At 73.0% G+C, this 57,671-nt stretch carries 43 protein-coding genes, 6 tRNA genes and 1 riboswitch (1 of these 50 running past the window's edge); of the genes, 24 read left to right on the plus strand and 25 right to left on the minus strand.

Translation table 11 applies throughout. The annotated features are described in order from the left end of the window. Window positions 1-404: 404 nt before the first annotated feature. Window positions 405-953, minus strand: a complete 549-nt coding sequence (locus ACZ4VF_RS27125; protein ID WP_467929195.1) for a MarR family winged helix-turn-helix transcriptional regulator — start codon at window positions 951-953, stop codon at window positions 405-407. A 110-nt stretch (window positions 954-1,063) separates the two neighbouring features. Between ACZ4VF_RS27125 and ACZ4VF_RS27130 the strand changes: the two genes are divergently transcribed. Then, window positions 1,064-2,353: an MFS transporter gene (locus tag ACZ4VF_RS27130; protein ID WP_467929197.1), complete on the plus strand. Its 1,290-nt coding sequence runs from the start codon at window positions 1,064-1,066 to the stop codon at window positions 2,351-2,353. Between the two features lie 41 nt (window positions 2,354-2,394). Here the strand turns inward: ACZ4VF_RS27130 and ACZ4VF_RS27135 are convergent, their stop codons facing one another. From ACZ4VF_RS27135 to ACZ4VF_RS27145, 3 genes are all read right to left on the minus strand, one after another. Beyond that, a complete protein-coding gene (locus tag ACZ4VF_RS27135; RefSeq protein ID WP_467929198.1) occupies window positions 2,395-3,225 on the minus strand; it encodes a class I SAM-dependent methyltransferase in 831 nt (276 codons plus the stop codon). A 72-nt stretch (window positions 3,226-3,297) separates the two neighbouring features. Then, window positions 3,298-4,950, minus strand: coding sequence for an ATP-binding SpoIIE family protein phosphatase (locus ACZ4VF_RS27140; protein ID WP_467929199.1), 1,653 nt, complete (start codon window positions 4,948-4,950; stop codon window positions 3,298-3,300). A gap of 132 nt (window positions 4,951-5,082) precedes the next feature. Further along, window positions 5,083-6,459, minus strand: a complete 1,377-nt coding sequence (locus tag ACZ4VF_RS27145; RefSeq protein ID WP_467929201.1) for an NAD(P)/FAD-dependent oxidoreductase — start codon at window positions 6,457-6,459, stop codon at window positions 5,083-5,085. A gap of 377 nt (window positions 6,460-6,836) precedes the next feature. Here ACZ4VF_RS27145 and ACZ4VF_RS27150 point away from each other — a divergent pair, with 377 nt between their 5' ends. Together ACZ4VF_RS27150 and ACZ4VF_RS27155 are read left to right on the plus strand one after the other, a co-directional pair. Continuing rightward, window positions 6,837-7,652, plus strand: coding sequence for a TetR/AcrR family transcriptional regulator (locus ACZ4VF_RS27150; RefSeq protein WP_467929202.1), 816 nt, complete (start codon window positions 6,837-6,839; stop codon window positions 7,650-7,652). 362 nt (window positions 7,653-8,014) lie between these two features. Further along, entirely contained in the window at window positions 8,015-9,991 is a 1,977-nt protein-coding gene (locus ACZ4VF_RS27155) for a sigma-70 family RNA polymerase sigma factor (protein WP_467929203.1), read from the plus strand. Here the strand turns inward: ACZ4VF_RS27155 and ACZ4VF_RS27160 are convergent. Both ACZ4VF_RS27160 and ACZ4VF_RS27165 read right to left on the minus strand, forming a co-directional pair. Beyond that, on the minus strand, window positions 9,978-13,340 hold the full coding sequence (locus tag ACZ4VF_RS27160; protein WP_467929205.1) for an ATP-binding protein: 3,363 nt from the start codon (window positions 13,338-13,340) through the stop codon (window positions 9,978-9,980). The genes ACZ4VF_RS27155 and ACZ4VF_RS27160 overlap by 14 nt on opposite strands. 514 nt (window positions 13,341-13,854) lie before the next feature. Further along, window positions 13,855-15,930 carry an asparagine synthase-related protein gene (locus tag ACZ4VF_RS27165; protein WP_467929206.1) on the minus strand — a complete coding sequence of 692 codons (2,076 nt, stop codon included), beginning with the start codon at window positions 15,928-15,930 and terminating at the stop codon, window positions 13,855-13,857. A 734-nt stretch (window positions 15,931-16,664) separates the two neighbouring features. Here ACZ4VF_RS27165 and ACZ4VF_RS27170 point away from each other — a divergent pair. The 4 genes from ACZ4VF_RS27170 (at window position 16,665) to ACZ4VF_RS27185 (ending at window position 21,732) form a co-directional block, all read left to right on the plus strand. Next, window positions 16,665-18,089 carry an MFS transporter gene (locus tag ACZ4VF_RS27170; protein WP_467929207.1) on the plus strand — a complete coding sequence of 475 codons (1,425 nt, stop codon included), beginning with the start codon at window positions 16,665-16,667 and terminating at the stop codon, window positions 18,087-18,089. A gap of 190 nt (window positions 18,090-18,279) precedes the next feature. Next, window positions 18,280-19,491: an L-2-hydroxyglutarate oxidase gene (lhgO, locus tag ACZ4VF_RS27175; RefSeq protein WP_467929209.1), complete on the plus strand. Its 1,212-nt coding sequence runs from the start codon at window positions 18,280-18,282 to the stop codon at window positions 19,489-19,491. A 39-nt stretch (window positions 19,492-19,530) separates the two neighbouring features. Continuing rightward, window positions 19,531-20,367, plus strand: a complete 837-nt coding sequence (trmB, locus tag ACZ4VF_RS27180; RefSeq protein WP_467929210.1) for a tRNA (guanosine(46)-N7)-methyltransferase TrmB — start codon at window positions 19,531-19,533, stop codon at window positions 20,365-20,367. A gap of 42 nt (window positions 20,368-20,409) precedes the next feature. Further along, window positions 20,410-21,732: a PrsW family intramembrane metalloprotease gene (locus ACZ4VF_RS27185; protein ID WP_467929211.1), complete on the plus strand. Its 1,323-nt coding sequence runs from the start codon at window positions 20,410-20,412 to the stop codon at window positions 21,730-21,732. Between the two features lie 9 nt (window positions 21,733-21,741). Here the strand turns inward: ACZ4VF_RS27185 and ACZ4VF_RS27190 are convergent, their stop codons facing one another. The 3 genes from ACZ4VF_RS27190 to ACZ4VF_RS27200 form a co-directional block, all read right to left on the minus strand. Continuing rightward, a complete protein-coding gene (locus ACZ4VF_RS27190) occupies window positions 21,742-22,686 on the minus strand; it encodes an aldo/keto reductase (RefSeq protein WP_467929213.1) in 945 nt (314 codons plus the stop codon). Between the two features lie 70 nt (window positions 22,687-22,756). Continuing rightward, window positions 22,757-23,794 (minus strand): M23 family metallopeptidase, encoded by a 1,038-nt coding sequence (locus ACZ4VF_RS27195; protein ID WP_467929214.1) that lies wholly within the window; start codon window positions 23,792-23,794, stop codon window positions 22,757-22,759. Window positions 23,795-23,803: 9 nt separating this feature from the next. Beyond that, window positions 23,804-23,970: riboswitch (cyclic di-AMP (ydaO/yuaA leader) on the minus strand. A 123-nt stretch (window positions 23,971-24,093) separates the two neighbouring features. Then, window positions 24,094-25,398 carry a PP2C family protein-serine/threonine phosphatase gene (locus ACZ4VF_RS27200; RefSeq protein ID WP_467929216.1) on the minus strand — a complete coding sequence of 435 codons (1,305 nt, stop codon included), beginning with the start codon at window positions 25,396-25,398 and terminating at the stop codon, window positions 24,094-24,096. 124 nt (window positions 25,399-25,522) lie between these two features. Here ACZ4VF_RS27200 and ACZ4VF_RS27205 point away from each other — a divergent pair. Further along, window positions 25,523-25,596: transfer RNA gene (locus ACZ4VF_RS27205), tRNA-Met, on the plus strand. 97 nt (window positions 25,597-25,693) lie between these two features. Here the strand turns inward: ACZ4VF_RS27205 and ACZ4VF_RS27210 are convergent. Further along, window positions 25,694-26,824 carry a dihydrofolate reductase family protein gene (locus ACZ4VF_RS27210; protein ID WP_467929217.1) on the minus strand — a complete coding sequence of 377 codons (1,131 nt, stop codon included), beginning with the start codon at window positions 26,822-26,824 and terminating at the stop codon, window positions 25,694-25,696. A gap of 93 nt (window positions 26,825-26,917) precedes the next feature. Between ACZ4VF_RS27210 and ACZ4VF_RS27215 the strand changes: the two genes are divergently transcribed. Then, a complete protein-coding gene (locus ACZ4VF_RS27215) occupies window positions 26,918-27,448 on the plus strand; it encodes a MarR family winged helix-turn-helix transcriptional regulator (RefSeq protein WP_467929218.1) in 531 nt (176 codons plus the stop codon). Window positions 27,449-27,614: 166 nt separating this feature from the next. Beyond that, window positions 27,615-28,241: a GTP cyclohydrolase II gene (locus ACZ4VF_RS27220; protein ID WP_467929219.1), complete on the plus strand. Its 627-nt coding sequence runs from the start codon at window positions 27,615-27,617 to the stop codon at window positions 28,239-28,241. A 101-nt stretch (window positions 28,242-28,342) separates the two neighbouring features. Here the strand turns inward: ACZ4VF_RS27220 and ACZ4VF_RS27225 are convergent, their stop codons facing one another. Both ACZ4VF_RS27225 and ACZ4VF_RS27230 read right to left on the minus strand, forming a co-directional pair. After that, the gene (locus ACZ4VF_RS27225; protein WP_467929221.1) at window positions 28,343-29,761 is read right to left on the minus strand and encodes a DHA2 family efflux MFS transporter permease subunit; all 1,419 of its coding nucleotides are present in this window, start codon (window positions 29,759-29,761) and stop codon (window positions 28,343-28,345) included. A 16-nt stretch (window positions 29,762-29,777) separates the two neighbouring features. Beyond that, a complete protein-coding gene (locus tag ACZ4VF_RS27230) occupies window positions 29,778-30,428 on the minus strand; it encodes an NADPH-dependent FMN reductase (protein ID WP_467929222.1) in 651 nt (216 codons plus the stop codon). A gap of 151 nt (window positions 30,429-30,579) precedes the next feature. Between ACZ4VF_RS27230 and ACZ4VF_RS27235 the strand changes: the two genes are divergently transcribed. Both ACZ4VF_RS27235 and ACZ4VF_RS27240 read left to right on the plus strand, forming a co-directional pair. After that, a complete protein-coding gene (locus ACZ4VF_RS27235) occupies window positions 30,580-31,269 on the plus strand; it encodes a TetR/AcrR family transcriptional regulator C-terminal domain-containing protein (protein WP_467929223.1) in 690 nt (229 codons plus the stop codon). A 115-nt stretch (window positions 31,270-31,384) separates the two neighbouring features. After that, on the plus strand, window positions 31,385-31,984 hold the full coding sequence (locus tag ACZ4VF_RS27240; RefSeq protein ID WP_467929225.1) for a TetR/AcrR family transcriptional regulator: 600 nt from the start codon (window positions 31,385-31,387) through the stop codon (window positions 31,982-31,984). 16 nt (window positions 31,985-32,000) lie between these two features. On the opposite strand, the gene ACZ4VF_RS27245 is transcribed toward ACZ4VF_RS27240, so the two are convergent. From ACZ4VF_RS27245 to ACZ4VF_RS27265, 5 genes are all read right to left on the minus strand, one after another. Beyond that, window positions 32,001-32,073 (minus strand) — tRNA-Lys (locus ACZ4VF_RS27245). Window positions 32,074-32,172: 99 nt separating this feature from the next. Then, the gene (locus tag ACZ4VF_RS27250) at window positions 32,173-33,678 is read right to left on the minus strand and encodes an amino acid permease (protein WP_467929226.1); all 1,506 of its coding nucleotides are present in this window, start codon (window positions 33,676-33,678) and stop codon (window positions 32,173-32,175) included. 103 nt (window positions 33,679-33,781) lie between these two features. Next, a complete protein-coding gene (locus tag ACZ4VF_RS27255; protein WP_467929227.1) occupies window positions 33,782-36,004 on the minus strand; it encodes a DEAD/DEAH box helicase in 2,223 nt (740 codons plus the stop codon). A gap of 215 nt (window positions 36,005-36,219) precedes the next feature. Continuing rightward, a complete protein-coding gene (locus ACZ4VF_RS27260; protein WP_467929228.1) occupies window positions 36,220-36,753 on the minus strand; it encodes a hypothetical protein in 534 nt (177 codons plus the stop codon). A gap of 403 nt (window positions 36,754-37,156) precedes the next feature. Next, entirely contained in the window at window positions 37,157-37,507 is a 351-nt protein-coding gene (locus ACZ4VF_RS27265) for a metallopeptidase family protein (RefSeq protein WP_388320420.1), read from the minus strand. 60 nt (window positions 37,508-37,567) lie between these two features. On the opposite strand from ACZ4VF_RS27265, the gene ACZ4VF_RS27270 reads away from it, so the two are divergent. The 7 genes from ACZ4VF_RS27270 to ACZ4VF_RS27300 all read left to right on the plus strand — a co-directional run bounded on the left by ACZ4VF_RS27270 (window position 37,568) and on the right by ACZ4VF_RS27300 (window position 42,476). Continuing rightward, entirely contained in the window at window positions 37,568-39,148 is a 1,581-nt protein-coding gene (locus ACZ4VF_RS27270) for a metallophosphoesterase family protein (RefSeq protein WP_467929230.1), read from the plus strand. A gap of 80 nt (window positions 39,149-39,228) precedes the next feature. Continuing rightward, window positions 39,229-39,301, plus strand: a tRNA-Glu gene (locus ACZ4VF_RS27275). Window positions 39,302-39,337: 36 nt separating this feature from the next. Continuing rightward, window positions 39,338-39,412, plus strand: a tRNA-Asp gene (locus ACZ4VF_RS27280). A gap of 24 nt (window positions 39,413-39,436) precedes the next feature. After that, window positions 39,437-39,510 (plus strand) — tRNA-Phe (locus tag ACZ4VF_RS27285). A gap of 116 nt (window positions 39,511-39,626) precedes the next feature. Next, complete coding sequence (locus ACZ4VF_RS27290) at window positions 39,627-40,286, plus strand: histone deacetylase (protein ID WP_467929231.1); 660 nt, start codon at window positions 39,627-39,629, stop codon at window positions 40,284-40,286. A gap of 180 nt (window positions 40,287-40,466) precedes the next feature. After that, window positions 40,467-42,089: a hypothetical protein gene (locus ACZ4VF_RS27295; RefSeq protein WP_467929232.1), complete on the plus strand. Its 1,623-nt coding sequence runs from the start codon at window positions 40,467-40,469 to the stop codon at window positions 42,087-42,089. Window positions 42,090-42,161: 72 nt separating this feature from the next. Then, window positions 42,162-42,476: a hypothetical protein gene (locus tag ACZ4VF_RS27300; protein ID WP_467929234.1), complete on the plus strand. Its 315-nt coding sequence runs from the start codon at window positions 42,162-42,164 to the stop codon at window positions 42,474-42,476. 25 nt (window positions 42,477-42,501) lie between these two features. Here the strand turns inward: ACZ4VF_RS27300 and ACZ4VF_RS27305 are convergent, their stop codons facing one another. Next, the gene (locus ACZ4VF_RS27305) at window positions 42,502-43,560 is read right to left on the minus strand and encodes an ABC-2 transporter permease (RefSeq protein WP_467929235.1); all 1,059 of its coding nucleotides are present in this window, start codon (window positions 43,558-43,560) and stop codon (window positions 42,502-42,504) included. 88 nt (window positions 43,561-43,648) lie between these two features. On the opposite strand from ACZ4VF_RS27305, the gene hrpA reads away from it, so the two are divergent. From hrpA to ACZ4VF_RS27320, 3 genes are all read left to right on the plus strand, one after another. Continuing rightward, window positions 43,649-47,593 carry an ATP-dependent RNA helicase HrpA gene (gene hrpA, locus ACZ4VF_RS27310; RefSeq protein ID WP_467929236.1) on the plus strand — a complete coding sequence of 1,315 codons (3,945 nt, stop codon included), beginning with the start codon at window positions 43,649-43,651 and terminating at the stop codon, window positions 47,591-47,593. Window positions 47,594-47,686: 93 nt separating this feature from the next. Then, window positions 47,687-47,761, plus strand: a tRNA-Asp gene (locus tag ACZ4VF_RS27315). A gap of 397 nt (window positions 47,762-48,158) precedes the next feature. Then, window positions 48,159-48,377 carry a DUF6274 family protein gene (locus ACZ4VF_RS27320; RefSeq protein WP_467929238.1) on the plus strand — a complete coding sequence of 73 codons (219 nt, stop codon included), beginning with the start codon at window positions 48,159-48,161 and terminating at the stop codon, window positions 48,375-48,377. Window positions 48,378-48,749: 372 nt separating this feature from the next. On the opposite strand, the gene bldC is transcribed toward ACZ4VF_RS27320, so the two are convergent. Further along, on the minus strand, window positions 48,750-48,956 hold the full coding sequence (gene bldC, locus ACZ4VF_RS27325; RefSeq protein WP_003949541.1) for a developmental transcriptional regulator BldC: 207 nt from the start codon (window positions 48,954-48,956) through the stop codon (window positions 48,750-48,752). A gap of 518 nt (window positions 48,957-49,474) precedes the next feature. Next, window positions 49,475-50,317 carry a DUF8083 family protein gene (locus ACZ4VF_RS27330; RefSeq protein WP_467929239.1) on the minus strand — a complete coding sequence of 281 codons (843 nt, stop codon included), beginning with the start codon at window positions 50,315-50,317 and terminating at the stop codon, window positions 49,475-49,477. Window positions 50,318-50,518: 201 nt separating this feature from the next. Here ACZ4VF_RS27330 and ACZ4VF_RS27335 point away from each other — a divergent pair, with 201 nt between their 5' ends. Both ACZ4VF_RS27335 and ACZ4VF_RS27340 read left to right on the plus strand, forming a co-directional pair. Further along, complete coding sequence (locus tag ACZ4VF_RS27335; RefSeq protein WP_467929240.1) at window positions 50,519-51,625, plus strand: Leu/Phe/Val dehydrogenase; 1,107 nt, start codon at window positions 50,519-50,521, stop codon at window positions 51,623-51,625. A 290-nt stretch (window positions 51,626-51,915) separates the two neighbouring features. Next, window positions 51,916-52,167: a DUF3073 domain-containing protein gene (locus ACZ4VF_RS27340; RefSeq protein ID WP_467929242.1), complete on the plus strand. Its 252-nt coding sequence runs from the start codon at window positions 51,916-51,918 to the stop codon at window positions 52,165-52,167. Window positions 52,168-52,242: 75 nt separating this feature from the next. Here ACZ4VF_RS27340 and purM read toward each other — a convergent pair whose 3' ends face one another. The 5 genes from purM to purL form a co-directional block, all read right to left on the minus strand. Further along, entirely contained in the window at window positions 52,243-53,310 is a 1,068-nt protein-coding gene (gene purM / locus ACZ4VF_RS27345) for a phosphoribosylformylglycinamidine cyclo-ligase (protein ID WP_467929243.1), read from the minus strand. 32 nt (window positions 53,311-53,342) lie between these two features. Further along, window positions 53,343-54,872: an amidophosphoribosyltransferase gene (gene purF, locus ACZ4VF_RS27350; protein WP_467929244.1), complete on the minus strand. Its 1,530-nt coding sequence runs from the start codon at window positions 54,870-54,872 to the stop codon at window positions 53,343-53,345. A 200-nt stretch (window positions 54,873-55,072) separates the two neighbouring features. Further along, window positions 55,073-55,525: an META domain-containing protein gene (locus ACZ4VF_RS27355; protein ID WP_467929245.1), complete on the minus strand. Its 453-nt coding sequence runs from the start codon at window positions 55,523-55,525 to the stop codon at window positions 55,073-55,075. A gap of 57 nt (window positions 55,526-55,582) precedes the next feature. Continuing rightward, window positions 55,583-56,380 carry a maleylpyruvate isomerase family mycothiol-dependent enzyme gene (locus tag ACZ4VF_RS27360; RefSeq protein ID WP_467929246.1) on the minus strand — a complete coding sequence of 266 codons (798 nt, stop codon included), beginning with the start codon at window positions 56,378-56,380 and terminating at the stop codon, window positions 55,583-55,585. Window positions 56,381-56,517: 137 nt separating this feature from the next. Further along, on the minus strand, window positions 56,518-57,671 hold the 3' portion of the coding sequence (purL, locus tag ACZ4VF_RS27365) for a phosphoribosylformylglycinamidine synthase subunit PurL (protein WP_467929248.1). It continues 1,105 nt past the right edge of the window; 1,154 of the gene's 2,259 nt are visible here — the last part of the coding sequence; its start codon lies beyond the right edge, outside the window — the gene reads right to left on this strand; the stop codon is at window positions 56,518-56,520.

Consider the following 57,671-nt stretch of genomic DNA (forward strand, 5'->3'; position numbering starts at 1 on the left):
CTTCGGTCTTGCGTTTCCGACTCTATCAGATCTTTTCTCGATCCGATTTCCTCGGCGCTTTCCAGGTTCCCGCTCTCGCGTTTCCCTTTCCGGCGGTTCCGACTCTATCAGAACCTTTCGGTGTCTGACTCCCAGTCAGGTGGGCTTGTCTTCCCGGCTGTTGGGCCGTTCCGACGCCTCAAACCCTAGCGGATCCGTCCGGCGATGCCCAATCGGGCCGCCGGATCCCTATTCGAATTGAATTCGGGCGCGCCGAAATCAACCCGTGCGGGAGATCGTGCTGGTGGTTTGGGGTGCCGCTCGTGCGGCGGGAGGTGTTGTCGCAGAAGCGTTACGCCTCCGTGGCAACCCGAAGAACCCTACGGATCGAGCAGGACGGTGTCAACACCCCCTGTCAAGATCTTTTAATCCAGGTCGCTGAGCCGGCCGCCCGCGTCCGGCTGGGCGTGCTCGACCCGGCGCAGGAGCCGGGTCAGGACCTCGCCGAGCACCGTGCGCTCCGTGGGGGTGAGGTCCTGGAGCAGGTCCTCCTCGAAGACCGTCGCCAGGCGCATCGCCTCCAGCCACTTCTCGCGGCCCTCGGGCGTCAGCTCCACGATGACCCGGACGCGGTTGGACTCGTCGCGCTCCCGGGTGACCAGTCCCTCGGCGACCATGCGGTCGATGCGGTGGGTCATCGCGGCCGGGGTGAGGCCGAGCCGCTTGGCCAGGTCGCTGGGGCCCAGGCGGTACGGGGCGCCGGAGAGGACCAGTGCCTTGAGGACCTCCCACTCGGCGCTGCTGATGCCGAGGGCGGCGGTCTGGCGGCCGTAGGCGACGTTCATGCGGCGGTTGAGCCGGGAGAGGGCCGACACGACCTTCTCGACCTGGGGGTCGAGGTCCTGGAACTCGCGCTGGTAGGCGGCGATCTGTTCTTCGAGTGTCGGCTCGGTGTCGCCGGGGGTGTCGGCCATGGGCGCAGTATGACACGCCGGTCCTTTGCCTTGAAGTCCTTGATTGTGTAGCCTTTAGCTTCGAACTTTAGCTTCGAAGTCTTCAGGTCTAACTAGTGAGAGAGGTGAACGTGACCAGGGCGATGGGCGCAGCGATGCGCCGGATCCACGTGGGCAACGCACTCAGCGCGTTCGGGCTCGGTTTCACCGTCCCGTACCTGTACGTCTACGTGGCGCAGGTGCGGGGCCTGGGAGCCATGACGGCGGGACTCGTGCTCGCCGTCTTCGCCGTGGCCGCGCTGATCGTGCTGCCGTTCGCCGGCCGGGCGATCGTGCGGCGCGGCCCGCTGCCGGTCCTGCTCGCCGCCCTGGTGGCCGCCGCTCTGGGGGCGCTGAGCCTCGGTCTGGCGGGGTCCGCCGCGGCCGTGCTGCTGTCCGCGGCGGCGCTGGGCGCGGGGCAGGCCGTGATGCAGCCGGCGCTGGCCACGATGATCGTGGACTGCTCCTCGGCGGACACGCGCTCACGTGCGTTCGCGATGCAGTTCTTCCTGCAGAACCTGGGGCTGGGTGTCGGCGGACTCATAGGCGGCCACCTGGTCGACACCACGCGCGTGTCCTCCTTCACGCTGCTGTTCGCGATCGAGGCGGCGATGTTCCTGCTGCTGGTCGGCGTGATGGCCACCGTGCGGACGCCGCACTCGCCGCGCCTGGAGGACGCGCCCGCGCGGTCGGCGAAGGGCGGCTGGAAGCAACTGCTCGGGAACCGGGCGATGGTGCAGCTGTCCGTGCTGGGCTTCGTCCTCTTCTTCGCCTGCTACGGACAGTTCGAATCGGGACTGAGCGCGTACGGCGTGGAGGCGGCCGGTATATCGACGTCCGCTCTGGGGACGGCGCTGGCCGCGAACACCCTGATGATCGTGGTCGCCCAGTTCGCCGTGCTGAAGCTCGTGGAGCGGCGCCGCCGGTCCCGGGTCATCGCGGTGGTCGGACTGATCTGGTCGGTGGCCTGGCTGGCCGCCGGGTTCGCGGGGCTGGGGCACGGCAGCCGGGAGATGGCCACGGCCGCGTTCGTGTCGACGTACGCGCTGTTCGGGCTGGGCGAGGCGATGCTGTCGCCGACGGTCGCGCCGCTGGTCGCCGATCTGGCACCGGAGGGCATGGCCGGTCAGTACAACTCGGCGTTCGCGCTGGTCAAGCAGCTGGCGCTGGCCGTCGGTCCGGCGGTGGGCGGTCCGCTCGGGGCCTCGCTGCACGGGCCGTACATCGTGACCTTCCTGCTGTTCTCGCTGGGGATCACCGTCCTGGCGCTGCGGCTGGGCCGGCAGCTCACCGCCGTACAGGACCGGCCGTGGCTGGCGCGCGGGACCCGGGTGGTCACGCGCGGTGGGGCGCCCGCGGAGCCGGTGGGCGCGGAGGCGTAGGCAGCGGTCCCCTCCCGGGCGGCCCGGGACTGGACCTCTGGTCAGCGGGTCGTCGTCGTCAGGATCGCGGTGAAGGGGAGCGTCGTCGTGCCGTCCTCCGCGAGGTGCCCGGAGAGCTGCTCGCGAACCAGGGCGGCGGCCCGGCTCAGGGCGTCCTCGCCGCCGGCCTCTCTGATCAGGCCGCCCCAGAGGGTGGACAGGTGGGCCCGGGCGTAGGTGTCCAGCGGGGGCAGGCCGATGCCGAAGGTGATCTCGCGGTGGGCGGTGTGGCCGTAGCCGGCCGTGCGGAGGGCGGCGGTGAGCTGCTCGGCGGTCAGGGCGAAGGCCCGCGCGAAATGGCGGATCGCCGCGGGGCCGGCGTGCTCGCGGAGGGCCGTCTGCACGGCGAGGAAGTAGGGCTGGCGGTCGACGGGGGCCCAGATGGTCGCGGCGAAGCGGCCTCCGGGGCGGGTGACCCGGGCCGTCTCCGCGAGGGTGGCGTCGAGGTCGGTGAAGAACTGGGCGCCCTGCTGGCAGACGACCGCGTCGAAGGTGCCGGTGTCGTAGGGCAGGTGGTCGGCGGGGGCCACCGTGAACTCGATGTCCGGGTAGAGGCGGGGGTGGCGTTCCCGGGCCACCCGGATCATCTCCACGTCGATGTCGGCGCCGTGGACACGGCCCGTGGGGCCGACCAGCGCGGCGGCGGCGCGGGCGGCGAAACCCGTCCCGCACGCGAGGTCGAGCACGACGTCTCCGGGGCCGAGGTCCACCGCGTCCAGCAGCTCGGCCACGAAGGGGGCCATGATCGGGACCTGGTGCGTGTCGTAACCCTCGGGGCCGTCGGCGCCGTCGGAGCCGTCGGGGCCTTCGCTGCCGCTGTGTCCGTGTGCCATGGCTGATGCTTCTAACACCGGACGCGCGTCATCGCCGTATGCCGCGCGGTGCGGTACGGCCGCCGGTCAGTGCTATGCCCCCGGCAGGACGAACTCGCACCACACCGCCTTCCCGCCGCCGGGGGTGCGGCGGCAGCCCCAGTTGGAGGCGATCGTCGCCACGATCGCGATGCCCCGGCCCGACTCGTCGCCCGGTTCGGCGCGGCGGCGCCTCGGCAGGTGGTCGTCGCCGTCGGTGACCTCGACGATGAGGCGGCGGTCGGTGCGGCGGAGTCTGAGCCGCATCGGCGGGGTGCCGTGCTGGAGGCTGTTGGCGACCAGTTCGCTGGTGGCGAGGACGCCGAGGTCGTGGAGTTCGGCGGGGAAGCGCCAGCTGGTGAGGACGCCGGAGGCGAAGGCACGCGCGCGGGGGGCCGCTTCGACACCACCGAGGAGTTCCAGGCCCGCGTTGCGGAACAGGTCGCCGTCGGGTCCGGTGCGCGCCGGGTGCTGGAGGACGAGGACGGCGACGTCGTCGTCGTGGTCGGCGGTGACACCGGCCGAGCGGACCAGGCGGTCGCAGACGACCTGCGGGGTGCCGGTCGCGCCGGCGAGGGCGGCCTCGAGCGCGGCGATGCCCTCGTCCAGGTCGGCGTCACGGCGCTCGACCAGGCCGTCGGTGTAGAGGACGGCGGTGGAGCCGGGGCCGAGGGCGATGGAGCCGGAGGCATGCATCCAGCCGCAGGTGCCCAGCGGGGGGCCGGTGGGTTCGTCGGCGCGGGAGACCGTGCCGTTCTCGTCGCGGACCAGGATCGGCAGGTGGCCGGCGGACGCATACACCAGGCGGCCCTCGTTGGGGTCGTGGACGGCGTAGACGCAGGTGGCGATCTGGTTGGCGTCGATCTCGGCGGCGAGGCCGTCGAGGAGCTGGAGCACCTCGTGCGGGGGCAGGTCGAGGCGGGCGTAGGCGCGGACGGCGGTGCGGAGCTGGCCCATGACGGCGGCGGCGCGCACCCCGCGGCCCATGACGTCGCCGATGACCAGGGCGGTGCGGCCGCCGCCGAGGGTGATCACGTCGTACCAGTCGCCGCCGACCGCGGCCTCGGTGCCGCCGGGCTGGTAGGTGGCGGCGATGCGCAGGTCGTCGGGCTGTTCCAGTTCCTGCGGCAGGAGGGAGCGCTGGAGGGTGACGGCGGTCTCGCGCTGGCGGCGCTCGCTGGCGCGCAGCCGTTCGGCGGCCTCGGCGTGGTCGGTGACGTCCGTGGCGAAGACGAGCACCGCACCGCCGCCGGCGTCGTCGCCGTCCTCGGCGACGGGGGTGCAGGTGAAGGTGTACGAGCGGCCGTCGACGGCCTTGCGGGACTTCAGGGTGCGGGGCTTGCCGCTGCGCAGCACCTGGTCGAGGAGCGGGAGCAGGCCCAGTGCGGCGAGTTCGGGCAGGGCCTCGCGGGCGGGGGCGCCGGTGGGGCGGGTGCCGAACGCCGCGGTGTAGGCGTCGTTGACGTAGGCGATGCGGTGGTCGGGGCCGTGGACGAGGGCGACGAGGGCCGGGACGCGGTCCAGGACGTCACGCGCGGGCAGTCCGTCGACGGCGGGCACCGGGAGGGTGCCGTCGGCGGACTGTTCGGCGCGGGCCGCGGGAACGGAGCCCTCCCCCCGTCTCTCCGGGGGGACCGCCGTCTCGGTCCGCGCGGCGGCGCGGCGCTGCGTTCCGGGGAGCCGGGCGCTCCAGCGCGTGAAGTTCACTTGGGGAAAGCCTCGTGGGTGCTAGGGCGGGCGGGTGCCCGTCCGACGTCGTAGGGCAGTCTGGCAGGGAGCGGGCCGCGGCGGGCGACAACCGTCAGACGCCGGGGCGGGCCGTGGAGTTCCCGGGTCCGGTCAGGACGACCCCTTCGGGTCGTCGGAGGGGCTGTGAGGAGGCTTTCCACCGGCCGCCAGTTCGAACTCCGCACGGGGATGTTCGAGTGAACCGAGCGAGACGATCTCCCGTTTGAAGAGCCCGGCGAGGGTCCACTCGGCGAGCACGCGGGCCTTGCGGTTGACGGTGGGCACCCTGCTGAGGTGGTACGCGCGGTGCATGAACCAGGCCGGGTAACCCTTCAGCTTGCGCCCGTAGACCTGCGCGACGCCCTTGTGCAGGCCGAGGGAGGCGACCGAGCCGACGTATGCGTGCGCGTACGTCTGCAGGGGCTCGCCGCGCAGGGAGTGGGCGATGTTGTCGCCGAGGACCTTGGCCTGGCGTACGGCGTGCTGGGCGTTGGGTGCGGTCTCCGTGCCGGGTTCGGCGGCGGTGACGTCGGGTACGGCGGCGGCGTCGCCCGCGGACCAGGCGTGCGCGGTGCCGTCGACGGTGAGCTGGGCGGTGCAGCGGAGCCGGCCGCGCTCGGTGCGCGGCAGGTCGGTGGCGGCGAGCAGGGGGTGCGGTTTGACGCCGGCCGTCCACACGACCGTGCGGGTCGGGAACCGCTGGCCGTCGCTGAGGACGGCGACACGGTCGGCGCAGGACTCCAGGCGGGTGTCGAGCAGCACCTGGATGTTGCGGCGGCGCAGCTCGGTGACGGTGTAGCGGCCCATCTCGGGGCCGACCTCCGGGAGGATGCGGTCGGTGGCCTCCACGAGGATCCACTTCATGTCCTCGGGGCGGAGGTTGTGGTAGTAGCGCGCGGTGTAGCGGGCCATGTCCTCCAGTTCCGCGAGGGCCTCCACGCCCGCGTAGCCGCCGCCGACGAACACGAAGGTGAGGGCGGCGTCGCGGATCGCGGGGTCGCGGGTGGAGGACGCGATGTCCATCTGCTCGATGACGTGGTTGCGCAGGCCGATGGCCTCCTCGACGGTCTTGAACCCGATGGCGTAGTCGGCGAGGCCGGGGATGGGCAGGGCGCGGGAGACCGAGCCGGGGGCGAGTACGAGCTCGTCGTAGCCGAGGAGTTCGGTGGTGCCCTCCTCGGCGGTGGCGAGGGTGGTGACGGCGGCGGTGCGTACGGCGTGTTCGATGGAGGTGACCTCGCCGACGACGACGTGGCAGTGGTCCAGGACGCGGCGCAGCGGTACGACGACATGGCGCGGGGAGATCGAGCCCGCGGCGGCCTCGGGGAGGAACGGCTGGTACGTCATGTAGGGGTCGGGGGTGACGACGGTGATCTCCACCTCTCCCCGCCTCAGCTCGGCCCTCAGCTTCCGCTGGAGGCGCAGGGCCGTGTACATCCCGACGTAGCCGCCGCCGACAACCAGAATGCGCGCACGTTCCTTCACCATCCCATGACGCACCCGGCGCTGGTGTTTGTCCACAGCCCCGGCAATTTGTGTGACCGGCGGCCGGGTGTACGCGGGGGCGGCCGTGGTGTCCACACGGGACGAAAGGGGGCAGGTCAGCGGGGGCGGACCACAGGGTGCGAAGGGCGGGAATCGGGACGTACACGTCCCGTACTCCGATCGAGGGGCGCACTGTGCGGAACCTGCCCCTTCTGAATTGACTTCCTCTCAACTATGTTCGTGTGTCGACGGGGTGTGGGGAATGTGGTCGAACGGGTCCGCGACGAGTGGGTCCGGTCGGGACCGACGCCACTTCGCCCACTTCGGATTCAGTGGTGGGGAGAGTCTCCGGGGGGAGACGTCATTACCGGGGGAAACACATGCATGTTCAGGACACGCATTGGGCATCCGCAGCCGCCATCGCGGCCGGTGGCAAGGCCATGACCGCGTCGGGGGGCAACGGGCGCGCGGACGGGGCGCGCACGACTCCGCTGCGGGTGGACGCACAGCGCAATCTGGAGCACGTGCTGCGTGCGGCGCGTGAGGTGTTCGGCGAGCTGGGGTACGGCGCGCCGATGGAGGACGTGGCGCGGCGCGCCCGGGTCGGGGTCGGCACGGTGTACCGGCGCTTTCCCAGCAAGGACGTGCTGGTCCGGCGGATCGCCGAGGAGGAGACGGCACGGCTGACCGAGCAGGCCCGGGCGGCGCTCGGGCAGGAGGACGAGCCGTGGTCGGCGCTGTCGCGGTTCCTGCGGACGTCGGTGGCGTCGGGGGCGGGGCGGCTGCTGCCGCCGCACGTGCTGCGGGTCGGCTCGACCGGTTCGGCCGAGGCCGTCGGCGCGGAGTCCGTCGGCGCCGGATCCCTCGGTGCCGGGTCGGCCGGTTCCGCCGGGGCGGTCGAGGCTCGGGTGCCCCAGCAGCGGGTACAGCCGGGCGGGCCCGAGCTGCGGCTCGTGGCGGAGGGGCCCGCGGTGCCGGCCGACGACGCGGGGGCCGGGGCGCTGCTCGATGTGGTCGGGCAGCTGGTGGACCGGGCCCGGGCGGCGGGTGAGCTGCGGACGGACGTGTCCGTGGGCGACGTACTGCTGGTGATCGCCACGGCGGCGCCGTCGCTGCCGGACGCGGCGCAGCAGGCCGCCGCGTCGGCACGGTTGCTGGACATCCTGCTGGAGGGTCTGCGGTCCCGGCCGGCGTAGGGACCGCGGCACCCTGCTCCGGCTGCGTCCGGCTGTCCGGGGCGGCGGGGGCGGCTGGGGCTTCCTCGTTCCACCGGAACCTGCGGTCCGCCCGTACCGCCCGAACCACCGGGTGCCGCCCGTACCGCCCGTGCGGCCTTCGCCGTCGGGTGGTGCGGGAGGCCCTGGTGGGCGGGTCCGCCGTCGGCGGGTGCCGTGGTGGCGGACCCTTCCCGGGATGTGTTCGACGGGTGTTCGGAATTCCAGGGGGAAGTCCGCTCGGATGAGTGGATGGGGTGTGCGGGAGGGGGGCCGGGAGAAGTCGTTGTGGCACGCTGAGCCGGTGACGGGTTGGGCTTGGCCGGTGTCGGGGGCTGTCGGCGATGGGCGTTGACGGGTGGGACGAGTCGCACGGTGACGACGGGGGCGCGGAGAACCTCGGGCTGACCCCGCCCCACGTACCGAAGCAAGGCGGCCGTCCTGCGTCGTCAGCCTCCTCCGGCTCCCCCGCCTCCTCCGGCTCCCCGGCCCGCTCCGGCTCCTCCGGTCCTGGCGACGGAAGCGTGCCGGCCCAGCGTGAGGGCAGCGTGCTGCCGCCGCCCCGGGAGATGCCGCCCGCCGACGGCGAGCTGATCGAGCGGATGCGCGGCGGTGACGACTCCGCCTACGAGGAGCTGTACCGCAGGCACGCGGACGCGGTACGACGGTATGCGCGCACCTGCTGCCGGGACGGTCACACCGCCGACGACCTCACCGCCGAGGTCTTCGCCCGGATGCTGCAGGCGGTACGCGGCGGCTCCGGACCCGAACACGCCGTGCGGGCCTACCTGCTGACCTCCGTCCGGCGGGTCGCCGCCCACTGGACCAGGTCCGCCCGGCGCGAGCAGCTCGTCGACGACTTCGCCGTCTTCGCCCAGCAGGCCGCCGCCCGGGCCCCGGAGGCGTCCGCCGGCGCGTTCGCCGGCTCCTCCGGAGCGGGCCTCGATCTCGGAGCCGACGTCCGCGCCCTGCACGAGGCCGAGCAGTCCATGGCCATGCGCGCCTTCCGCTCGCTGCCCGAACGCTGGCAGGCCGTACTGTGGCACACCGAGGTGGAGGACGAGTCCCCGAGCGAGGTGGCCGTCCTGTTCGGGCTGGACGCCAACGGCACCCGGGTGCTCGCCAGCCGCGCGCGCGAGGGGCTGAAGCAGGCCTATCTCCAGGCCCACGTCAGCGCCGCCCTCACCCGCGACGAGGAGTGCGCCCGCTACGCCGACCAGCTGGGCACCTACGCACGCCGCAAGCTGCGCGTCCGGGCCGAGCGGGGGCTGCGCAAACACCTGGAGGAGTGCGCCAGGTGCCGGCTGGCGGCGGCCCAGATCGAGGAGGTCGCGAGCGGCATCCCCGGCGTCGTGCCGGTCGCGGTCGTCGGCTGGTTCGGGGCCGCCGGGTACGCCAAGGCGCTCGGGATCATGGCCGGCAGCGCCGGGGCCGGGGCGGCCGGGGCCGCCGCCGCGGCCGGGGGGTCGTCCGGCGGGGCGTCCGGTGCGGGCGGGGCCGCGGCCTCCGAGGGGCTGGGGGCACCGGTCAAGGCCGGGGTGGCGGCCGGTGTGGTCGCGGTGGCCGCCGCCGCGGTCGCGCTGGCCCTGGTGAACGACGGCCGCCCGGCGAAGGAGGTCGCCCGTCCGGCGCCGTCCGCCACCGTCGTACGGCCCGAGACGCCCCCGCCCGCGGTGCCGAGGACGCCGGCCCCCTCGCCCACGCCGACGCCCGGGCCCGCGACCGAGCCCCCGGCCCGGCCGGCGGTCCTCGCCCCCGCACCGCCGCCGCCCACGCCCACCCGGAGGCGCACGCCGACCCCTGCCCCCACGGCCACGCCCGCCCCGAAGCCCAGGCCGACGCCTACACCGACACCGACACCGACGCCCACTCCGCCGCCCGCCCCCGCCGTCTACGAGCTGAGCGACCTGCGTTTCGACGTCACCGGCGACGGCACCCGGCCCGAGATCGCGCTGGGCCGAAGCAGCTGGGTGTGGCGGCGGTACGGCCTGTCGATCGGCGGCAGGCGGTACGCGCGCGGGGTCACCGTGCACGGCGAGTCCTCCGTCACCATCGCCCTCAACCGGCAGTGCACCGCCTACGACGCACTGGCCGGCGTCGACGACATGGCCCTCGGCCTCGGCAGGGTCTTCTTCTCGGTCCACGCCGACGGCGTCCCGCTGTGGCGGTCCGGCACGGTCCAGGGCCGGGACCGTGCCGTCCCCGTGCACGTGGACCTCACCGGGCGCAGGACCGTACGGCTCGTGGTGCGGCCGCACGGCAACGCCATCGACGAGGTGGCATGGGCGGACTGGGCCGAGTCCCGGTTCACCTGCCGGTAGCCGGGCCCCGGGGGACCGCGGCGGCCGCCGGCACGGCGGCCAGCTCCTCCAGGACGTCCGTCACGCCCAGGGTCGCGCCCCGGGCGCACTCGGCGGCGTACCGGTCGGCCGGGAGCGCCGCGCGGGCGCCGGCGCGCACCCGGGCGGCCTCGCCGCGCTCCGGCTCGGGACGCTCGCGGCCGTCCCGCCAGTGATCCGCGGCGGCGAACAGCCGTAGCGCGGCCGGCAGATCGCCCAGCCGGGCCAGCAGCACGGCCGCCACGTCCACCAGACCGGCCGTGATGGACTCCGCGCACCGGTCGGCCACGGCCCGCCGCAGGGCGTCCGCCAGGACCGGCGCGCCCCGCGCCGGCCCCGACTCGGCCGCCACGAGCAGCGCCTCGACCTTCCGCAGGTCGGCTACGAACTGCGGGGGCGGGGCTCCGTCCCCGACCAGCGCGCACGTCGCGTCGTACAGCTCGCGCGCGAGGACCGGCTGTCCGTCGTGCAGGGCGATGAGGGCGCGCATCAGCAGGACGAAGGCCCGGGACTCCGGCAGCGCGTACCGGTCCGCGGCCGCCCCCGCCTCGTCCAGGGCGGCCAGGGCGGCCTCCCGGTCGCCGGAGCGGTAGGAGATCTCGGCGAGCCGCGCGATCAGGAACGGCGACTCGGCGTGCGCGCCCACCTCGTGGGCGAGCCGCAGCGCCTCCTCGTACTCGCCGCGCGCCTCGTCGTACCTGCCGCGGGCCATCGCCGCCTCGCCGGCCGCGCTGCACACCTGTGCCCGCACCCAGCGGTCACCGACGCGCCCGCCGAGTATCCGCAGCTCGGCCAGGTCCTCGTCCACGCCGTGCAGGTTGCCCGGCGAGTCGACGGTGACGTGGGCGCGGTACATCAGGGCGACCGCGACCTCCCAGTCGCCGCCGTGGCGCCGGCAGTTGTCGAGCGCCGCGGTCAGGTCCGGGCGGAGGTCCACCGGGCCGCCCAGGTAGTAGGCGGTCAGCGGCCAGACGACGCCGGGGAGGCGGGCGGCCTGGGGGCCGCCGCCCTCGTAGGCCGCCCGCACCCGCGCGAGGTACTCCGCGGCGCGGTCGTCGGACGCGAGGTTCTCCGTGTCCGTCTCGGAGGTCAGGAACAGGTCGAGCATCCGCAGGTCCATCCGCAGCTCGCGCAGCGGGTGCCCGGCCTCGCCGTCGGGGGAGGCGAGGAACGCGCCGACCGGGTCCGCCGACTCCGCCCGGGCCATCGCCTCGCCGGCCGGCGTGCCCGGGGACAGGGTGTCCAGGGCGGCACCGAGGCGGAGCACCTGGCGTACCCAGCCGACCGCCTCCTGGCGGTGGTTGCGCAGCCACCAGAACCAGCCGATGGCCAGGACGACGGCGCCGGCCTCCGCCTCGTCGCCCGCGCGCAGCGCGCGGTTCAGGGCCGCCCGGACGTTGTCCAGCTCGGTCTCCAGGCGGGCGATCCAGGGCAGCTGGGCCGCCGACCGCAGCCGCGGCTCGGCCTCCTCCACCAGCGCCCGCACCCACGCGCGGTGGCGCCGCTCGGCCGCCGCGCGCAGTCCGGGGACCTCGGCGGCGCGTTCGGTGGCGTAGTCGTGGATGGTCTCCAGCATGCGGTAGCGCATGCCGGTCCCGGAGCCGGTGCCGTCCGGGTCGTGCGGTGCGGCGACGACCAGGGACTTGTCGACCAGCGCGCCGATCAGGTCGGCCGCCGGGCCGGTGCACACGGCCTCGGCCGCCGCGAGGTCCCAGCCGCCGGCGAACACCGACACCTCGCACAGGACCGTCCGCTCCCGCTCGTCCAGCAGCTCCCAGGACCAGTCGACGACCGCGCGCAGGGTCTGCTGGCGGGGCAGGACCGTGCGGCTTCCGGAGGTGAGCAGCCGGAAGCGGTCGTCCAGGCGGTCGGCGATCTGCCGCGGGGTCAGCAGCCTGAGGCGGGCCGCGGCCAGTTCGATGGCGAGCGGCAGTCCGTCCAGGCGGCGGCAGATCTCCGCCACGGCCTCGGTGTCGCCGAGCACCGCCTCGGCGTCGGGACGGACGGCCTTCGCGCGCTCGGCGAAGAGGCGGCGCGCCTGCTCGGGGACGAGGGGCTCGACCGGGCGCACCGACTCGCCGGGGACGCCCAGGGGTTCACGGCTGGTCGCGAGGATCGTGAGCCCGGGGCAGCGGGTGAGGAGGGTCTCGGCGAGGGCGGCTGCCGCGCCGATGACGTGCTCGCAGTTGTCGAGGATCAGGAGCGGGCTGCGCGGCGCGCAGTACTCGATCAGCAGGGCCGTGGGGTCGGCCTGCGAGGTCGCCAGGTCACCCGTCAGCAGCACGGTCTCGCGCAGCCCGAGCGCGCTGACCACCGCGCCGGGCACAGCCTCCGGCCGGTCGAGCGGGGCCAGCTCGACCAGCCAGGCCGAGTCGAGCGGGGCGGCGGCCTCCTCGGCGAGGCGGGTCTTTCCGGAGCCGCCCGGCCCGGTCAGGGTGACCAGGCGGGCCCTGCGCACGTCGGAACGGATGGCCCTGAGTTCCGGTTCCCGTCCGACGAAGGACGTCAGGCGGGGGCGGAGGTTCCCGGTGCGCTCGGGCGGCTGGGCGGGAGGCCGCGCCCCCGGGCGCCACGGGTGCTCGGGGTGCACCGCGTGCTCGGGGTGCTCGGGGTGCTCCTGTCTCAGCAAGGCCGTGTGCAGCGCCCGCAGTTCCGGGCCGGGGTCGGTGCCGAGAGTGTCGGCGAGGGTGCGGCGGGCGGACTCGTAGGCGGAGAGGGCGTCGGCCGGGCGGCCCGAGTCGCGCAGGGCGCGGATGAGGAGGACGTGCAGCGGCTCGTCGTAGGGGTGGGCGGCGGTCAGTGCCCGCAGCTCGGGTACGGCCTCCCGGGCGCGGCCGAGGGCGAGGGCCGCGGCGGCGCGGGCGCGGGTCGCCTCCAGGCGCAGGGCCTCGGGCCGGGTGGCGGCGGTGCGGTCGGGGAGGTCGGCGAGGGCCGGGCCGTACCAGAGCGCGAGGGCCTCGGTGAGGGTGCGGTGGGCGGTGGCCGGGTCGCCGGCGGTGAGGGCCTGGGTGCCGGTGCGGGTGAGGCGTTCGAAGACGTGCAGGTCCACGTCGTCCTCGGTCGCTTCGAGGCGGTAGCCGCCGGGGCCGGAGGCGATGGTGTGCCTGCCGAGGGTACGGCGGAGACGGCCGACGAGGGCCTGGAGCGCGGCGTGGGCGTCCTGGGGCGGGTCGTCCGCCCAGACCTCGTCGACGAGGGTCTCGGCGGCAGTGGTGCGGCCGGGGCGGAGGGCGAGGGCGGCCAGGAGCGTGCGCAGGCGCCGGCCGCCGATGGGTACGGGGGTGCCCTGGTCGTCTGATGCTTGGGTTACGCCCAGGATTCCGTACCGCACCCGGTCATTGTGGCGGGAGTGCGGGGAGCGGGGCACGGGGGTTTTGGCTCGGGGCGTTGCGGAGCGCCCTGAGCGGCGGTGCGCCGCGGACCGGGTCACCGGCCGGCACCGGCGGGGTGCCTCCCCGGGGCTCGTCGGGCAGGGGCACCCCCGGTGGCCCCACCACGCCGCCCCACGACACCGACCGCACCGCCCCACCGCGCCGACCGCACGGCCCCACTGCGCCACTCGCACTGCCCCGACGCCACTCGCGCCGCCACTCGCGCCGCCGGTCGTGCGGCGGGGGGCGGCGGCCGTCCCTCGGCGGCCGTCCCGCGGCGCCCGTCCCGCGGCGCCCGTCATGCCGTCGTAGCCGGGGGAGCCGTTCCTGCGGGCGCGGCCTGCGGCACCCGGCCCCCAAGGGCGCGGACCACCGTGCGACCGGCCACCACGGTCCCGCAGCCCGACGACGGGCGCGGCGCCCCGCCGCACACACCTCCACCGCGCAGGCCTGCACCGCTCACGCCTGCACCCCTCACACCCCCGGCGTGAGCGCGCTCCTGCGCGGCTGGATCCCCGAAGGGACCGCGCGGGACCGTGTCGGGGTGCCCGTCCAGCACGTGCCGCGGCGGGACAGGAGGCGGCGCAGCCAGAGTTCGAGGGAGACCAGGTCGGCCAGGCCGTCCAGCGGGAGGGGTTCGCCCGCCGCGGCGGAGCGGACGGCCTTGCGGACGACGCGGGCCTCGACCAGGCCGGCGTCGGCCAGCAGAGGGGTGGAGAAGAGGTCCAGGAGGGGGTCGGCCGCGAGCCGCAGCCCCCCGCGCGCGGCCGCTGCCGTCGGGGCGTGGGAGGGGGCGCCCCAGCCGGGCGGGAGGTCGGTGATGCCGGCGCCCTCCAGGACCCTGCGGAGGATGGCGGCGCGGGCGCCGGGCTGGACGCGCAGGGCCTCGGGGAGGTCGCGGCAGGCGCGGACGACCTGGTTGTCGAGGAACGGCGCGTGCAGGCGCTGGGAGCGGATCTGCGCGGCCTGTTCCAGGACGCGCAGGTCGGCCGCGTGCCGGGCGAGTGCCGCACGCGCGCGGTAGTCGCCGGGGCGCTGCGCGCCGGTGCCGGAGCGGTCCGCCTCCGCCTGGAGCAGAACCGATACTTCAGCCAGGGCCTCCCCCGTCAGCCAGCGTGCCGCGGGCCCCGGTCCGGCCCAGGTCAGCGCGGCGAGGGACGCGCCGACCGCCCCCTTGGGCTCGTCGAACCGCCGCCGCATCAGCCGCTCGGCCAGGACCTCCAGGCCCGCCCGGTAGGGGGTGCGGGCGAGGCGCCGGGCCGCGCCGTACACGCGCGCGGGGACCAGCACCGAGCCGTCCGCGCGCGCGAGGGCGGCGACCGGCCGGACCAGATGGCGCCGCCGGCGGTCGACCAGGAGGTCGGCGAGGCGGGCGGGGTGGGCGTCGAGGACCTGGCGGGCGCCGTGGCCGGTGAAGTGGTCGGCGCTGCCGGCGGCGAGCCGCGCGCGGTGCCGGGCCGCCAGCACCAGGGACGGTCCGGGCTCGTCGGTGAGGGGGCCGTCGAGGTCGGCGTACGGCAGGGTCTCCTCGCCGCCGGTGACCACGACGTGGTGCAGCCGGGGGTTGGCGGCGAGGGCGCCGGCGCGTTCCAGTTCGGCCTCGCGGCCGGCCACCGTCAGATCGTTGAACGTGACGGCGAGGAGGCGTTCCCCCGCGCCCGTGCCGTGGCCCAGCAGCGTGCCGGGTCTGCCGGGCAGCCCGGCGGCCAGCAGGGCGAGGGTGCCGGAGGCGGGGCCGCCGGACAGGTCGGCGCCGATTCCGGGGACCGGCATCCCGCGCGCGGCCCGCCGCTCGGCCGGCCCCATGCCGGGTACCGGCCCGGGATCCAGGTCGGGCACGTGCCGGGGCGCCGAGAGCCGGGTGCGGACCGCTTCCACGAGGCTGTCGCGCACGGCGTCCACGGCGCGGTCCGGGTCGGCCGGGGGTGCGGAGACGGCGAGCGAGGCGACCGGCTCGTACCCGGCGATCTCCCGCGCTCCGGCGCGCAGCACCAGTGCGTGCCCCGGCGGGAGCCGCCGCACGCCGTCGTACGGGGTGGTGTCGCGCAGCGCGGCCGGGACGTCCGGGGCGGCCAGCAGGGCGGCGAGGTGGGTGAAGTCGAGGTTGGCCTCGACGAGGTCGGCGAGGGGCAGCGCGGCGGTGGCGTAGGCGGTGCCGCCGGCCCACGGGGTGTGGAACACCGGCCGGGCGCCCGCGAGGTCGCCGCAGACGGTGATGCGGCGGCCGGCCTGGACGACGGCCGTGTAGCTGCCGGGCCAGGTGGTCAGATGGCGCACCGCGCCCCCGCGCGCGGTGACGAGGCCGCGCCGCAGTTCCTCGTCGGTGGCGCCGCAGATGCCGAGGACGGCGATCCGGTGCTGCGCGTCGGCGTGGACCACGCGCACCTCGTCGGGGCGCCAGTCGCCGACGGCCCACAGCGGATCCGGGTCGCCCCACAGGAGTTGGGAGCCGACCGGGTGCAGGGTCTCGCCGTCGTACCCGATGGCCCCCGCGGAGCCGATCCCGGCGGTGCCCGCGGCGGCGCTGCTCCATCCCACCAACCACCGCATCGACGCCTCCACAGGCTGTGGACAACCAGTGCACCGTACGAACCGGACCCCATGCTGCCATGAAGGGCGCGCCGGAGAGGGCCGGCGGCACCGCCTTCGATCGGGGGAAGCGGGGGGAAATCCGTGCGGCGGGCCAGGGGAGTTGGCCGGTGCGGGGCGGGTGCCGGCCGGTCGGCGTCCGGGCGGCGTCCGGACGACACGGCGCGAATGCGCCCCCTGTGCGCTCCCCCAAACCGCCCTTAGCGCCCTCAAGTTGCATGGTCGCGACGGCAATTCACCCCATCGGGCGGGGGTCTGTTTTCGGCCAAATAAAAGACGGCGTCCGGGGTTTGAGCACGCTCCGTACAGGGCTGCGGAGCGCGCGGCAGCGCGGACGCGCGCACGGTCCGGGAGGCGGACATCGCCTCCCGGACCGGTCCGCCACCCGCGGGGATGAAGGTGGCGGTGTCCCCCAGCCCGCTGGATCCAGTACAGCGGGCCGACCCACGCACGAGCCATGGAACCGCTCCCCCGGTGGCCGGAGAAGAGCGCACGCACGGGCGCACGGCCACACGGGCGGGGGCACGCGGCGACAGTCCGTGCACGGTGCGTACAGGGCCGCACTGCCGTACGGACCACAATCCCGCCATCCGGAACAATGCCCCTTAACGCTTGGGATGCGGCGAACTACGCTGGGTTTACGAATGCCGCGTGGTTATGCCAGTGCGGCAGCCGTCTGTGTCGAGGGGTGGCGCATGTCCAGGGAGCAACGCGGGCCGAACGAAAAGCTCGGCGCCGTTCTCGCCCTCGCGGGAATCAGCAACGCGGGACTCGCCCGACGCGTCAACGACCTTGGCGCCCAACGCGGGTTGACGCTTCGCTACGACAAGACGTCCGTGGCGCGCTGGGTGTCGAAGGGCATGGTGCCGCAGGGCGCGGCGCCGCACCTCATCGCGGCCGCCATCGGCCAGAAGCTCGGCCGCCCGGTGCCGCTCCACGAGATCGGCCTGGCGGACGCGGATCCCGCGCCGGAGGTGGGCCTCGCCTTCCCCCGGGACGTGGGACAGGCGGTCAAGTCGGCCACCGAGCTGTACCGCCTCGACCTCGCCGGCCGCCGAGCCGGCTCCGGCGGCATCTGGCAGTCCCTCGCCGGGTCGTTCGCAGTGAGCGCATACGCAACGCCCGCCTCACGGTGGCTGATAACCCCCGCCGACAGCTCGGTCGCGCGGGAGGCGGGCTCCGCCGAGGGGACCGGCGCACCGATCAAAGTCGGCCACAGCGATGTGCGCAAACTGCGGGAGGCCGCCGAGGACGCCAGGCGGTGGGACTCCAAGTACGGGGGCGGCGACTGGCGTTCGTCGATGGTGCCGGAGTGCCTGCGGGTGGAGGCGGCACCGCTGCTGCTCGGCTCCTACTCCGACGAAGTGGGCCGTGCCCTGTTCGGCGCGTCCGCCGAACTGACCCGGCTCGCCGGGTGGATGGCCTTCGACACCGGGCAGCAGGAGGCCGCGCAGCGGTACTACATCCAGGCGCTGCGGCTCGCGCGCGCGGCGGCGGACGTCCCTCTCGGGGGGTACGTCCTCGCCTCCATGTCGCTGCAGGCCACCTACCGGGGCTTCGGCGACGAGGGCGTGGACCTCGCGCAGGCGGCCCTGGAGCGCAACCGGGGGCTGGCGACCGCGCGGACGATGAGCTTCTTCCGGCTGGTCGAGGCGCGGGCCCACGCGCGCGCGGGAGACGCGCAGGCGGCCGGCACGGCGCTGAAGGCGGCGGAGGGCTGGCTGGAACGGTCCCGTCCCGGCGACAGCGACCCGACCTGGCTGGGTTTCTACGGCTACGACCGGTTCGCCGCGGACGCCGCGGAGTGCTACCGCGATCTGAAGGCACCGCGGCAGGTGCGGCGGTTCACCGAGCAGGCTCTGTCGCAGCCGACGGAGGAGTTCGTGCGGTCGCACGGGCTGCGGCTGGTGGTCTCCGCGGTCGCCGAGCTGGAGTCCGGGAACCTCGACGCCGCCTGCGAGCAGGGGGTGCGGGCGGTGGAGGTGGCGGGGCGGATCTCGTCGGCGCGGACGACGGAGTACGTGAAGGATCTTCTGCACCGGCTGGAGCCGTACGGGGACGAGCCGCGGGTGGTGGAGCTGCGGGAGCGGGCTCGTCCGCTCCTGATGGCTCCGGCGTAGGGCCGCGCCGCCTCGGCGCGTGCCGGGCCGGTGTGATCAGGCGGCCGCGGGTGGTCCGTGGCTCCTCGCGCCCACGCGGTGGAGTCGTGTGCGGATACGGCCCCGCGCCCCTGAGCGGTACCGCCGTACCCCGGTGTTTGAAGGCACTGTCAGTGGCGCAGTGCACTATCGGGAGTGGAGGTGGTGCTCGGTGCGGGCCGGGGCGTACGACTGTGATGTGCTCGTGATCGGTGGGGGGATCGTCGGGCTGTCGACGGCGTATGCGATCACGCGGGCCGCGCCCGGCACGCGCGTGACGCTGCTGGAGAAGGAGGCCGGGCCCGCGCGGCACCAGACGGGCCGCAACAGCGGGGTCATCCACAGCGGGATCTACTACCGCCCGGGCTCGCTCAAGGCGCGGTACGCGGTGCGGGGCGCCGCCGAGATGGTGAAGTTCTGCGCCGAGTACGGCATCGCGCACGCCGTCACCGGCAAGCTGATCGTCGCCACCGAGCGGGAGGAGCTGCCGCGGCTGCACGCGCTCGTGCAGCGCGGCCGGGAGAACGGCATCCCGGTGCGGGAGCTGGGGTCCGCGCAGATCGCCGGGTACGAACCGGAGGTGCGCGGCCTCGCCGCGATACACGTCGGGACGACCGGGGTGTGCGACTTCGTCGGCGTCGCCCGTGAGCTGGCGCGGGCCTCCGGGGCGGACATCCGCTACGGCGCCCGGGTGGTCCGGGTGGACCGGCGGCCGGAGCGGGGCGTGGCCGTGCTCACCGCGGCCGGGGACGTCGTCCGCGCGCGCGTGCTCGTGAACTGCGCCGGGCTGTACTGCGACGAGGTCGCCCGGCTGACCGGCGACGAGCCCGGCGTGCGGATCGTGCCGTTCCGCGGGGAGTACTACGAGCTGGCGCGGCCGGAGCTGGTGCGGGGGCTGGTGTATCCGGTACCGGACCCGGCGTTCCCGTTCCTCGGGGTGCATCTGACCCGCGGGATCGACGGCGGCGTGCACATCGGGCCCAACGCGGTCCCGGCGCTGGCCCGGGAGGGGTACGGCTGGGGGGTCGTACGGCCCCGGGAGCTGGCCGGGACGCTGGCGTGGCCGGGGTCCTGGGCGATCGCCCGGCGGCACTGGCGGTACGGGGCGGGGGAGCTGCGGCGGTCGGTGTCCAGGGGGGCGTTCCTGGAGGCCGTGCGCAGACTGCTGCCCGGGGTGGAGGCCGGGGACCTGGTACCGGCCCCCGCCGGGGTGCGGGCGCAGGCGGTGCTGCGGGACGGCACGCTGGTCGACGACTTCCTCATCCGTGAGGGGGCGCGGGCGGTGCACGTGCTCAACGCGCCGTCCCCGGCGGCCACGGCGTCCCTGCCGATCGGGAGGGAGGTCGGGCGCCGGGTGCTGGAGATGCTCGGGGACCTCGGCTGAGCGGGTTCCCGCGGAGAGCGCCGTAAAATCTGTCGTACTGTGTCTGACTTTCTCAACGCCCCCGAAGCCGCCTCCGCGGCCCCCCACGCTCCCGGTGCCCCCGTCCGGCACACCCGGGCCAAGGGGGAGCCGCGCTTTCCGGACGGGCCCAAGGCGGATCCCGCCGGGTCGCACTTCGAGCGGCGGATCCGCAGCTTCCAGCCGCGCCGGAGCCGGGTGACGGCCGGGCAGGCCGACGCGCTGCAGCGGCTGTGGCCGCAGTGGGGGCTGGACATCGACGGACAGCGGGTGATCGACCTCGCCGAGCTGTTCGGCAACGACCGTCCCGTGGTGCTGGAGATCGGGTTCGGGATGGGCGAGGCCACCGCGCAGATGGCCGCGGGGGACCCGGACACCAACATCCTCGCCGTCGACGTGCACACCCCCGGCCAGGGAAACCTGCTGGGCCTCGCCGAGCGGAACGGCCTGTCCAACGTCCGGGTCGCCAACGGCGACGCGATCATCCTGCTCCGGGAGATGCTCGGCCCGGACGCGCTGGACGGGCTGCGCGTCTACTTCCCCGACCCCTGGCCGAAGAAGCGGCACCACAAGCGGCGGCTCATCCAGCCCGAGTTCCTCACGCTCGCCGCGACCCGGCTGAGGCCCGGTGCGATCCTGCACTGCGCGACCGACTGGGAGCCGTACGCCGAGCAGATGCTGGACGTGCTCACCGCCCATCCCGATTTCGAGAACACCCGGCCGGACGGCGGTTTCTCCCCGCGTCCCGCGTTCCGTCCGCTGACCCGTTTCGAGGGGCAGGGACTGGACAAGGGTCATGTGGTGAACGACCTGCTGTTCCGGCGCGTACCGCACAGGACCGCCGAGCAGGACCGCTGATCCGCTCCAGCCCCCCGTACCGTCCCCGTTAGGGTCGATGCCGTGGCCACCAGTCCTCCGTTTCCGACGCGTCCCCCGACCCCCGGCGACGGCGTGCTCCGCCACCCGCACTGGTGGCAGCGCAGGTGGGTGCGGTACGGGGCGCTGAGCAGCCTGCTGGCGCTGTCCGGGCTGGTCATCCTCGCCCTGGTACGGCGGCAGACCGGCACCGAGGGCTTCCTCGTCGGGCTCGGTCTGGCCGTGCTGCCCGTGCCCTGGCTGACAGCCGCCTTCCGGTGGCTGGACCGGGTGGATCCGGGCCCCTGGCGGAACCTGGTCTTCTCCTTCGCCTGGGGTGCCTGTGCGGCGGCTCTCATAGCCATCGTGGCCAACAGCTTCGCGACCAAGTGGATAGCCACCTCCACCGCGGACCCGGCGAGCGCCGACACGCTGGGCGCCACCGTGATAGCCCCGATCGTGGAGGAGTCCGCGAAGGCCGCCGCCGTGCTGCTGGTCTTCCTCTTCCGCCGGCGCGACTTCACCGGGATCGTGGACGGCGTGGTGATAGCGGGCGTCACCGCCACCGGGTTCGCGTTCACCGAGAACATCCTCTACCTCGGTACGGCCTTCGGGACCGACCAGCTCACCGGCGACCGCGGCATCGCCTCCGTCACCGCCGCCACCTTCTTCGTGCGCATCGTGATGTCCCCGTTCGCGCACCCCCTCTTCACCGTCCTCACCGGCATCGGCTTCGGCTTCGCCGCGCTGTCCGCCGAGCGGCAGCACGTGCGGCGGGGCCTGCTGCCGGTCTGCGGGCTGCTGCTCGCGATGGGCATGCACGCCTTGTGGAACAGCTCCTCCACCTTCGGCGAGTACGGCTTCCTCGCCGTCTACGGCGCCTTCATGGTGCCCGCGTTCGGGCTGCTCACCTGGCTCGCGATCCGGACCCGGCAGCGGGAGCTGCGGACCGTGCGGGCGGAGCTGTCGGCCTATGTGCCGGCCGGCTGGCTGGGGCCGGCCGAGCCGTTCGCGCTCGGGTCGATGCGGGCGCGGCGCATGGCCCGCGACTACGCCCGGCACCACCACGGGCGCCCGGCGGCGCGGGAGGTCGCGCGGTACGAGGGCTACGCCACCTCGCTCGCGTTCCTCCGGCACCGGGGGCGCAAGGGCAGGTCCGGCGCCGACTTCGTCGTCCGGGAGCGGGAGCTGCTGGACGAGCTGTGGAAGCGCCGGCACCTGGCCGGGCCGGCTCTGGAGTACGCGGCGCGCGCGGCGGTGCCGGTGCGGCCGGTGTACGCGGGGCCGGTGCCCTACGGATACGGGTACGGGTACGGGTACGGCCGTCCGGCGGCTCCGTACCCCGCGTACAACCCCTACCGGTCGTAGCCCCCGGACTTACGCCGACGCCTCCGTCAGCTTGGCCACCTCGGCCTCCGTCAGCTCCAGCTCGGCCACGCCGAGCAGTGCCGGAAGCTGTTCCACCGTGCGCGCCGAGGCGATGGGGGCGGTGACCGTCGGCTGGGCGGCGAGCCAGGCCAGGGCGACCGTGGCGACCGGGGCCTCGTGGGCCGCGGCGACCTCGTCCAGGGCCGTCAGGACCTTCTGGCCGCGCTCGGAGTCGGCGTACTCCTGGGCCCGGCCGGCGCGGGCGCTGTCCACGGTCGTGCCGGGCCGGTACTTGCCGGTGAGGAAGCCCGCGGCGAGGGCGAAGTACGGGACCGCGGCGAGGCCCTCCTGGGCCGCGAGGTCCTGCAGCGGTCCCTCGTAGGTGTCGCGGGAGACCAGGTTGTAGTGGGGCTGGAGGGCGACGTAGCGGGCGAGGCCCTCGCGGTCGGAGAAGTCGAGGGAGGCCTTCAGGCGCTCGGCGCCGATGTTGGAGGCGGCGATGTGCCGGACCTTCCCGGCCTTCACCAGCTCGTCCAGCGCGCCGATGATCTCCTCGACCGGCACCTCCGGCTGGTCGAAGTGGGTGTAGTAGAGGTCGATGTGGTCGGTGCCCAGGCGGCGCAGGGAGGCGTCGGCGGCGGCCTTGATGTTGGCGGCGGACAGCCCCTGGTACTCGGGGTGCTGGCTGACCTTGGTGGCGATCACGACGTCGGAGCGGTTGCCGCGGGCCTTGACCCACTTGCCGATGATCGTCTCGGACTCGCCGCCCTGGTTGCCCTCGATCCAGGCGGAGTAGGCGTCGGCGGTGTCGATGAAGTTGCCGCCGGCCGCCCGGTAGGCGTCCAGGACGGCGAAGGAGGTCTCCTCGTCGGCGGTCCAGCCGAAGACGTTGCCGCCCAGGGAGAGCGGGAAGACCTCGAGGTCGGAACGGCCGAGTGTGCGTAGTGACGTCATACGTCATGTCAACGCCGGCGGCGGATGATCGCATTCCGCCACCGGCGCCGGATTTCGGCGGAGAGGTCGCTCAGGGGGTGAGGCCCTTGCCGCGCAGCCACGCCATCGGGTCGATGCCGGTGGGCTGGCCGCCGGGGTGGACCTCCAGGTGCAGGTGCGGGCCGGTGACGTTGCCGGTGGCGCCGACCCGGCCGATGACCTCGCCGGTGGAGACCTTCTGGCCGGCCTTGACGCTGATCGAGGACTGGTGGCAGAACCACAGCTCGGTGCCGTCGTCCAGGGTGAGGATCGTGCGGTAGCCGTAGGCGCCGGCCCAGCCCGCCTCCGTGATCGTGCCGCTGTGGACCGCCTTGATCAGGGTGCCGGTGGGGGCGGCGAAGTCCAGGCCGGTGTGGTGGCCTGAGGACCACATCGAACCGGCCTGGCCGAAGGTCGAGGTGATCGTGTACGAGGAGGTCGGCAGCGTGTACTGCTCGGCCAGCTTGGCCAGCCGCTCCTGCTCGGCCTTCTTCGCGGCGGCGGCCTCCGCCTTCTCCTTGGCCGCGGCGGCCTTGGCGGCGGCCTGCTTCTCGGCCTTGGCGGCGGCGTCGGCGGCCTGCTTCTCGGCGGTGGCGAGGGCGAGGGCGGTGGCCTTGCTCTCGGCCTGGCCCTGCTGCTGCTCGGCCTGGGCCATGATCCGGTTGCGCAGGGCCTCGCCCGCGTCGGTGCTGTCCTCGCCGTCGGCGGTGGTCACGCCGACGCTGCTCAGCGCGGTGGTGCCGGCTTCGGTGGCCTGGGTGCCGGCGGAGCCGTCGTCGAAGAGGGAGCCGACGGAGGGCAGGTCGGGCAGGGAGATGGAGACCGGCGGCTTGCCGGTGTTGGCGCTGGCCATGCCGCCCGCGCCGACCGCGGCGATGACGCCGACGCCGAGGACGGTGGAGCTGCGCGCGAAGCCGCCGCGCTGCTTGGCGACACGGTGCCGGCCGCGGACCGGGGCGACGGATTCCGCGGTGGGGTTCCACTCCTCCCACGGGCCCTCTTCGGCGCGGTGGGCGACGTAGGCGAACGTCTCATCGTCGCGCTGCGCCGGTATGAACGGGGCTTCGGGGACAGGCCGGTTGGACGCCACGCGGGCGTGCTCCTTTCCTTCCTCCGCCTACCGGGTTAGCTGACGGGTTCGGAGCAGGAAGGTCTCCTACGCGCGTATACCGGTCGTGAACTCCGTGAGTTCACGGTGGCATCCGCGTGATTCACCCCAGAATGGTGGTTCCCCGGCTCCCTTGCGGGATTCGGCGCGTGCGCACGGAGCCGCCTCTTGTGACGGCTGGGACGACCGCGCTGCGTTATCGAACGTTAATAGACCCGACAGTCACTTTCCAAGCCGTTCGACTTGATCATTAAGGTCTGCAACGGCGGATCTATCACCCATTACCCCGTCAAACCGGGCGAGTTGACCCGGTTTCGGCAGCATTCAGGAGTCACTTCGGGTTTTGATGGTGACTCAGATGTTATGCGCACGGCGCTCACCCACTCACCGTCGGTGACGTCCCGCAGGGGACGCCGTACGGCGAGCAGTGCCATGTCGTCGGTCATGCCGCCGCCGGAGTGCCGTCGCACCTCCGCCGCGAGCCGTTCGAGCAGCGCGGCCGGGCCGGGGAAGGTGCGCCCGGCGAGCCGCCGTTCGGGGTCGTAGAAGCGGCCGTGGGCGTCCCGGGCCTCGGACAGGCCGTCGGTGTACAGGAGCAGGGTGGCACCGCCGGGGAAGCCGGCCTCGGCGGCCCGGTCCGGCCACCGGCCCAGCCCCGCCATGCCGAGCGGCAGCGCGGGCTCGCCCGGGACCAGGACGTGCAGGGTGCCGTCGGCGTGCAGCAGCAGCGGCGGCGGGTGGCCGCGGTTGACGATCCGTACGACACCGTCGCCGTGCGGGAGTTCGGCGAGGACCGCCGTGGTGAACCCCTCGAAGGCGTCGATCCCGTCGCGCCGGGTGCCCTCGCGGGCCAGCGCCCGCTCCAGCCGCCCGGCCACCTCCTCCAGCGTCGCCTCCTGCTCGGCCGCCTCCCGGAACGCGCCGATCACCACGGCGACGGCGGCGACCGCGCCCATGCCCTTGCCGCGCACGTCCCCGACGACCAGGCGGACGCCGTGCGGGGTGTCCTGCACCGCGTACAGGTCGCCGCCGATGAACGCGTCCTGCCGTGCCGCCTCGTACCGGGCGGCGATCTCGAAGCCGCCGATCCGGGCGTCGGGGTCCGGCAGGACGGCCCGCTGGGCGGCCTCGGCGATCTCCCGGGCCGAGGCGAGCCTCCGGTCGCCGCGGCGGACGACCCGGTTGATGGCCACGGCCAGCAGGGCGACGGTGGCCACGGTCACCACGTCGGTGAGGGTGCCCACGGCCGGATGGGCCCCCGCGTCGGCGTGCACGGCGTAGGCGGCGGCGAGGGTGGCGAGACCGGTGAGCACGGTGGTGCGCAGTGAGGAGAGGGGCGCGGCGATCAGCGGGGCCGCGGTGAAGAACGGGACGGGGGTGAACTGCTGCGGGGTGAGCAGGCCGTACCCGATCCCGCAGGCGATCAGGAGGGCGGGCAGGGCGCGGGCCTGCGCACGCGGGCTCGGCCGGCGGCGGGCCCGCACCGGCACCGGCCCGCCGCCGAGGCCCGGGGCGGGCACGGGGTCACCGGGGAACCGGCCTCCCGCCCTGGCGTACGGGCTCTCCTCCACCTTTCCAGGGCGCACCGCGTGTCTCCCACATGTCCGACGTGCCTCCAGGTTTCCGGGCCCCGGAGCGGGCGGCTACCGCTGTGGACCGAAAGGGGTGTGCGAGCGGCCCCGCGGATGACGTACACTGGAGTCACAACGACGCGGGGTGGAGCAGCTCGGTAGCTCGCTGGGCTCATAACCCAGAGGTCGCAGGTTCAAATCCTGTCCCCGCTACTGAAGGCTCAGGGCCCGGAATCCCCAGGATTCCGGGCCCTGAGTCGTTCCTGGCCCCCGGCGCCCACAACGCGGCCGGTCGCGGGCGCCCAGGCGCTCACAGCAGGTGGGCGTTCGGCGCCTTGGCGAGATCCTCCAGCTCGGCGAGCACGACCACCTGCGCGCCCGCGGCGGTGAGCACGCCCGTGCCGTCGGCCGAGGCGACGAACGTGTCGGGTTCGCGCCAGGCGGTGACCACCCGGCGCACCCCCGCCCGCAGGATCAGCTCGGCACACGGCGCCGGACGCGACGCACGGCGGGCGCACGGCTCCAGGCTGCTGTACACGGTGGCGCCGGCCAGCCGGGGCTCGCCCGGACCGATCTTGGCGAGGGCCGCCTCCTCCGCGTGGACCGCGGGATCGGCGCCCTCGCGCGAGTGCCCGCGGGCCAGCTCCGTACCGTCGGCGGCGACCACGACCGCGCCGACGCTGAACGCCGTCTCCGAGGGCGGGCACAGCGCGGCGAGCTCGCAGGCGGTGCGCAGCCAGTGGCGGTCGGCGGCGGTGGACAGCGGGCCGGCGCCGGGGGCGGTGGGCACGTACCGCATGAGGACGACGTCCTCGATCCGGCGGGTGTCGAGCAGGCGCAGGCGTCCGGCCTGGTAGCCGCCGGGTCCGAACAGGCGCGGGGCCGCCGGGTCCCCGACGAACAGCGGGGCGAGCACCAGCTGCAGCTCGTCGGCGAGGCCCTGGTGCAGGAGCTGGGTGTGGACCGTTCCGCCGCCCTCGACCATCAGGCGCCCGACGCCGCGCTCGTCGTGCAGATGTTCCAGCAGGGCCCGCCAGTCGAGGGCGGGGCCGAGCGGGACGACGTCCGCGGTGCGCCCCAGGAGGCGGGCGGCCCGCTCGGCGCCCCGGTCGGTGCTGTAGACGAGCTTCTCGCCGCCGGTGTGCCAGAAGTTGGCCTCCGGGTCGAGGTCGCCGGTGGCGGTGACGGTGACCTTCAGCGGGTACTCCGCCCTGCCCTCGGCCACCCGGGCCGCGCGCCGCTCGGCGGAGTTGACCAGCAGGCGGGGGTTGTCGGCGCGGATCGTGCCGGCGCCGACGAGGATGGCGTCGGCGCCGGCCCGTACCGCGTCGACCCGGTCGAAGTCGGCCGGGCTGGACAGCAGGAGCCGCTCGGGGCCGGTGTCGTCCAGGTAACCGTCGAGGGAGACGGCGGCGGACAGCAGCACGTAGGGCAGGGGCATCGGCGCCCTCTCTTCCGGAGGCGGACGGCTTGATTCAGCTTGGTTCAGCTTGGTCAGCTTGGTTCAATTTTTAAACAAACCTACACTGGCGGCATGACGACCCGCTGGCTCACCCCCGAGGAGCAGCGCGCCTGGCGCGCCTACATCGCCGCCTCCCGCCTCCTGGAGGACGCGATCGACCGGCAGCTCCAGCAGGAGGGCGGCATGCCGCACCTGTTCTACTCGGTGCTGGCCAACCTCTCCGACGCGCCCGGGCACCGGCTGCGCATGACCGATCTCGCCGAGACGCTGAAGATCACGCGTAGCCGGCTGACGTACGCGGTGACCCGGCTGGAGCGGGACGGCCTGGTGCGCCGGGAGGACTGCCACCGGGACAAGCGCAGCTCGCTCGCGGTGCTGACGGACGAGGGGGCGGCCGTACTGGAGCGTACGGCACCCGGGCACGTAGAGACGGTCCGCTCGCTGCTGTTCGACCGGCTGACCGAGGAACAGGTGGGGCAGCTGGAGGAGATCTGCACGGGTATCGCGCGGGGGCTGCAGGGCCAGAACCCCGAGTCCGGCACCGACGACGTGCCCTGGCGACGCCGCTCGTCCTGCCCGTCCTCACCGCCCACGGCCCCCTGAGGCACCGCGCACCCGCCCGGCTCACTCGCGGGCCCCGGCCCCGCGACCGCTCCGGCGCGGCGCCCCCGAGTGCCCACCCGGCCAGTGATTGCTTTAACTTTTAAGCAGGGGTAGGGTCCCACGAACCGCTGCTTCAAATCTGAAGCACCGCCTCGGAGGGACCCGCATGCCCGACTTCCCCGCCGCCACCCCGCGCGCCCGCGTCCGGGTACCGCTGCGCTTCGCCGACGGCTACGGCGCCGACGCCGAACTCGTCACCTTCCACGGCCTCACCGACGGCCGGGAGCACCTCGCCCTCGTCCTCGGCGACCCCGGCCCCGTCCCGCTGGTCCGGCTGCACTCCGAGTGCCTCACCGGTGACGTCTTCGGCTCGGCCCGCTGCGACTGCGGCCCCCAGCTGCGCGAGGCGGTCGAGCGCATCGCCGGCCGCGGCGGCGTCCTGCTCTACCTCCGCCAGGAGGGCCGGGGCATCGGCCTCTACAACAAGCTCGACGCCTACGCCCTGCAGGACCAGGGGCTCGACACGTACGAGGCGAACGCCGCCCTCGGCCTCCCGGAGGACGCCCGCGACTACACCGCCGCCGCGCAGATGCTCACCGCCCTCGGCGTCACCGAGCTGGACCTGCTGTCCAACAACCCCGACAAGGCCGGACAGCTGCGCGCGCTGGGCCTCACGGTCCGGGACCGGGTACCGACCGGTGTCTTCTCCACGGCCCACAACGTCCACTACCTCCGGGCGAAGGCCCTCCGGACCCGGCACACCCTCCCCCTGGCGGAACTGGGCGTCGGCTGACCGCCCCACCCGGCCGTGACCGGCGGATCCGTTCCGCCCCGTCCGAGTGCTCCCCCTCTGACTCGCGGGTTCGCATCGGGCGTGGGGAACGGATCCGCCGCTCACTGGCGCGGGCGGGCGGGGAGGAGGAGGGCGGGGAGCGCGGACAGAGCCAGGAGGGCGGCCGCCGCAACGTACGACGTGCGGAAGGCCGGGGGGCCGGAGGGTGCCGCCGCGAGGATCAGGGACAGGGTGGCCGTGCCGATCGAGGCGCCCAGCTGGGACGTGATGCTCAGGGCGGTGCTCGCCGCGGCCAGGCGCTCCCGGGGCAGTGCGCGGCTCGCGGTGGTCATCGTCGGCATCAGCACCATGCCGGCTCCGACACCCATCACCATGGCCGACACCACCATGCGCCAGGGCGCGACGCCGGCCACCCCCGACTGCCAGGCCATCAGCGCCAACCCCAGGGCGGCCACCGCGATGCCGGCCGGGATCAGCCGGCGCGGGGCCACCCGGTCGACCCTGCGCGCCGCGATCTGCATCGTCGTACCGACGACGAGACCCACCGGCGCGCCCAGCAGCCCGGCCGCCGTGGCGCTCAGGCCCCGCTCCTGCTGCCAGTACAGCGGACCGAGCAGCATCGAACCGAAGTAGCCGCAGGTGAACAGGATGAGCGTGCCGGCGCCGGCGGCGAAGGAGCGGTCGCGCAGCAGCCGCAGGTCCAGCAGCGGTGCGGAGACGGTGAGGGCCCGCCGGACGAAGGCCGCCACGAGGACCACGCCGGCGAGCGCCGGTACGAGGGCGCCGGGCGCGGTGAAGTCGCCGCGCTCGCCGCCCCGGGCCAGGCCGTACAGGAGCAGGGCGAGGCCGGGCGAGAGCATCAGCAGGCCGGGCAGGTCCAGGCGGGGAGCCGTCCGGCCGGGCCCCGCCGACGGCGCGTCGGCCGGGAGCAGCCGGAGCGCGAGGGTGAGGGCCAGGACACCGACCGGCAGGTTCACCAGGAAGATCCACTGCCAGGAGGCCGCGTCGAGCAGCCAGCCGCCGAGCACCGGGCCGGCGACCGGCCCGACCAGGACGGGCAGTCCCCCGATGGCCATCGCCCGGCCGAGCCGGCTGCGGTCGGCCGCACCCATCACCATCGCCATGCCGACCGGCTGGAGCAGCCCGCCGCCGAGCCCCTGCACCGCCCGGAAGGCGATGAGGCTGCCCGCGTCCCAGGCGCACGCGGCGAGCAGCGAACCGAGGGTGAAGAGGGTGAGCGCGGTCAGGTAGGTGCGCTTGGCGCCGATCCGGGCCATGGCCCAGGCGGCGGTCGGGACCACCGCGGCCAGCGCGAGCGTGTACGCGGTGGCGGTCCACTGGATGGTCTCCAGCGAGGCGTCGAAGGACTGCGCGAGCCGGCGCAGCGCGACGTTGACGATCGTCATGTCCAGCACCGCCATGACGGAACCGATGACGGTGACGGCCAGGGCGCGGTTCAGGGCCGTGGACGGGCCCGGCACCGGGCGGGCCGGTGCCACGGCGGGTTCGGTCGTACGCATATCCCCCACCCCGCGCTCAGCCCGCGTACGGACGCTCGGCCCGCGCGGCCCGCAGTGCCCGGCCCCACCAGGCCAGCTGGCCGAGCATGCCCTTGGCGGCGCCGGCGCTGACCTCGGCGTCGCGCGGGACGCCGTCCTCGCCGAGCCCGGACCAGGGGCCGTGCAGGCTGACCGAGTCGCGCACGGTCACCGCGTGCAGTTCGGCGAAGACCAGCCGGAGCTGTTCGACGGCGCGCAGCCCGCCGCCGAGACCGCCGTACGACACGAAGCCGACCGGCTTGGCCTGCCACTCCGCGTGGTGCCAGTCGATGAGGTTCTTCAGCGCGGCCGGGAAGCTGTGGTTGTACTCGGGCGTGACGACGACGAACGCGTCGGCGGCGGCGAGCCGCGGCGAGACCTCCTTGAGCGCGGCGACCGCCTCGGGGCGCGGTGTGCCGCCCCAGCCGGGCATCACCAGCGGCAGGTCCACCTCGGCGAGGTCGACGACGTCGAGGTCGAGGTCCGGGTCGACGGCGGCGGCGGTGGTCAGGAACCAGTCGGTGACGGCCCGGCCGAGCCGCCCCTCGCGCACGCTGCCGAGGACGACGGCGACGCGGAGCGGGCGGTCCTCGGCGGCGCGGCCGCCGGGACCGGTGACGGAGGTGGTGGTGGGCGTGGTGACGGACACAGCTGTCCCCCTCGTGGAAAAGAACGCGCCGGCGAGGCCGCCGGACGGGTCTTCGGACTCTTCGAGCAGCAAGGTACAACGCTCGTTGTAATTTTTACAACGGGCGTTGTAGGTCAGTTAGAGTGGGCTGGTCACGAAGGAGGCGGCAGGCGTGGGCCAGACGAACGAGTCCCGGCTGGAACAGGCGCGGCGCGAGGTGTCACCGCGCAAGCTGCAGAAGCAGATGGCCATCGCGGGCGCGGCCTGCACGGTCTTCGGCCGCGAGGGGTACGCCCGCGCCTCGGTCGACGCGCTCGCCGCCGCCGCCGACGTCTCCACGCGCACGCTCTACAACCACTTCCCCGGCGGCAAGGCCCAGCTCTTCCAGACGGTCGTCACCTGGACGTCCAGCGAGGTCCGGGACGCCCAACTGGCCCGGCTGCACGCCGTACTGCACCCGGAGCGCCCGCCGCACCCCGACGAACTGGAACGCGACCTGGTCTCGCTGGCCCGCGCCTTCAACGGACTCATGTCCGACTACGCCAACCACTTCGCCCTGGTCCGGCACATCCACGCGGAGGCCGACCACGTACCGCCGGAGGTCCTCCGCGCCTGGCACGAGGCCGGACCGGAACCGGTCGGCCGCGCCCTCACCGAGGCGATGGCGCGCCTGGAGGACGCCGGCCTGCTGGACCTGCACGGCGACGCGGGCCTGGCCGCGAGCCACTTCACGGCCCTGATCTCGCACCGCATCGTCCAGGCGACCCACTACGGCGTCCTGCCCCTGCCGGAACCGGAGACGGACCGCCTGCTCCGGGCCGGGGTGAGCGCGTTCCTGCGGGCGTACGCGGCGAAACCCTGAACGCACCCGCGGCGCCTGAGGGCACCCGAAGGTCCTGAAGGCCCCGAAAGCACTGTGCGCGTAGTACTCTGCCCGGAGTGATGACCGGATCCCACCCCACCCGGAGCCGAGACCCATGGTGAGACGGAACGACCAGCGGCGCGCGGCGCTCGTCGACGCGGCGATCGAGGTGCTGGCCCGGGAGGGCGCGCGGGGGCTGACCTTCCGGGCGGTGGACGCCGAGGCCGGCGTACCCACCGGCACGGCGTCCAACTACTTCTCCAGCCGGGACGACCTGCTCACCCAGGCCGGCGCCCGCGTCTACGAGCGGCTCCAGCCCGACGAGGCCACCCTCGAAGGCCACCGGACCGCCGCCCGCGACCGGGAGACCTACGCGCGGCTGATGCGCGAACTGGTCGGCCGCGTGGCCTCCTTCCGCACCGGTTACCTCGCCCTGCTGGAACTCCGCCTGGAGGCCACCCGCCGCCCGGAACTCCGCGCGGTCCTCACCGAACGCGTCCGCGCCGACCTCGAAGCGAACGTCGCCTACCACGAGTCCAGCGGCCTCCCCGGCGACGCCACCGCCGTCAAACTGCTCTACCTCGCCCTGAACTGGCTCATCGTCGAACAGCTCACCCTTCCGGACGTCCTCACGGAAGCGGAGCGGGACGCACTGGTGACGGCGGCGGTGGAGCGGATCGTGACAGCGGCGGACCCGGGGTCGGTCCAGCCCTGACCCGGGGTCCTCTCGGTAGGCCGTGTGGGACTCGAACCCACAACCAAGGGATTAAAAGTCCCCTGCTCTGCCAATTGAGCTAACGGCCCGTGCGATGTTGCGTGTCCGAGCATAGCCGGACGAGGCCGTGTCGCCGATCGGGTATCGGCGACGCGGCCATGTCGGGAGTGGCGGGAGCGGGGGGAGGGTCACTTTTCGGCCGGGGCGCGGGCGGGGGCGGGGCGGCCGGTGAGGAACCAGTGGCGGGCCGAGGCGAGCCACCAGGCCGCGGCGGAGCCGAGGACGACCAGGACGGCCACCGGGGCGTAGTTGAAGGTCTTCCAGGTGACCGGGGAGACCTGGGGGAGCATGAAGAGGACGGTGATCGCGATCACCCAGACCACCGAGACCACTCCGACGAGGCGCGACCAGCGGCCCAGGTGCCAGGGACCGGGGGTGAAGGCGCCGCCCCTGCGGACGCGGAGGAAGGTCGGGATGACGTAGGCGATGTAGAGGCCGATGACCGCGATGGACGTCACCGCCGCGTAGGCCGTGGTGTTGATCAGGTACGGCAGCCCCAGGGCGAGCGCGCCGAGCGCGGCCAGCCAGACCGCCGCCACCGGGGTCCGGGTGCGCGGGCTGACCGTGTGCCAGACGCGGGAGAAGGGCAGCGCGCCGTCCCGGGAAAAGGCGTAGATCATGCGGCTGTTGGCGGTGACGGAGGCCATGCCGCAGAAGAGCTGGGCGCCGATCACCACCAGGAGGAGGAGCTTGCCGGTCGTGGCGCCGAGCGCGTCCAGGAGGATCTGGGCGGGCGGCGCGCCGGTGGGGGAGGCGAGTTCGCGGTCGTACGACTGGATGGCGAAGGTGAAGCCGAGGAGCAGGACGAAGCCGGCGATCCAGGACGTCCAGATGGAGCGGACGATGCCCTTCGGGCCCGCGGTGGCCGCGTCGCGGGTCTCCTCGGTCATGTGGGCGGAGGCGTCGTAGCCGGTGAAGGTGTACTGGGCCATCAACAGGCCCAGGAGGACGACGTACGGGCCGCTGCCCCAGCCCGTCTCGTTGACGAAGTGCGTGAAGACGAAGGACGCCGACCGGTGGTGGTCGGGGACCAGCGCCAGCGCGCCGACGATCACCGCGACCCCGAGGACGTGCCACCACACGCTCACGCTGTTCAGGAGGGCGACGATCCGGACGCCGAAGGTGTTCAGCAGGCCGTGCAGGAGGAGGATCGCCGCGAAGAGCAGCACCGTGCGGCCGGGGGTCACCTCGAAGCCGAACTGCAGGTTCAGCCAGGCGCCCAGGAAGGAGGCCGCGCCGAAGTCGATGCCCGCGGTCACCGCCACCTGGCCCAGCACGTTGAACCAGCCGGTGAACCACGCCCAGGCGGCTGCCGAGCGCGCGGGCGCCAGGCGGTGGGCCCAGAAGTACAGGCCGGCCGAGGTCGGGTACGCCGAGCAGATCTCGGCCATCGACAGGCCCACGAACAGGGTCATCAGGCCGACCGCGACCCATCCCCAGGTGATCACCGCGGGGCCGCCGGTGGTCATGCCGAAGAGGTAGAGGGTCAGGCAGCCGGAGAGCACCGAGATGATCGTGAAGGAGACGGCGTAGTTCGAGAACGCCGACATCCGGCGGGCGAGGACCTGGGTGTAGCCGAGCTGGGCCAGCCGTTCCTCGTCCGAGGGGCCGTCGGCACTCGCGTCATCTGTCATGACCCCAGCAATTCCCTCACCGGGGGTGTGATATGCGTCACGACTTGACCGAAAAGGGCCCGTACGACCGGAGTCGTACGGGCCCTTGTCAGGTCACTCGGCGTCAGCCGTTGCGCTTCCAGCGCGGCTTGTCCTCGCGGCGGCCGAAGGAGCCGTTGCCGCGGTGGTCGTCACGGCGGCCGTAGGGGCGCTCGTGGCCACCGGAGCGGAAGCCCGGGCGGTCGTCGCGGCGGTCGCGGTTGAACGGACGGTCGCTGCCCCGGTGCCCGCCGCGCTCGTCCCGGCGGAAGCCGCCCCGGTCGTCACGGCGCTCGAAGGAACGGCCGCCACGGTCGTTGCGGTCGCGGTCGAACGGACGGCGCTCGCCCCGGTCACCCCGGTCGTCGCGGCGCTCGAAGGAACGGCCACCACGGTCGTCACGGCGGTCGAAGCCGCCCCGGTCGTCACGGCGCTCGAAGGAACGGCCGCCACGGTCGTTGCGGTCACGGTCGAACGGACGGCGCTCGCCCCGGTCACCCCGGTCGTCACGGCGCTCGAAACCGCCCCGGTCCTCGCGGCGCTCGAAGGAACGGCCACCACGGTCGTTGCGGTCACGGTCGAACGGACGGCGCTCGCCCCGGTCACCCCGGTCGTCGCGGCGCTCGAAGGAACGGCCGCCACGGTCGTCACGGCGGTCGGAACCACGCTCGCGGTCACGGTCGAACCCGCGCCGCTCCCGGCGCTCGTACGGCGCGGACGCCGCCGGACGCTCCTCGCGCTCGGTCTCGCGCTGCGCCGGCTCCTCGGCCACGGCGAGCTGCTCCGCCGCCGTCGCCTGGGCCTCGGCCACCGCGCTCTCCGGGTCCTCGCCGCGCTCGCGGGCGACCCGGGCCACCAGACGGTCGGCCTCCTCGCGCAGCTCCGTCGCGCGGCGCTGGGCGCGCTCCAGCTCCTTGGTGAGCTGGGCGACCTCGCGCTCGGCCTGCTGGGCGGCGTTGCCGGCCGACTCGGCCTGCACCTCGGTCATGGAGCGGGCGCCGGTGATCTCGGCGACCTCCGGGTCGAAGGCGGCACCGCCCTGGATGATGTGGCGGGCCGCGTCGACGCCGGCGTCCTCCATGAGGCGGAAGATCTGGCGCCGCTGGTGCGGGAGGGAGAGCGAGACGACCGTGCCGGTACGGCCCGCACGGGCGGTACGGCCGGCGCGGTGCAGGTAGTCCTTGTGGTCGCCGGCCGGGTCCACGTTCAGGACCAGGTCGATGCCGTCGACGTGGATGCCGCGGGCGGCGACGTCGGTGGCGACCAGGACGTTGACGTAACCGTCCTTGAAGTCGGCCAGGGTGCGGGTCCGCGCGCCCTGGGTCATGCCGCCGTGCAGCGCGTCGGCCTTCACGCCGGACTCGCGCAGCTGCTCGGCGACGCGGTCGGCGCCCAGCTGGGTGCGGACGAAGATGATCGTGCGGCCCTTGCGGGAGGCGATCGCGGCGGTGACCGGCGCCTTGTCCTTCGGCTTCACGATGAGGATGTGGTGCGACATGGTCGTCACCGCGCCCTGGGCCGCGTCCACCTCGTGCAGGACCGGCTCGTTCAGGTAGCGGTCGACCAGGGTCTTGATCTCGTTCTCCATCGTGGCGGAGAAGAGCATGCGCTGGCCGCCGGCCGGCACCTGGTCGAGCAGCTCGGTGACCTCGGGCAGGAAGCCCAGGTCGGACATCTGGTCGGCCTCGTCCAGGACGGCGATCTGCACGTCCTCCAGGGAGCAGGCGCCGCGGTTGATGATGTCGCGCAGGCGGCCCGGGGTGGCGACGAGGATGTCGACGCCGCGCTCCAGGGCGTAGATCTGGTTGCCCATGGAGGTGCCGCCGCAGACGACCTTCATCTTCAGGCCGAGGACGTCGCCGTACGGCTGGAGGGCGTCGGCGACCTGCATGGCGAGCTCGCGGGTCGGGGTGAGGATGACCGCGCGGGGCTTGTGCTTCTGCGTCCGGCCGCCGGCCAGCTGGGCCAGGGTCGGCAGGCCGAAGGAGAGGGTCTTGCCGGAGCCGGTGCGGCCACGGCCGAGGATGTCCTTGCCGGCCAGGGCGTCCGGGATGGTCGCGGCCTGGATCGGGAAGGGGGTCGTCACGCCGTTCTGCGCGAGCTTGCGCACGATGCCCTCGGGGAGGCCGAGGTCGGCGAAGGTGATCTGGGGGGACTGGGGGGTGGTGTCAGCGGCCTCGGGGGCCTCGGTGACCTCGGTCGTCACGTCGACGAGTTCGTTGTCGATCTCGTTCTCGACCGAGTTCTCGATCGAGTTGTCGATCTCGTTCTCGGACACGACGATCTGGTCAGCACTGGACACGGACATGCGAATGGGAAACCTTCCGGAGTCTCTTCGGCACGCGCCCGTCAACTCCGTGTTTCGCTCACGACCGCCTCAATGCGGTCCGCCACGGCAAAGGAGAGTACGCGCCACACGGCGCTCTCTGCGATGGCGCCGGGCAAATGGGATCAAACGATCTACCACCATACGCACCCCTCACCCCCGAAGGCAAACCGGCCCGGGGAGACGCTGGTCACGTCCTAGGCCGGCACCCCGGCCCGGGGCGCCGGTTCCCGCTGGACGAGCTGCGGCTGGGTCTCCTCGTGGGCCGACGAGGACGGTTCGGCCGACGGTGGCTCCGAGGTCACCGGAGGCGGGGTGGGCTCGGGGGGTTCGGGCGGGGCGGAGGTCGCCGGCGGGGTCGGCGGGGCGTTGGTCGGCACCGGGTCGCCGGGGCCGGGCGTCCTGCCGGGCCTGCGGGGCTCCCCGGGTTTCGCCGGCGGCGCCGACGTGCCGGCCGCGCCGGAGGGCGTGGCCGAGGCCGAGGCCGACTCGCCGTGCTTCGCCTTGCCGCCGTGCCCGTGCTTGCCGTCCCCCGCCCGGCCGCCGGGCAGGAGCCCGCCGCCCCCGCCGCCTCCCGGGCCGCCGTCGGGTGCGGCACCGCCGTGCCGTCCGTCCGCCGAGTGGGAGGGCCGGGCCGGGCCCGCGTCGTCGCCCACGTTCACGCAGCCGGCGGCGGCGGTGACGGCCAGGGCCGCGGCGGCGAGACGGACGGGTACGTACAAGGGGCGCACGGTGGCCACCTCCGGGGACAAGGAAAGGGGTCCACCACCCCAACTCCCGCCGCCCGCAGGAGGACACGCGCCCGGCGCGCATCAGCGCCCGGCCACGCGGTCACGCGCTCCCGGCACCGGCCGCACGCTCACCCACGACCACATGCTCCCCCGGCACCGGCCGCACGCTCACCTACGACCACACGCTCCCCCGGCACCAGCCGCACACCCGGCCCCGGTGCCCGCTCCCCCGCCACGGCCGAAGCGCGCACACCCGGCGACCGTCACGCCCTCCCCGCCGAAGCGCGCGCACCCGGTCACGATCACGCGCCCGCACCGCCTGCGGTCACACCCCCGCGGACCCCCGCCGACCGCGGCCCCGGCCCTCCACGAACCGCGTCCCGGCCGCCACCGACCGCGCCCCTCACCCGTACCCGAGCGCGTGCAGCCGGGCGTCGTCGATGCCGAAGTGGTGGGCGACCTCGTGCACCACGGTCACCTCGGTCTCCGCGACGACGTCCTCGCGGCTCTCGCACATCCTGAGCGTGGGCCCGCGGTAGATGGTGATCCGGTCGGGCAGGACACCGGCGTACCACTCGCCCCGGTCGGTGAGCGGCGTCCCCTCGTAGAGCCCGAGCAGCTCGGGGTCGTCGGCGGGCGGCTCGTCCTCCACGAACACGGCCACGTTGTCCATGAGCCGCGTCAGCTCCGGCGGGATCCGGTCCAGCGCCTCGGCGACCAGTTCCTCGAACTCCTCGCGCGTCATCTCCAGCACACGGCCATTGTCCGGTAACGGTGCCGCATATCCACCACGGCACCTGGGCATACGGCCCCAATGGCCCGCGTCCCCCTCGCAGCCCTGAACCATGCCCTGAACCACATGAGGAACCGAACACCGCACCGCACCCGCCCGCTCCCCGCCCTCGAACCGGCCGCCCGCCCCCGACCGTGGCTGCGCGCCCTCGGCCTCACCGCGGTCGTCCTGGTGGGCGCGTGGCTGGGTCTGCTGATCGTCGGCAACGTCCGGGCCCCGGTCGGCCCGATGGACACGACGATGGCGCTGCGCCCCTCCGTGACCGGCGGCACGAAGATCAACATTTCCCCGCTGGGCGCACTCAGCCTGGACAGCCATGTGGCACCGGTCCGCCTGGACGTGAACGTCGACCAGCTCGACCCGGAGCGTTCCCAGGCCCTGGTCGACCACCCCGAGCGGATCTCGGGACTGCAGGACGAGGTCGCCCGGGACGTCGAGCACGGCACGCTGGACCTGGCCGTGCGCTCCTGTGTCGCCGTGGTCTCCGGGGCCACCGCCCTCGGCCTCGCCGTCTACCGCCGCCCGCGCCGGGCCCTCGCGGCCGGCGGACTGGCCCTGGCCCTGCTGGCCGCCTCGGGCGCGTCGGCGTACGCCACCTGGAACCCGAAGTCCGTCCTGGAGCCGAGGTTCTCCGGGCTGCTCAGCTCGGCACCGTCGGTGGTGGGCAACGCGCGCAGCATCGTCACCGAATTCGATGTCTACCAGAACGAGTTGGCGCGCCTGGTGACGAACGTGACGAAGCTCTACGACGTCACGTCCACCCTGCCCGCCTACCGGCCGGACCCCTCCACCATCCGGGTCCTGCACGTGTCGGACATCCACCTCAACCCGGCGAGCTGGAAGATCATCGGCTCGCTGGTGGACCAGTACAAGGTGGACGTGGTCGTCGACTCCGGCGACACGATGGACCACGGCACGGCGGCGGAGAACGGCTTCCTGGACCCGGTCCGGGACCTGGGCGTGCCGTACGTCTGGGTGCGCGGCAACCACGACTCACGGACCACCCAGCGCTACCTGGAGCGCATGAAGAACGTGCACGTCCTGGACGAGGGCCGGGCGGAGACGGTGGCCGGGCTGCGGTTCGCGGGCACGGGTGATCCGCAGTTCACCCCCGACCGCTCGGTGGCGACCGGCGGTGACGCGGCCGAGCGGCTGGCGGGCGACCGGCTGGCCAGCGCCCTGCGCGACCAGCGGACGGCCGGCACCCCGGTGGACGTGGCGGTCGCGCACGAGCCGTCCGCCGCCCGGGAGACCGACGGCACCGTGCCGCTGGTGCTCTGCGGGCACCTGCACCACGAGGGAACCGAGCTGCTGCCGTACGGCACCCGGCTGCGCATGGAGGGGTCGACCGGTGGCAGCGGGCTGCGCGCCGTCGAGCGCAAGTACCCCGCGCCGATCGAGGCCTCGATCCTCTACTTCGACCGGGACAGCCGCCGGCTGCAGGCCTGGGACGCGATCCAGCTCGGGGGTCTGGGGCTGTCGACGGCCGAGGTCAGCCGCCATCTGGCGGACGAGAACCGGCCCGGTGGCACCGGGGCCCCGCACTCCCCTTCGCCGGCACCGCCCGCCACCTCGCCGCCCGCTTCCGCCACCTCGCCGTAAACCGTTTTGGCGATACCCCTCGCCATCCCATATGCTTCTCACGTCCCCGACGCGCTGAGAAGCGCCCAGGCGGGCCGATAGCCCTCATCGTCTAGCGGCCTAGGACGCCGCCCTTTCAAGGCGGTAGCACGGGTTCGAATCCCGTTGGGGGCACGCATTACCGTGTGCGACACTGTTGCACACACGCTTGGTCCTGTGGAGCAGTTTGGAGTGCTCGCCACCCTGTCAAGGTGGAGGCCGCGGGTTCAAATCCCGTCAGGACCGCTGGTGTTTCACGTGAAACACCGTGGCTGGGTAGCTCAGTTGGTACGAGCGTCCGCCTGAAAAGCGGAAGGTCGCCGGTTCGACCCCGGCCCCAGCCACAGCCGCCCTGACCAGGGCAGAGGCCCTCTCCACGATCGTGGAGAGGGCCTCTTTCATACCCGCCCTCGTCCTCGCCCCCCGACCCGCCCCCGGTACGCCGACGGAGCAGCCCCAGGTGAAGGCCTTACCGAGCATCGACCCGGCTCTGCCGCTCGACAGGCACCCCGAGCGGGTCTGGTACACCTCCTACGGCTCCAACACCCACCTGGACCGGCTCGCGGCCTACCTCCAGGGCGGCCGCCCGCCCGGCGCGGCCATCGCCTACCCGGGCTGCCGCAACCCGGCCATGCCGGTCCGGTCGATCCCGGTGGAGCTGACCGGCGCGATGTACTTCGCCACCGAGTCCCGGGCGTGGGGAGGCGGACGTGCCTTCTACGACCCGGAGGTGGACGGGCGCGTGCTGGCCAGGGCGCACCTGGTGACCACCGAGCAGTTCGCCGACATCGCCGCCCAGGAGATGTACCGGACGCCGGGCAGGGACCTGGACCTCGCCGGCGTCCTCAGCCGGGGGCGCGCCGTCCTGGGCGAGGGCCGCTACGAGACGCTCGTCTGCCCGGGCCGGATCGACGGCCTGCCGGTGCTGACCTTCACAGCGCCGTGGGGCATGCACGACGTGCCGTGGGTCGCCCCCTCCGCCGCGTACGTCCGCTTCCTCGCCACGGGCCTGCTCTCCGCCGGGGCGTGGGACAGGGAGGCGATCTCCTCCTACGTCGCGGCCTGCCCCGGCGCGACGGACCACTGGTCGCCGGAGCAGATCGCCGCCCTCCTCGACTAGGGGCCGGCCGCCATGGGACGGGGCACCAGGCAACGGCCCCCAGCTCTGGTCCGGACCACCCCCGGCCAGTACGATCAGGCCACTTTGGCGAGAACCCCCGCTCCCGCTCAAGAGGAGGCGGGGGTTCGCGTCGTCCTGGACGACTCCAGGACGACTCCTGGAAGACCCTGAGGGGGGTACTTGAGACAGATCTCCAGAGGGTTGGTGACGGCAGGCGCCGTGCTGGTCGCCTCGCTCGCCCTGCCCGGCACCGCGCATGCCGCGGGACCCACTGTGACGAGCGCCTACAGCGACCAGGCCGACTGGTCGGTCCTCGACGTGCGCCTCAACTTCAGCGGCGAGGTCAGCAAGCTCGTCGCCACGCTCCGCCCGGTCGGAAGCAGCGCGACCGACACCCCGGTGGCCACGGTCACCGACTTCACGAAGCGGTACGAGTCCAGCTCGTGGGACGCCGTCTGGGCGTCCCAGCCGATCCACCTGGACACCCTCGGCGACTACACCGTCGACATCGAGGCCACGGACGGTTCCGGCGAGACCACCGTCCGGCAGGACGCGGGCACGCTGCACTACCAGAAGCAGCCCGTCTTCAGCGGCTTCGCCGTCACGCCGGCCGAGCCGGACATCGAGCACCGGACGATCACGGCCGTCGGTGACATGGTCGTCCGCGATCCCGGCACCCGGGAGACCGAGCCGTTGCCCGGTGCCTCCGTGAACCTCACGTTCGACGGGGGCGGCGGGAAGGGGACCGCCGTCACCGACGAGGCCGGTCACTTCGCCGTCCCCCACGAGATGGCCCAGTCGGGCTGGGTCTTCGCCGACTACAACGGCGGCCTCGGTTACGCCGCCAGCTCCTGGATCGACGTCCGGCCGAAGGCCGCGCCGACCCGGATGGTCCTCGACCAGAGCAGCTTCCACGTCACGGCCGGCGAGAAGATCAAGGTGACCGGCACGCTCCAGTACCAGTTCGGCGAGGAGTGGAAGCCGCTTGCCGGCATCCCGCTGGAGATGGACTACAAGGAGTGCAGCACCTGCAGCCCGGTCGACGCCACGACCGACGCGAACGGCCGCTTCTCCTTCGTACGGGCCCCGTACGGCAGCAAGAGCGTCTACGAGATCGCCTTCACGTCGTACACGCCCTTCGCCCAGCACAGCACGGCGGACGTCACCGCGGCGGTCACGGCGACGACGAGGTTCTCCGCCTTCACCGCCTCGCTGGACAAGTACGCGCAGCTGAAGGTCACCGGCACGCTCGACCTGATCGGCCGTGACGTCAACGACCAGGCGAGCGTCGACATCCAGTACTCGCCGAACGGCAAGACGAACTGGACGACGGAGAAGACCGTGAAGGCCGGCTTCGGCTCCCAGTTCACCGCCGACAAGGTGCCCGGCTACACGGACGGCTACTGGCGGCTCCGGTACGCCGGCTCCACCACCAAGGACATCAAGGGCACCACCAGCACCAGCCTGCGCCGCAACCGCGCCCTCACCCGGATCAAGGACGCCAACGCCTCGCCGGAGCCGGTGACCAAGGGCCGGACCATCACCGTCAGGGGCGTCCTCCAGGAGCGCGCGGTCGGCTCCGGTACCTGGAAGGCGTACGGCGGCAAGAAGGTCCAGATCCTCTTCCGTCCCAAGGGCGCCAAGAGCTGGTACCTGATGTCCACGGTCACGACGAGGAGCAGCGGGTCCTTCAGCAAGGGCTTCACGGCCCGGCAGGACGGCACCTGGGTGCCGGTCTTCCTGTACCCCGACAGCAAGCACTTCGTGGGCGACGGCGCGGAGGACTACGTCGACGTGCGGTGACGCCTTGGCACCACGCGCGGCCGGCGCTAGGTTCGGGCCGGCCGCGTGTGGTGCGCGGGGGGTGGGGGAGACATGAGCCGGGACGAGACCAGGGCCGTCGGGGACACCGAGCTGGAGAAGACCCGGGCCCGGTACGGCCTGCTCGCGGTCGTCACCAGCAATCTCGCGATCGCCGCGGTCGCCGCCTTCGGCGTGTGGCGGCTCGACGGCGACAAGGCGGTGATCGTCGGCATCCTCACCGCCGCGTTCACCGCCGTCAGCAGCGTGACCACGGCCTACCTGGGCATCAAGGCCGTCTCCAACACCGCGCGGTCGATCGCGCTGGGGACCGGCCCGTCCCGCAGGCACCCCGAACCGGCCGCCCCGCCGGCCCAGCGCGTCCCCTAGCCGGGCCCCGCGGGTTCCGCCGGCCCTAGGCGGCGTGCGCCGCGCCGGTCGGTCTGCCGCCGGGATGGCGGTGGCGCCAGATCAGGAAGACGGCGCAGGACACGACCGCCCAGCCGGCCAGCACCAGGAACGGGAAGGCGTGCTGGTGGCCGCGGAAGTACACCGCGGTGTGCTGGGCGTTCACCGAGGCGCCGGGCGGCAGCCAGCGGCCGATCGTGCCCAGCGGCGACGGCAGCAGCGGCCAGGAGACGGCACCGCCGGACGAGGGGTTGCCCAGCAGCACCATCAGTCCCCAGGTCGGCAGCATCGCCCAGCGCCCGACCAGGGTGTTGAACATCGTGAACACCATGCCCGTCGTGAACATGGTGAAGGCGAGGATCGCCCACGACTCCACGAACGGCAGCCGCAGCGCGCCCAGCAGCCAGTCCACCACCGCGGCGATGGTGAACCCGCCGAGCACGGCGTAGGCCACGGTGAAGGCGATCCGCTCCAGGGGGTTCAGCCCCGACGCGTGCACGCTGAGCTGGATCGCGCCGACGAAGCCGACGATCACGGCGGCGAGGGAGATGTAGAAGATCGCCAGGCCTCTGGGGTCGCCCTTCTGCAGCGGCTTGAGGTCGTGGACCACCACGGTGGTCCCGGTGGCCCTGCCGGCCTTCACCGCCGCCTCGCCGAGCAGCTGGGCGACGGTCGCCCCGGACGCCCCGGACACCCCCAGGGTGACCGTCCGCCCGTCGGCGGGCGCGTCGAGCACCGCGAACACCCGCTGCTCGTCCACCGCCCGCGCCGCGTCCCGCCGGTCGTCGTACGGGCGCAGTTTCACGGTGGCGTGCAGGACCTGTTCCATGCCGTCGATGAACCGCCGGGCCTCCGGCCGGTCGTGGGCGCCGGTCACCGCCGCCGGGATGCTGCGCGGGGCCGGATTGGCCATGGCGTACGTGTACGACCCGGCGAAGAGTCCGGCCGCGGCCGCGAGGATGACCAGGAGGACCGTGGCGGGCAGGAAAGGAGACTCCCGGAACGCCGTCCAGCGTTCCGCGCGGGTCGGGGGGCGACCGTGCTCTCCGTGCGGCGAATCGGGCATAGCGACCACGCTAGGTCATCATGCGACATCTCGCCCCGGGTCAAATGGCTCGCGTGAATTTCCGCCGAGGTGAGATCCTGGATCGCGTATGTCTACGCATCCCGCCCCCGCCCCCGGCACCCTCGCCCCCCGTCTGTCCGAGCTGTCGCTGCGCGACGCGCACCGGCTCGGCCGGCGGCTGGAGGGCGCGCGCAAGATCCGTAAGCCGGAGGCCCGCGCCGCCGTCCTCGCCGAGATCGACGGCGAGATCGGCAGGGCCGAGGCCCGGATGGCCGAGCGCCGCTCCCGCGTGCCGGCCGTCACCTACCCCGAGCAGCTGCCGGTCAGCCAGAAGAAGGACGCGATCGCGGCCGCCATCCGCGATCACCAGGTCGTCATCGTGGCCGGTGAGACCGGTTCCGGCAAGACCACGCAGATCCCGAAGATCTGCCTGGAGCTGGGCCGCGGCGTGCGCGGCATGATCGGGCACACGCAGCCGCGCCGGATCGCCGCCCGGACCGTCGCCGAGCGGGTCGCGGAGGAGCTGCGCACGCCCCTCGGCGAGTCCGTCGGCTGGAAGGTCCGCTTCACCGACCAGGTGAACCCGGACGGCACCTTCATCAAGCTGATGACGGACGGCATCCTGCTCGCCGAGATCCAGACCGACCGCGAGCTGCGCGCCTACGACACGATCATCATCGACGAGGCCCACGAGCGGTCCCTCAACATCGACTTCCTGCTGGGCTACCTCGCCCAGCTGCTGCCCAGGCGCCCGGACCTGAAGGTCGTCATCACCTCGGCGACCATCGACCCCGAGCGCTTCTCCCGGCACTTCGGCGACGCCCCGATCATCGAGGTCAGCGGGCGGACGTACCCGGTGGAGGTCCGTTACCGCCCCCTGCTGGAGGAGGACTCCGAGGACGCGGACCGGGACCAGATCACCGCCATCTGCGACGCCGTGGAGGAACTCCAGGCCGAGGGTCCCGGCGACATCCTCGTCTTCCTCTCCGGCGAGCGGGAGATCCGGGACACCGCGGACGCCCTGGAGAAGAAGAAGTACCGCTCCACGGAGGTGCTCCCCCTCTACGCCCGGCTGTCGCACGCCGAGCAGCACCGCGTCTTCCAGCCGCACACCGGGCGCAGGATCGTTCTGGCGACCAACGTCGCCGAGACCTCGCTGACCGTCCCGGGCATCAAGTACGTCATCGACCCCGGCTTCGCCCGCATCAGCCGCTACAGCCACCGCACGAAGGTGCAGCGGCTGCCGATCGAGCCGGTCTCGCAGGCCAGCGCCAACCAGCGCAAGGGCCGCTGCGGCCGTACGTCCGACGGCATCTGCATCCGCCTGTACTCCGAGGAGGACTTCCTCGCCCGCCCGGAGTTCACGGACGCGGAGATCCTCCGTACGAACCTGGCGTCCGTCATCCTGCAGATGACCGCGGCCGGCCTCGGCGAGATCGAGAAGTTCCCCTTCATCGACCCGCCGGACCACCGCAACATCCGCGACGGCGTGCAGCTCCTCCAGGAGCTGGGCGCGCTGGACCCGGACCAGAAGGACCCGCGCAAGCGCCTCACCGACACCGGACGCAAGCTCGCCCAGCTGCCCGTCGACCCCCGGCTGGCCCGGATGGTCCTGGAGGCCGACCGGAACGGCTGCGTCCGCGAGGTCATGGTCATCGCCGCCGCGCTCTCCATCCAGGACCCGCGTGAGCGCCCCGCCGAGAAGCAGGCGCAGGCCGACCAGCAGCACGCCCGCTTCAAGGACGAGAGCAGCGACTTCCTCGCCTACCTCAACCTGTGGCGTTACATCCGCGAACAGCAGAAGGAGCGCGGCTCGTCGTCCTTCCGCCGGATGTGCAAACAGGAGTACCTGAACTTCCTGCGCATCCGCGAGTGGCAGGACATCTACACCCAGCTGCGCACGGTCGCCAAGCAGATGGGCATCCACCTCGCCGAGGACGACGCCCCCGCCGACCGCGTCCACGTCTCCCTCCTCGCGGGCCTGCTCTCCCACGTCGGGATGAAGGACGTCAAGGACGGCAACAAGAACGAGTACCTGGGCGCCCGCAACGCCAAGTTCGCGATCTTCCCGGGTTCGGCGCTGTTCCGGAAGCAGCCGAAGTTCGTGATGTCGGCGGAGCTGGTGGAGACCAGCCGCCTCTGGGCGCGGGTCAACGCGAAGATCGAGCCGGAATGGGTCGAGCCGCTGGCCGGGCACCTGCTCAAGCGGACGTACAGCGAACCGCACTGGGAGAAGGACCAGGCGGCCGTGATGGCGTACGAGAAGGTCACGCTGTACGGCGTCCCGATCGTCGCCCAGCGGAAGGTGAACTACGGCCGGATCGACCCGGAGACGAGTCGCGAGCTGTTCATCCGCAACGCGCTGGTGGAGGGCGACTGGCGCACGCACCACAAGTTCTTCGCCGACAACCGCAAACTGCTCAGCGAGGTCGAGGAGCTCGAACACCGCGCCCGGCGACGGGACATCGTGGTCGACGACGACACGCTCTTCGACTTCTACGACCAGCGGGTGCCCGAACACGTCGTCTCCGGCGCCCACTTCGACTCCTGGTGGAAGCGGAAGCGGCAGGAGCAGCCGGACTTCCTGGACTTCGAGCGGGAGATGCTCATCCGGGAGTCGGCGGAGGCGGTCACCAAGGCCGACTATCCCGACAGCTGGCGGCAGGGGCAGCTCAAGTTCCGGGTGACGTACCAGTTCGAGCCGGGCGCGGACGCCGACGGTGTGACGGTCCACATCCCGCTCCACGTCCTCAACCAGGTCACGGACGAGGGCTTCGACTGGCAGATCCCGGGCCTGCGCGAGGAGGTGGTGACGGAGCTGATCCGCTCCCTGCCGAAGCCGGTCCGCCGCCACTACGTACCGGCGCCGAACTACGCGAAGGCGTTCCTGGAGAAGGCGGTGCCTCTGCAGGAACCCCTGACCGTCACGATGGCCCGCGAGCTGAAGCGGATGGTCGGCGTGCCGTTCGAGGCGGAGGACTTCGACTGGGCCAAGGTCCCCGACCACCTCAGGATCACGTTCCGGATCGTCGACGAGCGGCGCCGGAAGCTGGCCGAGGACAAGGACCTGGAGGCACTGAAGCTGCGCCTGAGGCCGAAGGCGCGCAAAGCGCTCTCCCAGGCCGCCGCGGCGACCGCCTCCCGCGAGGGCGGGGAGTCCCTGGAGCGCAAGGGCCTGACGGACTGGACGATCGGCTCGCTCACCCGGGTCTTCGAGACGCGCCGGGCCGGCCAGCCGGTCAAGGCGTACCCGGCGCTGGTGGACGACGGCGACACGGTCTCGGTCCGCCTCTTCGACACGGAGGCGGAGCAGGCGGAGGCCATGTGGAAGGGCACGCGCCGCCTGATCCTCCGGAACATCCCGGTGAACCCGGCGAAGTTCGCGTCCGAAAAGCTGACGAACGCCCAGAAGCTCGCCCTCTCCGCCAATCCGCACGGCTCGATCCAGGCGCTGTTCGACGACTGCGCGATGGCCGCGGCGGACAAGCTCATCGCGGACTTCGGCGGGCCGGTGTGGGACGAGGAGTCGTACCGGAAGCTGTACGACAAGGTGCGCGCGGAGATCGTGGACACCACGGTCCGAACCGTCGCCCAGGTGCAGCAGGTCCTCGCGGCCTGGCAGGCCTGTGAACGCCGTCTGAAGGCCGTCGGCAGCCCCGCGCTGCTCGCGAACCTCACGGACGTCCGCAAGCAGCTGGACGCCCTCGTGAAGCCCGGTTTCGTGACGTGGGCGGGCATACGGCGGCTGCCCGACCTCATGCGCTACCTGGTGGCCGCGGACCGCCGTCTGCAGCAGATGCCGACGAACGTCCAGCGGGACACGACGCGCATGGAGAAGGTCCACGAGATGCAGGACGAGTACGCCTGGCTCCTGGAACAGCTCCCGCAGGGCCGGCCGGTGCCGCAGCAGGTCCTGGACATCCGCTGGATGATCGAGGAACTCCGGGTCAGCTACTTCGCCCACGCGCTGGGCACGGCGTACCCGGTCTCGGACAAGCGCATCGTGAAGGCGATCGACGCGGCGGTCCCGTGACCGTCCCCGCACACAGGGTGAGTTCGACCAGACCCCGCGCCTGATGTAAAGTCTCATCTCGCAGCGCAACGCAGAACAAGCGCCGCGAAACCTGGTCCTGTGGAGCAGTTTGGAGTGCTCGCCACCCTGTCAAGGTGGAGGCCGCGGGTTCAAATCCCGTCAGGACCGCATCAGGAATGAGGCCCGCATCCGTCAAGGATGACGGGCCTCAGTCGTACCCCCACCCCGCCGCGGGGCGAAAGCGGAGGCCGTAGGCCCGCATCCATCAGCAGCGGCGGCGCCCCGGGCCACACGCCCACCGCCCGCGGCTGAGAGCAGAACCCGCACCCGCGGCCTGAGCCGTATCAACCGCAGTGCGTCCCGAAGCAGCCCGTCCGGTGTCCGACGACGACGCCCGGAAGAGCCGGTGGGAGCCGGGGACGCGGCCCCCGGGGAGCCGCCGCGGTACCGGCGCCCGGCAGCCCCGCCGAACCCGCCGAGCGCCGCGCGGCCTTGACGGCGTCACATTCCCTCGGTACCCAGGGAACAGGGCTCGTTCCTCCTGTGGGGACCCTGGAGGTGGCGTATGACAGCGTCGGTCAGGCACGAGACGCGAGCGCTCCTGAGGGCGCATCTGTCGGCCGCCTCGTCCTACGGGCATCTCACCCGCCACTGTCCCATCTGCCACCGCCTGCTGCGGCTGGCGATGGACGCCGGCCCGCAGGACCAGGAGGGCGAGCGGGAGGGCGGCGAGGAGAGCGGCCGCCAGGACGCCGCACGCGACTCCGTCGCCCCAACTGCCTAGCCCACACCGGCCACTGGCAACAAGCGTCGGGGCGTGTGACGGGAGTCACCGCATGAGTTTTTGAAACCACGGTACTTACCGCCGCCCTACAACGGGTCAATTTAATATGTGCAATTGCACCGCTCCCACGGCTCGCTCACAGCCGTTCCGACAGGCCTCCCCAGACTCCGACAAGGCGGCGCACAAAAAAGATCGCGCTGGACCCGGCGGAGTCCAGCGCGATCGACGACGCACCCTGTGTCGCTTGCCTATGACGTTCTCTTCGGCCTGGGCGAGGGGCCTGTTGGGGCAGGTCCCGCGTCGCTTGGAGCTAGCGTTCCGAGCGCCTCGGCCGATTGGGGGATCGACCGCCTTGCCCGGTTATGGAGTTGTTCAGGCCTCGCTGCGCTGCTGCGGGATGCCCGCGAGCAGAGCGCGGACCTCGGCCTCGCGGTAGCGGCGGTGCCCGCCGAGCGTGCGGATGGACGTGAGCTTGCCGGCCTTCGCCCACCGCGTGACCGTCTTCGGGTCGACGCGGAACATGGTGGCGACCTCAGCCGGGGTCAGCAGCGGCTCGGCATCAGGGGTGCGAGCGGTCATGAGCGGCCTCCTCGGGAGAACCGAACCTTCTCGGTTCTTTCCTCTAAATTCTGCACCTTGACCCGCGTTGCCCGAAATGGCGGACGCGAGTCGAGTCGGTTATAGGACGAACGGCTTGTCCTCGGCACTACAACTACACCATCTGTCCAGCCCCGTCGGCCAAACCGATGGAATTGCCCTCCCAGGTGTTCATCAGCGACGGAAGCCGATGGACCATGCCATAGCGGACAGTCACGCCACTGTGACGATCAGTCACAGGGGCGATCAGGAGTCACCAGACCCCCCAAAGCGTGCAATGCTGAGAATCCGCCCATGATGGAGCACAGTTGGACGGACAGAGTCCTCCCCGGACTCCTTGTCCTATTTTGGCACGAGGGATGGCAAGAGGCGCAAGGGCCGGGTAAGTGCCATCCATCACCCTTGAGACAAAAGTCCAGATCGGGATCAACATCCCGTCAGGTGGTGCAGCGAGTAGAACGTACGTCGTTCGGGGCGTTTTTGACCGTGACGTACGTCACTCAGTTCGCCGAACGTCTGTCCCGCACCGCGCGCCACCGCTCCACCAGCCGTCCGTACGCCTCCCCGGCGGCCGCCCCGTCCCCCCGCCGCAGCGCCGCGATGCCGGCCGCCACGTCCGCCGCCGAGTGGTCGCCCTCCAGCTCGCCCGCCGGCAGGACGTGCACCAGACCGCCGTAGTCCAGCTCCACCAGCGCGCGCGGGTGGAACTCCTCCAGCCAGCGGCCGAGGTCCACCACGCCGTCGACCAGCGGCCCCTCCTCGACGGTGTCCCGCAGCGTGCGCAGCGCCCGCGCCACCCGGCGCCGGGCCTGCACCATCGGCGTGCGGTAGCGCAGCACCGGGGGCACCTCGGCGGTCCCCTCGTCGTACCGCCGCTCCTCGTCCGAGACCAGCACGAACCAGTTCAGCGGCACCTGCCAGGTCGCCGTGCGGATCCAGGGGCGGGCGTCGGGGTTGCGGGCGAGCCAGCGCTCGTAGTCCTGGGCGGCCTGGCGGCGCACCACCGGCGGCAGCACCGCGTCCAGCACCGGCGGCGGCAGCTCCCCGGCCAGCTCCTCCAGGGCCTGCCAGCCGCGCAGCCGGGTCCGCCAGGGGCACACGCAGACCACCCCGTCGACCTCCAGCACGAAGGCGTCGCCGCTCTCGTGCACCGGCACGGCGACCGGCGGGGTGGGCAGCAAGTCGGCCAGGGAGCGGCGCAGTTCGTCCTGGTACGAGGGGCGGTCGGGGCGGTGGGCGTAGCGCGCCCAGTGGCTGCGCTCCGGCTCGGGGAAGGCGCCCAGCGGCTCGTACACGCGCAGGTAGGCGGCATAGGGGACGACCACGGAGGACACCTTCGGCACGCCTGCTCCCCTCCCCGCCGGACCGGGCACGAAACCACTGCAAATCGTGCCACGCTCATGCGTGCGGAGCGGGCTCGGGAGAGTGATCCTGAACACTGCGCGGATGGTGAGTGGGCCGAGGCTCTACGCTCATGCCACGGCTCCCCGCCACCCGTACGGGGACCGTCCCCACTCGCCGCTATGTACACAGGAGTCACCACAGTGACCGACGTAACCGGCGCGCCTGCTGATGTCCTGCACACCCTGTTCCACTCGGACCAGGGCGGCCATGAGCAGGTCGTGCTCTGCCAGGACCGGGCCAGCGGCCTCAAGGCCGTGATCGCCATCCACTCCACCGCCCTGGGCCCGGCCCTCGGCGGCACGCGCTTCTACCCGTACGCGACCGAGGCCGAGGCCGTCGCCGACGCCCTGAACCTCGCGCGCGGCATGTCGTACAAGAACGCCATGGCCGGCCTCGACCACGGCGGCGGCAAGGCCGTGATCATCGGCGACCCGGAGCGCGACAAGACCGAGGAACTGCTCCTCGCCTACGGCCGCATGGTCGCCTCGCTCGGCGGCCGCTACGTGACCGCGTGCGACGTCGGCACGTACGTCGCCGACATGGACGTCGTGGCCCGCGAGTGCCGCTGGACCACCGGCCGCTCCCCCGAGAACGGCGGCGCCGGCGACTCCTCCGTGCTCACCGCCTTCGGTGTCTACCAGGGCATGCGCGCCTCCGCGCAGACCCTGTGGGGCGACCCCTCGCTGCGCGGCCGCAAGGTCGGCATCGCCGGCGTCGGCAAGGTCGGCCACCACCTGGTGCGCCACCTGCGCGAGGAGGGCGCCGAGGTCGTCGTCACGGACGTCCGCACGGACGCCGTCCAGCGGATCCTGGAGCAGTACCCGGCGGGCGTCACCGCGGTCGCCGACACCGAGGCGCTGATCCGGGTCGAGGGGCTCGACATCTACGCCCCCTGCGCCCTCGGCGGCGCCCTGAACGACGACAGCGTGCCCGTGCTCACCGCGAAGGTGGTGTGCGGTGCGGCCAACAACCAGCTGGCCCACCCGGGTGTGGAGAAGGACCTCGCCGACCGCGGGATCCTCTACGCGCCGGACTACGTGGTGAACGCGGGCGGGGTCATCCAGGTGGCCGACGAGCTGCACGGGTTCGACTTCGACCGCTGCAAGGCGAAGGCGGCACGGATCTTCGACACCACGCTGGCCATATTCGCACGTGCGAAGGAAGACGGCATTCCGCCGGCCGCCGCGGCCGACCGGATCGCCGAGCAGCGGATGGCCGACGCCCGCGCGGGCCGCACCGCGCGCTGAGCCGATCGCACACGTGAGCGGTACCCGTCGGCGGGAACTTCGAGAGAACTCTCACTTCCCCCGGCGGGTCGTTCCCCGATAAGTGGTTAAAATCGCCACTGACCAGCGAGGACAGGGCGCCTCGAAGGTCCTGGGCAGACGCGCGTGCTGCGGGCGACGTACCGTATGGGCGCGGGCTCAGGTACCGTGGAAGCCCTACGGACCGGCCTCTCCATGGAGAGTCCGTTCCAGATCATGAACGCGTGTCAGACTCTGGGGCCGTCGAGCCCCGTCGTTGAGGGGGTCGAGCCATGGGGCGCGGCCGGGCCAAGGCCAAGCAGACGAAGGTCGCCCGCCAGCTGAAGTACAACAGCGGTGGGACGGACCTCTCACGCCTGGCCGAGGAGCTGGGCGCATCGACGTCGAACCAGTCGCCGAACGGCGACCGCTTCGAGGACGATGAGCATGACGACGACGATCTGTACTCTCGTTACGCCGACCTCTATGAGGACGACGACGAGGACGAGGACGACGGTCCTCAGCAGCACCGTCGCGGCGCTTGACCTTGCATTGACCAGTTCCGGTCGGTGGCACTGCCACCGACCGGCTTCTGTGCTGTCCGCAGGGTCCGCGAGGGCTCAGCTCGCGTAGTCGCCCACCAGCTCGGCACCGGTCGTCTTCTCGCCGCGCTCGGTGATCTCGCCGGCGACCCACGCGTCGACCCCACGGTCGGCCAGGGTCGCGAGCGCCACCTCGGCCGACTCCTCCGGGACGATGGCGATCATGCCGACGCCCATGTTGAGGGTCTTCTCCAGCTCCAGGCGCTCCACGCTGCCGGTCTTGCCGACCAGGTCGAAGACCGCACCCGGGGCCCAGGTGGACCGGTCGACCACGGCGTGCAGGCCGTCCGGGATCACCCGGGCCAGGTTGGCGGCGAGACCGCCACCGGTGATGTGGCTGAAGGCGTGCACCCGGGCGGTACGGGTCAGCGCGAGGCAGTCCAGCGAGTAGATCTTGGTGGGCTCCAGCAGCTCCTCGCCGAGCGTGCGGCCCAGCTCCGGGACCTCCGTCTCCAGGGCCATCCCGGCGCGGTCCAGCAGGACGTGGCGGACGAGGGAGTACCCGTTGGAGTGAAGCCCGGAGGACGCCATGGCGATCACGGTGTCACCCGTGCGGATGCGATCGGCGCCCAGCAGCCGGTCGGCCTCCACGACGCCCGTACCGGCCCCGGCGACGTCGAAGTCGTCCTCGCCCAGCAGACCGGGGTGTTCGGCCGTCTCACCGCCCACCAGGGCGCATCCGGCCAGCACACAGCCTTCCGCGATCCCCTTGACGATGGCGGCGACGCGCTCGGGGTGCACCTTGCCGACGCAGATGTAGTCGGTCATGAACAGCGGCTCGGCACCGCACACCACGATGTCGTCCATGACCATGGCGACCAGGTCGTGGCCGATGGTGTCGTAGACACCCATCCGGCGCGCGATGTCGACCTTCGTGCCGACGCCGTCGGTGGCGGAGGCCAGCAGCGGGCGCTCGTAGCGCTTGAGGGCGGAGGCGTCGAAGAGCCCGGCGAAACCGCCGAGGCCACCGAGGACCTCGGGGCGCTGGGTCTTCTTCACCCACTCCTTCATCAGTTCAACGGCGCGGTCTCCCGCTTCGATGTCGACGCCCGCGGCTGCGTAGCTGGCACCAGTCGTCTCAGACATGGGGTGAGAACTTTCGTGTCGTACGGCAGAACTTACGGGCGGCGGATCGCGTCGGTCGCCGCGGTCGCGGCCGGACCGGCCGCCAGCTCGGTCTCCAGGAGCTGCTTGCCGAGCAGCTCGGGGTCCGGCAGCTCCATCGGGTACTCGCCGTCGAAGCAGGCGCGGCAGAGGTTCGGCTTGGCGATCGTGGTCGCCTCGATCATGCCGTCGAGGGAGATGTAGGCGAGCGAGTCGGCGCCGAGGCTGGTGCCGATCTCCTCGATGGTCATGCCGTTGGCGATCAGTTCCGCGCGGGTGGCGAAGTCGATGCCGAAGAAGCAGGGCCACTTCACGGGCGGCGAGGAGATCCGGATGTGGACCTCGGCGGCGCCGGCCTCGCGGAGCATGCGGACCAGGGCCCGCTGGGTGTTGCCGCGCACGATCGAGTCGTCCACGACGACCAGGCGCTTGCCCCGGATGACTTCCTTCAGCGGGTTCAGCTTCAGGCGGATGCCGAGCTGGCGGATGGTCTGCGAGGGCTGGATGAACGTCCGGCCGACGTAGGCGTTCTTCACCAGGCCGGCGCCGAACGGGATGCCGGAGGCCTCCGCGTAACCGATGGCGGCCGGGGTGCCGGACTCCGGGGTCGCTATGACCAGGTCGGCCTCTACGGGCGCTTCCTTGGCCAGCCGGCGGCCCATCTCCACGCGGGAGAGGTACACGTTCCGGCCGGCGATGTCGGTGTCCGGGCGGGCCAGGTACACGTACTCGAAGACACAGCCCTTGGGCTTCGCTTCCGCGAATCGCGAGCTGCGCAGACCGTTCTCGTCGACGGCGATGAACTCGCCGGGCTCGATCTCCCGGACGAAGCTGGCGCCGGTGATGTCGAGGGCGGCGGTCTCGGAGGCGACCACCCAGCCGCGCTCCAGGCGGCCGAGGACGAGCGGGCGGATGCCCTGCGGGTCACGGCCGGCGTAGAGGGTGTGCTCGTCCATGAAGACGAGGGAGAAGGCACCCCGGACCTTCGGGAGGACCTGGTGGGCCGCCTGCTCGATGGTGAGCGGCTTGCCGTCCTCGTCGACCTGGGCGGCCAGCAGGGCCGTCAGCAGGTCGGTGTCGTTGGTGGCCGCGACCCGGGCGGAGCGGCTGTTGTTGTCGTTCGGGAGCGCGGCGACCATCTCGGCGAGCTGCGCCGTGTTGACCAGGTTGCCGTTGTGGCCGAGCGCGATCGAGCCGTGCGCGGTGGCACGGAACGTCGGCTGGGCGTTCTCCCACACGGAGGCTCCGGTGGTCGAGTAGCGGGCGTGTCCGACCGCGATGTGACCCTGGAGCGAACCGAGCGAGGTCTCGTCGAAGACCTGGGAGACCAGGCCCATGTCCTTGAAGACGAGGATCTGGGAGCCGTTGCTGACCGCGATTCCCGCGGATTCCTGACCCCGGTGCTGGAGGGCGTAGAGCCCGAAGTACGTGAGCTTTGCGACCTCTTCACCCGGAGCCCAGACACCGAAGACGCCGCAAGCGTCCTGGGGGCCCTTCTCGCCGGGAAGCAGATCGTGATTGAGTCGACCGTCACCACGTGGCACGCCACCGAGTGTAGGCGAGGTCGCGCACTGGTCCGAATTGGGGATGTGCGCCCGCACGATCCGACCGGTGTCGATCACCTTGGTGGTTTCTACGTTTACGCAGGTCACAGCGGTGGATCAGAAAACGGTGGCGGCGCCGGGTGCCCGGTACGGGCCGGTCACGGACCTCTTCGCCGTGTCCGTGAGTGAGGTGTCGCACATCATTCGGGGGCGTCGCGGCTGAGGTGGACGCGGTCGCCGTCGCCGTCGGTGAGCGTCAGCCCGGCGGCCTCGGTGCGGGCGACGAGGGTGCCGGTGGTGAGGACGCGGGCGAGGGCGCGCTCGAACCTCATGCGCTCCTCGCCGCAGGCCATCCTGGTGGTCCGCAGGTCGCCGACGGTGATCCGGTCGCCGTGCACGGTGGCCCGGGCGCTGAACCGGTTGCAGCCCAGGTTGCCGGCCGCCCGGCCGTCCTCGATGCGCAGGCGGGCGGTGGCGGGCGCGTGCAGGGTCGCACCGCCGACGGTGATCCCGTCGACCCGCCAGTAGACCCCGGTCACCGGCTGTCGGACGCTCACCGCCCCACTGTCCCCCTTGTCGCCGCCACAGGCCAGGGCGAGGGGGAGGACGGCGACGGCCACCGCCAGGATCACGCGCTGCTTGTACCGGTTCATACCGGTTCGACGCACCCCGGCGGACCCGGGTTCCGGCCCCGCCACGACCGGCAGCGGCTACGACATGACGGGCAGCAGCCCCCCGATGTCCGCCCGCTCCCCGCTCGCGCTGACCTTCGCCCCGGCCAGCGCGTCCGGCCAGGCCAGGCGGCCGGTGGCCAGCCGGATCCAGGTGAGCGGGTCGGTCTCCACGACGTTGGGCGGGGTGCCGCGGGTGTGCCGGGGTCCCTCGACGCACTGCACGACGGCGTACGGCGGCACCCGCACCTCGGTGGAGCCGCCGGGTGCCTTCACCGCGAGGGCGTCGGCGAGCAGCCGGGTGGTGGTGGCCAGGGCCTGCCGGTCGTACGGCACGTCGAGGCCGGGGACCGCGGCGTTCAGGTCGTCGGTGTGGACGACGAGTTCGACGGCGCGGGTGACGAGGTAGTCGTCCAGCGGCAGGGCGCCCGCGCTGGTGTCCAGCAGCCGGCTGCCGGGGTGCTCGTCCAGCAGGGCGCGCAGGCTGCGGTCGATGTCGGCGAGGTAGGCGTCGGGGGCCGGGTGGGCGTCGGTGACACCCCGGGTGAAGGCGTCGATGCCGGCGGCGCGCCGCGCGGTGGTGAGCGGCCACTCGGCCACGGTGAGGGTCGGCTTCGGCGGGGCGGGCAGTTCCAGGGCCCAGTGGACGGCGGTGACCGCCATGCCGATGTGCGCGGTCAGGTCCCGTACGGTCCAGTCGCCGAGCCGGGTGGGCAGGGCGAACTGCTCGGGGGTGAGGCCGTGGGCGGCCTGCCGGACGTGGCCGAGCTGGGCGAGGACGGCGGCTCGGGTCTTGGCGGGGTCGTAGCTGCGGACGCGCTTCTTGGCCGGTGGCATGTCAGCGACCCTATGCCCGACGGCGGTTGCGGTTCAGCCGGTCGCCGTCCCGCCCGGGCGCCCTCGCACGCGGAAGGCCCCGCCCGGTACGCGCGTCCGGGCGGGGCCTTCTCGGGGGTACGACGGGGGACGACCGCTTACGCCAGCAGCGCCGGGATCGTCTCCTCGTGGGTCCTGCGCAGCTCCTCCAGGGAGAGGGTGAACTCGCCCTGGACCTCCACCGTGTCGCCGTCCACGACGCCGATGCGGGTGGCCGGGAGGCCGCGTGCGCCGCACATGTCGTTGAAGCGGACCTCCTCCGAGCGCGGCACCGCGACGACGGCGCGGCCGGCCGACTCGGAGAACAGGAAGGTGAAGGCGTCCAGGCCGTCCGGTACGACCAGACGGGCGCCCTTGCCGCCGAGCAGCGCCGACTCCACGACCGCCTGGACCAGACCGCCGTCGGACAGGTCGTGCGCGGAGTCGATCATGCCGTCGCGGGAGGCGGAGATCAGGATCTCGGCGAGCAGACGCTCCCGCTCCAGGTCCACCGCCGGGGGCAGACCGCCCAGGTGGTCGTGGATCACCTGGGACCAGGCCGAACCGCCGAACTCCTCCCGGGTGTCGCCGAGGAGGTAGATCAGCTGCCCTTCCTCCTGGAAGGCGACCGGGGTGCGGCGGGCGACGTCGTCGATGACACCGAGGACGGCCACCACCGGGGTCGGGTGGATGGCGGCCTCGCCGGTCTGGTTGTAGAGCGAGACGTTGCCGCCGGTCACCGGGGTGCCGAGCTGCCGGCAGCCGTCGGCCAGACCGCGCACGGCCTCCGCGAACTGCCACATCACCGCCGGGTCCTCCGGGGAGCCGAAGTTCAGGCAGTCGGAGACGGCGAGCGGCTTGGCGCCGGTGGCCGCGACGTTCCGGTAGGCCTCGGCCAGGGCCAGCTGGGCGCCGGTGTACGGGTCCAGCTTGGCGTAGCGGCCGTTGCCGTCCGTCGCGATGGCGACGCCGAGACCGGTCTTCTCGTCCACGCGGATCATGCCGGAGTCCTCCGGCTGGGCGAGGACGGTGTTGCCCTGCACGAGGTGGTCGTACTGGGAGGTGATCCAGCTCTTCGACGCCTGGTTCGGCGAGCCCACCAGCTTCAGGACCTGGTCCTTCAGCTCCTCGCCCGTCTCCGGGCGGGGCAGCTTGCCGGCGTCGTCGGCCTGGAGGGCGTCCTGCCAGTCGGGGCGGGCGTACGGGCGCTCGTAGGTCGGGCCCTCGTGGGCGACCGTGCGCGGGTCGACGTCCACGATCTTCTCGCCGTGCC

The sequence above is a fragment of the Streptomyces sp. NPDC029151 genome, from assembly GCF_055564315.1.

Bases quoted from the DNA above. Each gene is read 5' to 3' on its own strand.
- ACZ4VF_RS27135 (WP_467929198.1), bottom strand. From the start codon at position 3,225: ATGGCACACGGACACAGCGGCAGCGAAGGCCCCGACGGCTCCGACGGC.
- purM (WP_467929243.1), bottom strand. From the start codon at position 53,310: ATGTCTGAGACGACTGGTGCCAGCTACGCAGCCGCGGGCGTCGACATC.
- hrpA (WP_467929236.1), top strand. From the start codon at position 43,649: ATGTCTACGCATCCCGCCCCCGCCCCCGGCACCCTCGCCCCCCGTCTG.
- ACZ4VF_RS27165 (WP_467929206.1), bottom strand. From the start codon at position 15,930: ATGCGGTGGTTGGTGGGATGGAGCAGCGCCGCCGCGGGCACCGCCGGG.
- ACZ4VF_RS27320 (WP_467929238.1), top strand. From the start codon at position 48,159: ATGACAGCGTCGGTCAGGCACGAGACGCGAGCGCTCCTGAGGGCGCAT.
- ACZ4VF_RS27145 (WP_467929201.1), bottom strand. From the start codon at position 6,459: ATGGTGAAGGAACGTGCGCGCATTCTGGTTGTCGGCGGCGGCTACGTC.
- ACZ4VF_RS27300 (WP_467929234.1), top strand. From the start codon at position 42,162: ATGAGCCGGGACGAGACCAGGGCCGTCGGGGACACCGAGCTGGAGAAG.
- bldC (WP_003949541.1), bottom strand. From the start codon at position 48,956: ATGACCGCTCGCACCCCTGATGCCGAGCCGCTGCTGACCCCGGCTGAG.
- ACZ4VF_RS27220 (WP_467929219.1), top strand. From the start codon at position 27,615: ATGCCCGACTTCCCCGCCGCCACCCCGCGCGCCCGCGTCCGGGTACCG.
- ACZ4VF_RS27360 (WP_467929246.1), bottom strand. From the start codon at position 56,380: ATGCCACCGGCCAAGAAGCGCGTCCGCAGCTACGACCCCGCCAAGACC.
- ACZ4VF_RS27355 (WP_467929245.1), bottom strand. From the start codon at position 55,525: ATGAACCGGTACAAGCAGCGCGTGATCCTGGCGGTGGCCGTCGCCGTC.
- ACZ4VF_RS27125 (WP_467929195.1), bottom strand. From the start codon at position 953: ATGGCCGACACCCCCGGCGACACCGAGCCGACACTCGAAGAACAGATC.
- ACZ4VF_RS27170 (WP_467929207.1), top strand. From the start codon at position 16,665: ATGTCCAGGGAGCAACGCGGGCCGAACGAAAAGCTCGGCGCCGTTCTC.
- ACZ4VF_RS27305 (WP_467929235.1), bottom strand. From the start codon at position 43,560: ATGCCCGATTCGCCGCACGGAGAGCACGGTCGCCCCCCGACCCGCGCG.
- ACZ4VF_RS27340 (WP_467929242.1), top strand. From the start codon at position 51,916: ATGGGGCGCGGCCGGGCCAAGGCCAAGCAGACGAAGGTCGCCCGCCAG.
- ACZ4VF_RS27225 (WP_467929221.1), bottom strand. From the start codon at position 29,761: ATGCGTACGACCGAACCCGCCGTGGCACCGGCCCGCCCGGTGCCGGGC.
- ACZ4VF_RS27190 (WP_467929213.1), bottom strand. From the start codon at position 22,686: ATGACGTCACTACGCACACTCGGCCGTTCCGACCTCGAGGTCTTCCCG.
- ACZ4VF_RS27155 (WP_467929203.1), top strand. From the start codon at position 8,015: ATGGGCGTTGACGGGTGGGACGAGTCGCACGGTGACGACGGGGGCGCG.
- ACZ4VF_RS27270 (WP_467929230.1), top strand. From the start codon at position 37,568: ATGGCCCGCGTCCCCCTCGCAGCCCTGAACCATGCCCTGAACCACATG.
- ACZ4VF_RS27250 (WP_467929226.1), bottom strand. From the start codon at position 33,678: ATGACAGATGACGCGAGTGCCGACGGCCCCTCGGACGAGGAACGGCTG.
- ACZ4VF_RS27215 (WP_467929218.1), top strand. From the start codon at position 26,918: ATGACGACCCGCTGGCTCACCCCCGAGGAGCAGCGCGCCTGGCGCGCC.
- ACZ4VF_RS27210 (WP_467929217.1), bottom strand. From the start codon at position 26,824: ATGCCCCTGCCCTACGTGCTGCTGTCCGCCGCCGTCTCCCTCGACGGT.
- ACZ4VF_RS27240 (WP_467929225.1), top strand. From the start codon at position 31,385: ATGGTGAGACGGAACGACCAGCGGCGCGCGGCGCTCGTCGACGCGGCG.
- ACZ4VF_RS27255 (WP_467929227.1), bottom strand. From the start codon at position 36,004: ATGTCCGTGTCCAGTGCTGACCAGATCGTCGTGTCCGAGAACGAGATC.
- ACZ4VF_RS27150 (WP_467929202.1), top strand. From the start codon at position 6,837: ATGCATGTTCAGGACACGCATTGGGCATCCGCAGCCGCCATCGCGGCC.